The organism is Mesorhizobium sp. 01N446 (assembly GCF_056399285.1).
Genome location: NZ_JBFTRA010000007.1, coordinates 166,179 through 220,886, shown reverse-complemented (window position 1 = coordinate 220,886; position 54,708 = coordinate 166,179). Strand labels below are relative to the sequence as shown.

Below are 54,708 nucleotides of genomic sequence, written 5' to 3'. Positions count from 1 at the left end.
CTACACGCAGGCTGAACTGCGCGCGCTGGCCGATGTGCTGCTGAAGCATCCGCATGTCTGGACGCTGACCGACGACATGTACGAGCACCTGACCTATGGCGACTTCGTCTTCAAGACCATCGCCGAGGTCGAGCCGAAGCTCTATGAGCGTACGCTGACCATGAACGGCGTGTCGAAAGCCTATGCCATGACCGGCTGGCGCATTGGCTATGCCGCCGGTCCGGTCCAGCTGATCAAGGCGATGGACATGATCCAGGGCCAGCAGACTTCGGGCGCCTGCACCATCGCGCAATGGGCTTCCGTCGAGGCGCTCAACGGTCCGCAGGATTTCATCGCCAGGAACAAGGCGATCTTCCAAGGGCGGCGCGACCTCGTCGTCTCGATGCTCAACCAGGCGCGCGGCATTTCTTGCCCGTCGCCGGAAGGCGCCTTCTATGTCTATCCGTCCTGTGCCCAGCTGATCGGCAAGAAGACCAAGGCCGGCAAGGTGATCGACACCGACGAGGCCTTCTGCTCGGAACTGCTCGAGGCGGAAGGCGTGGCCGTGGTGTTCGGCTCGGCCTTCGGCCTCGGCCCCAACTTCCGCATCTCCTATGCGACGTCGGATGCGCTGCTGGAGGAAGCCTGCACGCGCATCCAGCGCTTCACGGCATCGCTGACCTGATCGGATCGACCTGACGACCAGAGAAACCCGGCGCCATCATCGCCGGGTTTCTTGTTGGAGGCCAAGCGCCTTACGCCTGCTGCTTTGCTTGCCTGGCCGAACGCGCCTCGGCCGGCGCCAGAACCACGACCAGCAGTGCGGCGGTGAGGAACGCGGCAATCGCCGCTGTCAGCATGGCGGCGTGGAAGCCGCCGGCATAGGCGCTGGCGAAGAGCTGGTGCACGCCACCCTCGCCGATTGCCGCCTCGGTTGTGAAATCATGCCGTGAGATGGCCGCACGAGCCACTGCTTCGGCATTGGGCACATTGGCATCATCGAGATATCCGGTCAGCAGGCTGGTCGCCCGCATGCTCATCAGCGCGCCAAGCAGCGCGATACCGATGGCCAGTCCGCTCTGGCGGGTGGCGTTGATGACGGCCGACACCATGCCGGAGCGCTCGCGTGGCGCGTAGGACATGGCGGCGGCACTGCCGGTCGGGATCGCCAGCGAGTTGCCGAGACCGTTGATGATGAACAGGGTGCACAGCACCGCGTATGGCGTCGACGGCCCGGCCCAGCACATGCCGAGCATCGAAAGCCCGACCAAGATATAGCCCGCCGTCATCAGGAGCGAATGCCCATAGCGGGCGCTCAGCCGGCCGATCCACGGCGACACCACGATCTGGACAAGGAAGGCCGGCGCCATTCGCAGCCCGGTCTGCGTCGGCGACCAGCCCTGCACCTGCTGCAGGAACATCGAGAAGAAGAAGACGCTGGAATAAGAGGTGAAGCCGAGCGCGAACGAGGCGACGTTGGCGACGGCGAAGCGCACGTCGCGGAACAGGCCGAGCGGCAGCATGGGCCGTGGCGTGTGCGCCTCGAAGCCAAGGAAGACCACCAGGCCGACCACACCGGCGATGATGGCCGTTATGGTCCGGGCATCGCCCCAGCCGCTCTCGCCGGCGGAGATCAGGCCGAAGGTCAGCGCGCCAAGCCACAGGATCGAGAGCGCCAGGCCGACAAGGTCGAGATGGGCATGTTCGGGATGCGCCGTCTCCTCGATCGACACGGCGCCGAGCGCGATGGTGAAAAGGCCGAGCGGCAAATTGATCAGGAAGATGCTCTGCCAGCCGACCGTCTGCACCAGAATGCCGCCCAGCACCGGGCCGACGACCAGCGAAACGGCGGCGAACGAGGCCCAGCCGCCGATGACGCCGGCCCGCTCGCGCGGATCGGGGAAAGCCTGCGTCAGGATCGACAGCGCGCCTGGAATGAGCAGCGAGCCGGCAATGCCTTGCACCACACGGCCGGCCAGCAGCGCCGGCAAATTGGGTGCGATGGCACAGATCAGCGAACCGGCGACGAAGATGCCGACGCCGGCCAGCCATGAGCGCTTGCGGCCGTAGCGGTCGCCGATCAGCCCCGAGGACAGCATGAAGGCCGACAAGCAGAGCGTGTAGGCATCGACCACCCATTGCAGGCCGCCGAAATCGGTGTGCAGCGCCTGCTGGATGGTCGGCAGCGCGACATTGACGATGCTGACATCGAGCAAAGCGACAAACGTGCCAAGATAGACGGCGGCGACGAGCGGCAGGCGGTTCTTCGGCATGGTCTGTCCAAACATTCAGATTTCGCAGCCATCTACGACGGCAGCGAACCGGCAGCAAACCTCTCGGCGCTGTTCCTCGGGTCGTTTCGGCCCGAATAGAACTCAGCCGCCATATTGCTCGCCGGAAACCGCTTCCAGCCAATCGGCATGGACGCCGTCGAGCGCTTCCTGCATGGCGATATGCGTCATCGCCGTCTTCGCCCCGGCACCATGCCAGTGCTTTTCGCCCGGCGAAAACCAGATCACGTCGCCTGCCCTGATCTCCTGGACCGGGCCGCCCCATGTCTGGGCAAGCCCGGCGCCCGAGGTGACATAGAGCGTCTGGCCGAGCGGATGTGTGTGCCAGTGCGTGCGCGCGCCCGGCTCGAAGCTGACCAGCGTCGCTCTCAGCCGCGCCGGCGCCTCCGCCTCGATGATCGGCGTCTGCAGAACCCGGCCGGTGAAGTATTTTTCCGGCGCTATGATGGTCGGCACGCTGCCGCAAGCAATGATCTTCATCGTCTGATCCTGGAACTGGTGGTGAAGCGACCGGCGGCAAACGCCGCAGCTCGTCGAGGCAAACACATTGTCGGCCGATATCGCCCGAGGCGCAACCGGCTGTTTGGCAGCCTGGCGGAAGAACCGGTTTTCTCTTCTTAACCATGAACCTTTCGCGCATGACGGCACGGGGCGAAACAACGGCGAATTCAATGTCTTCTTAACGGCTCGCCACTAGCCGTGAGCCCGCATTGCGGGGGCCGGCGGATGAGCATACTGGCGACGATCAAGGACCATAGCGGCCGGATCTATCGCGGCATCCAGGCCCTGCTTGTGCTCAGCATCGGCGCGGCCGCGCTCGGCGCTTTCGACATCTCGCACAACCTGCCTTCGGGCGTCGCCTTCGCCGTCTCGACCCTGGCCACCGGCCTTGCCTTGCTGGCGCTGATGTACATGCGCAGCAGCATCGTCCATCGCTTGCGCTCGGCAGCGGCGGCCGAAGCGGAGAAACATCATTTCCTGACCAGGGACGCCATGACCGGGGCGATGACCAGGCACTACTTCCTCGAAGCGCTGGGCGACAGCCTGGGCACGATGCGCGACCGGCGCGAGGCGACTTTGCTGTTGATCGACGTCGATCACTTCAAGCAGCTCAACGACACGTTCGGGCACCAGTTCGGCGACCTCGCTCTGGTCCACCTGGTCAAGACGTCGGAACGCGTCTTTGCCGGCGGCATGGTCGGGCGGCTGGGCGGCGACGAATTCGGCGTCATCATTCCGCATGGCGACCTCGGCGTCATCAACAAGGACATCAGGCAATTGCTCGATACGATGCGCGCCGGCAAATCGCATGAAGGCAAGACCATTCCGCTCTCCATCTCGGTCGGCGTGGCGCTGGCGCCAATCCATGCCTCCAACACGGCGGAGTTGATGCTGGTCGCCGACCTGGCGCTCTATGAAAGCAAGGCCGCCGGTCGTGGCCGCGTCACCGTGTTCGACGAGGAGATGCTGTCCGACAAGCGCTACCGGCGCCTGGTCGAGCGGGAGTTGCGCGCCGCGGTCTATCTGGGCGAACTCGAGCTGCACTACCAGCCGATCGTCAATCCGGACGGGTCCACCTGTGCTCTCGAAGGCCTGATCCGCTGGCGTCATCCGGTTCGCGGGCTGATCTCGCCGGCCGAGTTCATCCCCATCGCCGAACGCTCGACCCTGATCGACATGCTGGGCGAATGGGTGTTCAAGCGGGCTTGCGCCGATGTCGGCCATTTCCCCGGGCGCCGCATCTCCATCAATGTTTCCGGCGAGCAGCTGAAGCGCGACGAGATCGTCACCATGTGCGACCGCGTGCTGAAGGAAACCGGCCGCTCGGCGACACAGTTCATCATAGAGATCACCGAGACCGTGGCGACCGCCGCCACGCCGGAAATCCTGCGGCGCCTCGAAGCGTTGCGCGGTCTCGGCTTCCACATCGCGCTCGACGATTTCGGCACCGGCCATTGCGGCTTCAACTATCTGAAAACCCTGCCCATCGACAGCATCAAGATCGACCGTTCCTACATACGCAGTCTCGCCCACGATCAGGTGGCGCAGATCTTCGTGTCGGCGCTCACGCAGATCGCGCGCATCCAGGACGTCACCATCGTTGCGGAAGGCGTGGAGACGCAGGAGGAGTTCGCGCTGGCCAAGGCCGCCGGCTGCAACCGTTTCCAGGGCTACTTCTTCGGCATGCCGGCGCCGCGCGACAAGGTGGCGCCCTTGCAGGCCATCGATGCCGGACCCCTGGCGCTGAGCGCCTGAGGACACCGCACGGCAGCGGATTTCTATTTTCCTTGCCCTGCCGGCAAACAAGTGGGACGATGCTTCAGGGCAGGTGGCAACAGGAAAAGAACCCCGCCCGCGACGGTCGAACAGGCCGGCCGCCGCTCAGGACCGATTGACCACGCCTGAACCATGCAAGCAGTCGGTCCCTAGGGAAACGCCTGAGTGGAGGTCAGCCATGGGTACTCGCGCCGGAGGACGACGCACGGGACCGAAATGCATTGCCATAGTCGGTCCCTTTGCAAGCGGTAAGACGACACTTCTCGAAGCCATATTGGCCCGTACGGGCGCCATCCCCCGACAAAATCCCGTTTCATCAGGCAGCACTGTTTCAGACCATTCGCCGGAAGCGCGCGCGCACGCCATGAGCGTCGAGGCGACGATCGCCACCACCGAATTCATGGGCGAGCAGATCACCTTCGTCGATTGTCCCGGCTCGATCGAATTCTCCTTCGAGGCCGAGCCGGTGTTGGCCGCCTGCGACCTCGCGGTGGTCGTGGCCGAGGCCGACGAAAAGAAGATCCCTGCCCTGCAGCTCATCATGCGCAAGCTCGACGATCTCGGCGTGCCGCGCATCCTGTTCCTCAACAAGGTCGACAAGGCGATTGCGGGCGTGCGCGACACGCTGAAGATGCTGCAGCCGGCAAGCTCTGTGCCGCTCCTGCTGCGCCAGATTCCGCTGCGCAAGGACGGTGTCGTCATAGGCTCGATCGATCTGGCGCTGGAGCGCGCCTACATCTACCGCGAATATGCCGAAAGCGAGGTGGCTGAGATACCGGGCGACGACAAGGCGCGCGAACTGGAAGCGCGCTTCTCGATGCTGGAAACCCTGGCCGACCATGACGACCAGCTGATGGAACAGCTGCTCGAGGAAATCGAGCCGCCGAAGGATGCGATCTTCGACGACCTCGCCGCCGATCTGCGAGAAGGTATCGTGACGCCGGTGCTGATCGGCACCGCCGAGAAGGGCAACGGCGTGCTGCGCCTCTTGAAGGCGATCCGCCACGACGCGCCCGACATCGAGGCGACCCGCAAGCGGCTTGGCGCCCCGGACGGCGGCGCCACCATGGTGCAGGTGATGAAGACCATCCACACGCCGCATGGCGGCAAGCTGTCGGTGTCGCGCATCCTGTCCGGCCAGGTCGCCGATGGCTCCGAGCTCTGGCTGCCCGGCGGCGACACCGCCAAGGTTTCCGGCATCTACAAGATGCTCGGCAAGGACCAGTTCAAGCTCGCCACCGCCAAGGCCGGCGACACAGTGGCGCTCGGCAAGCTGGACGACGTCAAGACCGGTCAGACGCTGACCTCGGCCAAGGGCGGCACCAAACAGCTGTTCACGTTCGAGCCGCCGCAGCCGGTCTTCGCCTTCGCGCTCAGGCCAAAGGAACGCAAGGACGAGGTCAAGATGTCGGCCGCCATCCAGCGGCTGGCCGAGGAAGATCCGTCGCTCAGCCTGCGCCACAACCAGGACTCGGCCGAGACGGTGCTGTCGGGCCATGGCGAAATGCATCTGCGCGTCGTGCGCGAGCGGCTGGAGGGCAAGAACCAGATCCCGGTCGAAGGCCACGCGCCCGCGGTGCCCTATCGCGAGACGATCCGCAAATCGGCGCAGCAGCGCGGCCGCCACAAGAAGCAGTCGGGCGGCCATGGCCAGTTCGGCGATGTGGTGATCGAGATCAAGCCGCTGCCGCGCGGCTCCGGCTTCCAGTTCACCGACACCATCACCGGCGGCGTCGTGCCGAAGACCTACATCCAGTCGGTCGAGACAGGCATACGCGATTACCTGAAGACCGGCCCGCTCGGCTTCCCCGTCGTCGACGTCGCCGTCAACCTGTCGGACGGCTCCTACCATGCGGTCGATTCCTCCGACATGGCCTTCCAGATGGCGGCCAAGCTCGCCATGAAGGAAGGTATGGCCGCCTGCTCGCCGGTGCTGCTGGAGCCGGTTATGAAGGTCGAGATCGTCACGCCATCCGACGCGACATCGAAGATCATCGCGCTGATCCCGCAGCGGCGCGGCCAGATCCTCGGCTACGACGCGCGGCCGGGATGGCCCGGATGGGATGTCGTCGAGGCGACCATGCCGCAGGCCGAGATCGGCGATCTGATCATCGAACTGCGCTCGGCGACCGCGGGCGTCGCCAGCTATCGCGCCGCCTTCGACCATATGGCCGAACTCACGGGTCGCCTCGCCGACGAAGCGATGAATACCAACGGCAAGGCTGCCTGATTTCGCCGATTAGCCACTCTCTCCCCGTTCACGGGGAGAGATGTCCGGCAGGACAGTGAGAGGCGGCGCCAACGTTGAGGATTGTCGAAGTCCATGACGCGGCAGCAGCAATGCATGTCGCGTCAAAAGCAAAGCGCGGCTTGGACTGACAACGTCCACAGACACCAAAAACGACGCCCGGGGAGCCGGACGTCGTTTTGTTTGCGGACCGTTTTCTTGGGAGGGGAAACGGCAGGTCCGCCGCATGTACGGGCGCCGCTTTCGGCGGGAATAGGTTCGGACGCGGTAGCCGCCTGAGCCCGGGCCGTACGAGTGATGCCCCCATCTCCCGTCCGAACCACACCGCGTCCTGTGCTCTTCATAGCAGCGGAAGGCAGCGTTGTCATGTTACCAGAGGTTACATGACACTGTTACGTGGCAATTCTCGTGAAATTCTCAGCCATCCAGGCAGGATCCGGGCAACAAAAAAGCCGGATCAGTGAAGATCCGGCTGAGTTTGATTGGAAGTGCCTGTTAAGGCTAACCTCCAGAGGGGAACACTCGAGGGCGCTAATGGGAGGAGAACGCGCCCAGGAGATGATCTATATATCTGCTCTTCATGCCCAAGAAACAAGCATCTATTTTGCAACACACGCATGCAAAAAGACGCAGGCTGTGGTCTAACCCATTCAGAGAGCCAATAGGACCAGCAAAATCGCCGAAATCGGGCACGCGACTGGGTCATTGTCGTCATGAAAACGTCATTCCCGGCCGATTTTGCTCTCAAAAGCCGGAAACCGCCTGATGACCTGGAATCAGGCAGTGGCCGTTCAATTCTGAGGCAGCCAGGCGGGAAACACCCAATGCGTCCTTTTTCAGCGATTGCCGGCAGCGGCATTTTCCTGATCGCAGCGCCAGGTGTGGTTGCCGGACTTGTCCCCTGGCTGCTCAGCGATCGCTGGGGCTTGCCGTGGTCCACGGTGCCGGGCTTCGTTCCTGCCGGCGGCATCCTCATCGTCGCCGCTGCCGTCGTCCTGCTGCAGGCCTTCGCCCGCTTCGCGCTCGAGGGGCTGGGCACGCCTGCCCCTGTAGCGCCGACGGAGAAACTGGTGATCGGCGGCATCTACCGCCATGTCCGCAACCCCATGTATGTCGCCGTGCTGTCGATCATCCTCGGCCAGGCGCTGCTGTTCTCGAGCTGGACGCTTGTCGCCTATGCCGTCATCGGCGCTGTCGTCATGAGCTCCTTCGTCAGGCTCTACGAGGAACCGACGCTCGCCAGCCGCTACGGCGCCGACTACGAAACCTACCGCCGCAACGTCCCTGGCTGGCTGCCACGCCTGACGCCATGGCGGAGCGAATAGGCCGCCGCTCACCGCTGCTGCCGTTGATCGCCTTGGGCTAGAAGGACCAGCTGCGCGCCTTGGCAATGATGAAGTCGCGGAACACGTGCAGCTTGGCTTGGTTCTTCATCGCGTCGGGATAGGCGAAATAGGTGTCGAAGGACGGCACCTCGGTTTCCGGCAAAAGCTGCACCAGGCCGGAATCCTTGTTGATCACATAGTCAGGAAGCATGGCGATGCCGGCGCCGCCCTGCACCGCGCGTTTAATCGACAGGATGTCGTTGATCTGCAGCGACGGCACGCGCTGGCCGCCCTCGAAATCGCCGACCGTCTCCAGCCAGTTCAGCTCCGACAGATGCGACGGCACAGGCAGGCCGAAGGTGACGATGCGGTGGTTCCTCAACTCCGAGACCGAGGCCGGCTTGCCATGCTTGGCGACATAGGAGGGCGCCGCATAGAGGTGGAAATGCACGGTGAACAGGCGGCGCTGGATCAGGTCCGGCTGCTGCGGCTGGCGCAGCCGGATGGCGCAATCGGCCTGGCGCATGGTGAGGTCGAGCTCCTCATTGGCGAGGATCAGCTGCAGGCTGATTTCCGGATAGAGTTCGATGAACTCCTGCACCCGTTCGGTCAGCCAGCCGGCGCCGAGGCCGACGGTCGTCGTCACGCGGAGCACGCCGGAGGGCCGGTCCTTGGTCTCGGTCAGGCGCGACTTGATGGTCTCGAGCTTCATCAGCACGTCATGCGCCGTGCGGAACAGCATCTCGCCCTGCTCGGTCAGCACCAGGCCGCGCGCATGGCGGTTGAACAGCGGCACGCCGACATCGTGCTCGAGCGCACTGACCTGCCGCGAGATCGCCGATTGCGACAGGTGCAGCGTCTCGGCCGCGTGCGTAAACGACCCCGCTTCCGCCGCAGCGTGAAACACGCGTAGCTTGTCCCAGTCCAACGCCATGATTCCCCTCGTTCTGTTTGGCGTCTGAATGAAAAATCAGGCTTTTACACGGCGTTTCTAAGCCGTTTTTTTAACTGTTTAAAGTGGCCCTTATTCCGCGGCTTCGCGATGCACCTCGATGCCGGCCAGATACTTTTCTGCTTCGAGTGCCGCCATGCAGCCGAGCCCCGCCGCCGTCACCGCCTGGCGGTAGACATCGTCGGTCACGTCGCCGGCCGCGAACACGCCGGGCACGTCGGTGCGGGTCGAATCCGGCGCCGTCCACAAATAGCCATTCGGCTTCTGCTTCAGCTTGCCGACGAACAGCTCGACCGCTGGCGCATGGCCGATCGCCACGAACACGCCGTCGACCTTGAGGTGGCTTTCGGCGCCGGTCACCGCATGCTTGAGCTTCAGCCCCTCGACCGACGGCGGCAGCGGCGCCTTGCCGGGGCGGCCAGTGATCTCGTCGACCACCGTGTCCCAGATGACGCGGACATTGTCCTTCTGCAGCAGCCGCTCGCGCAGGATGCGCTCGGCGCGGAAGTCGCTGCGCCTGTGGATGACCGTGACGCTCTTGGCGAGGTTCGACAGATAGAGCGCCTCCTCCACCGCCGAATTGCCGCCGCCGACCACCGCGACATCCTTGCCGCGGTAGAAGAAGCCGTCACATGTGGCGCAGGCCGAGACGCCGAAGCCCATGAAATCCTGCTCGGTCGGAATGCCCAGCCACTTGGCCTGCGCGCCGGTGGCGATGATCAGCGCGTCGGCGGTGTAGGTGGTGCCGGAATCGCCCTTGGCGCGGAACGGCCGCACGTTGAGGTCGACCTCGGTGATGATGTCGTTGATGATATCGGTGCCGACATGTTCGGCCTGCTTGAGCATCTGTTCCATCAGCCACGGCCCCTGGATGGGATCGGCGAAGCCGGGATAGTTCTCGACGTCGGTGGTGATCATCAGCTGGCCGCCCTGCTGCAGGCCGGCGACCAGCATCGGCTTCAGCATGGCGCGTGCGGCATAGACCGCCGCCGTGTAGCCGGCCGGACCGGAACCGATGATAAGAACAGGTGCGTGCTTGGTGGTCATCTAGAACCTCTGCGGGGCGGACAGTGCCTTGGAAAAAGACGTGGAATTCGCGCTTAATGTAAGGGTTGCCAACCACGCCAGCAAGACGAACGGGCCGTCGTCCCCGGAAAGCTTCGGCCCAAGCGTTATTCGCGTGATCGCCGCTTTCGTTACCGTCCAAAAATCGCGTTGATAAGGGCTGGCGCCAACACAAAAGTCGTTTAATTACAAAATTGCGAAAGATTCTTGCGCCGAGCTGAGACAGCCATGCCCCTGAAAGCCGACCTCGACGCCATCGACTGGAAGATCCTGCGCGAGCTGCAGGCGGACGGGCGCATGACCAATGTCGAGCTGTCGAACCGCGTCGGCATTTCGGCCCCGCCCTGCCTGCGCCGGGTCAAGCGGCTGGAGGAGGCCGGCATCATCCGCGGCTACCGCGCGCTGCTCAATGCGCCGGCGCTCGGCCTCGATGTCGTCGCCTTTTGCCTGGTCGGCCTGCACCATCAGGCCGATGCCGAACTGCGCACCTTCGCCGAGCGCACGCGCGGCTGGCCGATCGTGCGCGATGCCTGGATGGTCTCGGGCGAATCCGATTTCCTGCTGCACTGCGTGGCAAGCGACCTCGGCACCTTCCAGACCTTCGTCATCGAGGAGCTGACCTCGACGCCGAACGTCGACACTGTGCGCACCGCGCTCACCATCCGCCGGGTCAAGGATGAAGGCCTGGTTTCCTTCGAGCGCACCTGAGGCCTGGTGAACGCCCGTGCGCCGGCGAATTCCTGCCTTCGCCACACCGCCGCCGCGTTGGTATTCGACAGACGCTGATGTACAAGGCTGGACGGCTCTGCCGGACTTCGCCGCTTGACTGACCGCTTGATTGGTTTCTCAAGCAATTCCAGGGAAAGTGTGTAACGGTTTTCCGCGCGGATTTGCTTTGGGAACAGATGGCGAAAGCAGCGTTGCTCTGGGGGGGGGCCTGCCATGGGAAGGGGACCATGACTCGATTTGCAAGCCCGGTCTCGGCGCTTATCATCTGCGTGAACGAGGCCGACATGATCGGCCCGTGCCTGGAAAGCATCGACTTCTGCGCCGAGATCATCATCGTCGATTCCGGTTCGACGGACGGCACGATCGAATGCGTCGAAAGCTACATCGCCAAGGGCTACCCGATAAGGCTGCTGCGCAATGACTGGCCGGGTTTCCCCCGCCAGCGGCAATTCTCGCTCGACCATGCAACCCAGCCCTGGTGTCTTTCGATCGACCCGGATGAGCGCGTCGACGACCAGCTGCGGCAGTCGATCGTGGCCATCACGCAAGGCTCCGACAACAAGATCAGCGGCTGGTACATCCGCCGCCGTGACTGGCTGAAGGGCTACGGCTACGCGCACCGCTGGGTGCTGCACAACAGGCTGATGCGGCTTTTCCGCAGGCAGGGCGCCACCATCGATCTCACCGCGCGGGTGCACGAAGCCTTCCACGTGCCTGGCGAGACCGGCACGATCCAGGAGGGTGTCCTGCTGCATCGCCGTGAAATATCGGTCGAGGAGGATCTCGCCCGGGCCAACGCCTATTCAAGCCTCAAGGCCGTCACGCTGGTCGAGAAAGGCAAGAAGCCAGGCCTGGTGCGGCTGGTGCTGTCGCCGTTCGGCAACTTCCTGAAATTCTACCTGGCCAAGCGCTACTTCCTGTGCGGCCGACACGGCTTCGTCTACTCGATGTCGGTGATGATCTATTCCTTCGCAACCGAGGCAAAACTCTACGAGGCCTCGGATGATCCTGCGTGAGCTCTCAGGCCTGGGTCAGGATCGGTCGGCCCGGCCGAGCGCTTCAATGGCTGCGATGAGGTCACCGAGGTCGCCGCTGTCCCGCAAGGGCCTGATGGCGAAGCCGGGCTGAACCGCCGCCTCGCCGTCGACCAGCCAGCCCTGTGCCAGACCGGCGCGCTTTCCCGCCTGCATGTCGGCGAGCTTGTCGCCGACGATCAGCGAGCGCTGGAGATCCAGAGCAAGGCGTTTGCCCGCCTCGGCCAGCATGCCCGGATTGGGCTTGCGCATCGGGTGATCCGATATGGCGAGCGGCCCGACACCGGCCTCGTGGTACGCGCAGGCGAGCACCATGTCGACAGACACGCCGTGATCGCCCAGCAGCTCAAGCACGCGGCCATTCACCGCCGCAAAGACGCTCCAGTCGAAGTAACCGCGCGCAATGCCGGACTGGTTGGTGACCACGACAACCGGGATTCCGGCCCGATTGGCGGCCGCGATCGCCGGCAGCATCTGCGGCCTGAGCACAATTTCGGCCGGGTCGCTGGGATAGTCGGTGTCGACGTTGATGGTGCCGTCGCGGTCGAGGAACAGCGCCGGCAGGTGCGGCGGGAGGGCCCGGCCGCCGATGCGCTCGACCCACAGGCCCGGCTCGGTCAGCTTGTTTGGCGTCCCCGTCTTGTCAGCCATTCGACAGGCGCGCTTCGACCACTTCGCAGAGGTGATGATAGAGGCACAGATGCCCCTGCTGGATGATCGGCGTCGAGGTCGAAGGCACGTTGAGCAGGATATCGCACAGCGGCTTGAGCTTGCCGCCGGTGTCGCCGGTCAGGCCGATCACCGTCATGTCCATCATCCGCGCCTGTTCGGCGGCGGCGAGGATGCTCGGCGAATTGCCGCTGGTCGAGATCGCCAGAAGCACGCCGCCGGCCGACCCATGTGCCTCGACCTGGCGCGAGAACACCGTGTCGAAGCCGTAATCATTGCCCCAGGCGGTCAGCACCGCGGCATTGGCCGGCAGCGCGATGACATTGTAGGCCTTGCGCTCCTTGAGGAAGCGGCCGACCAGTTCGCCGGCGATATGGATTGCATCGCTGGCCGAGCCGCCATTGCCGGCGATCAGCAAGGCCTTGCCCGATGAAAGTGCCGCCACCACGGCGCTCGCCGCCCGCTCCATCTCGCCGGTCAAATCGCGCTCGACCATCGCCGTGATCGCGGYCGCCGAGCGGACCAGATAGTCGTTCAGTTCAGACATGAAACCCTCAGCTTGTAGAGCCGGCGCGCAATTTGCCGATGGTGCCGGTGGTGCTCTTGCCGGCGACGAGATCGACCAGCACGACGCGCCCGCCGGCCTTCTGCACCACATCGGCGCCGACCACGGTGTCGATCGTATAATCCGCGCCCTTGACCAGGATGTCGGGCAGCAGCGCCTCGATCAGCGCCAGCGGCGTGTCCTCCTCGAAGACAACGACGGCATCGACCGAGGCGAGCGCGGCAAGCACGCAGGCGCGGTCATGCTGGTCGTTGACCGGGCGGCCCTGCCCTTTCAGCCGCCGCACCGAGGCATCGCTGTTCAGGCCGAGCACCAGCCGGTCGCACTGGCTGCGCGCCGCGTGCAGCAGGCTGACATGACCGGCATGGAGGATATCGAAACAGCCATTGGTGAAACCGACGCTCAGGCCCTCTTCCTTCCAGGCCGCCACCATGCGCGCGGCCGATGCGGCATCGAGGATGGCATCCTTGTGGGCGGTCGGTCCGTGCGAGCGAAACAGCGCGCCCGTGAGTTCCTCGACCGTCAGCCGCGCGGTGCCGCGTTTTCCCACCACGACGCCGCCGGCGGCATTGGCAATCGAGGCCGCAGCGACCGGATCGGCGCCCGACGCGAGCGCCAGCGCGAAGGTCGCGATCACCGTATCGCCGGCGCCCGAGACGTCGAACACTTCGCGTGCCTGGGTGGCGATGTGGCGCGCCTCATCCGGGCCGACCACGCTCATGCCCTTTTCACTGCGGGTGGCGACGACAAAGTCGAAGCCGTGGGCCGCTATCAGCTCCCGCGCGGCCGCGACGATCTCGTCATCGGCGAACACCGCGTGGCCGACGGCCTCGCCAAGTTCCTTGCGGTTGGGGGTGATGGCGGTCGCGCCGGCATAGCGCGCATAGTCGCGGCCCTTGGGATCGACCAGCACCGGCTTGCCGGCCTCGCGGCAAATGGCGATCAGCTCGGCGGCGACGCCATCGAGCAGGATGCCCTTGCCGTAATCGGACAGGATGACGATGTCGGCTCCCGCGAGTGCTGCACGGAAATGTCGGACCAGCTCCGCCCGCTCAGCCTCGTCCAGTGGCTTGATCTCTTCCTCGTCGAAGCGCAGCACCTGCTGGTTGAGCGCGCTGAAGCGGCTCTTCGAGGAGGTCATGCGGCCGCGCTGCTGCGAAAGCCCCGCTGTCTCGGCGCCAAGCTCGCCGAGCATGCGCACCAGGCTGTCGCCGGCCGTGTCCGTGCCGATCACCGAAACCGGAATGGCCCGCGCGCCAAGCGAGACGATGTTGGCCACGACATTGCCGGCGCCGCCCATGGCCGAGGTCTCGCCACGCCCATGCAGCACCGGGATCGGCGCCTCAGGCGAAATCCGCTCGATGACGCCATTGACGAAGCGGTCGAGGATAAGGTCGCCGACCACCAGCACGGTGACGCCGCCAAAGCGGGCAATGGCGCGGTGCAGGGGTTCGGGAGAAGGCGGATTGTGCTTGATCATATCACTGGCAACGCGCGGGGAAAAACAGTCGCTGAAACATATAGGGTGCCGACAGGCGGTCGTTCATGCCTGCCGATATACCGCAATTCGAACCGGCGCAACGGCGCCGCGTCAGCTCTTCTGCAGGGCAACGTGGACGCCGAGCCCGACCAGCACCGCACCGCCGGCCCGCTGCATCAGCCGCTGCGCCCGGCTCGAACGCCGCAGCCGGCCGATCACTAGGCCGGCGAGGAACACGCAGACGAGGTCGGCCGAGGAGAACATCAAATTGACGATGGTTCCGAGCACGACGAATTGCAGCCAAACCGGAAGGGCCGCCGAGGCGTCGATGAACTGCGGCAGGAACGCCATGAAGAAGATCGCCGTCTTGGGATTGAGCACCTCGACGGTGATACTTTCGAAAAATGCCCGGCGAGCCGATTTCCGCTCGATGGCGGGCAACGCCACATCGCCCTCCACGCGTTTGCGAAACAGCGAAACCCCGAGCCAGATCAGATAGAGCGCGCCGACCAGCTTGACCGCCATGTAGAGCGGCGGCACGGCATGGAACAGCACCGACAGGCCGGCAGCGGCGGCAAAGACATGCACATAGCCGCCGAGATGGATGCCGAGTGCCGCCGTCAGTCCCGACCAGCGCCCCCGCGCCATCGTCTGCGCCGCGGCATAGAGCATGGCCGGACCGGGGATATAGGCGAAGATCGCCGTGGTGGCGAAAAACGCAATGAGCAGTTCAGTCGACGGCATGTTTGTCCCTCATGATCCTGCCCTGCCCGATTGCGACCGTTCAGTCAGCCCGTGGGATTGCTTTGGATTGGCCTGCGCGAACAGCTGCAATGAAAGCCGACATGACTTTTCTGTGGAATGACGGACTGAAGGCACCGATGCGCGCACCCGGTTCAAAATAGGCCGACGATTCCAGAATATCGTGGTTGTACTCGTCGACTATTACCCAAAGGGGGATAGGGTCAAGGCCAGCGCGGTGGCGTTCAATTTCTGGGACGCCAACGGCCACGCGATCACGGCCGGGCTGGGTGGAGGTGATTGCAAGGATAAAAAAGTTCGTGCCTCCGGCTTTTCCCGGAAGAACGGCGACGAAGGCGACACGGCGCGTCTTGCGGCCTTCGGTCTCGCCGTCTCCATGCTGGCGATGCCACAGATACGGATATCGCCAGACGTCCGCGGCGACGGGTTTAATCACGGTCCAATTCCGCAGCGTATTCCTCAAGCATCTCGACATGTTCGGACGGAGCATCCTCCGCCGCGTAGACTCGGCGGCTGTCGCTCCCGAAGCGAGCCTCGTATGCCTCGATGCTCATCAGGACATATCGCGGCTTGTTGTGACGAGTGATGGACACAGGCTGTTGGCTCGCGGCGGCAAGCACGTCACCGAGATTCTGTTTCAGATCGGTCGATGGGTAGTGTTTCATTGGGCACTCCGTTTTGCCCATAATAGACAAAATGGACAAAACAGACAAGTTTGAAAAGGACGAGACGGGCGACTGCCTGCTTTGTCGACAGCCCGGCTGGCCTCCCTTATAAGGACCGGAATCGCAAGCAACCAGAGGCCTTCATGATCATCGTCACGGGCGGCGCCGGCATGATCGGCTCCAACATCGTCGCCGCGCTCAATGCCGAGGGCCATGACGACATCCTGGTCGTCGACGATCTCACCGACGGCCACAAGATCGCCAATCTCGCCGATCTCAGCATTGCCGACTATCTCGACAAGGACGATTTTCTGTCCCGCATCGAAGCCGGATCGCTCGGTCGTGTCGAGGCGGTGTTCCACCAGGGCGCCTGCTCGACCACCACTGAATGGAACGGCAAGTTCATGATGGAGGTGAATTTTGCTTATTCGAAGCGGCTGCTGCATGCCTGCCAGGCGCTGCGCGTGCCCTTCCTCTACGCCTCCTCCGCGTCCGTCTATGGCGGCGGTTCGGAGTTTCGCGAGGATCCGGCGCTCGAGCGGCCGCTCAACGTCTATGCCTATTCGAAAAAACTCTTCGACGACTATGTCAGGCGCACGGTCTTCGACACCGATCACTCGCAGGTCGCGGGCCTGCGCTACTTCAACGTTTACGGCCCGCGCGAGGCGCACAAGGGCGCTATGGCATCGGTCGCCTTCCATTTGTTCAACCAGGTCGAACGCGGCGAGAATCCGAAGCTGTTCGGCGCCTATGACGGTTTCGGCCCTGGCGAACAGAGCCGCGATTTCATCCATGTCGGCGATGTCGCCGACGTCAATCTGTGGCTGTGGAAGCGCGGCTCGAGCGGCATCTTCAACTGCGGCACCGGCCGCGCCCAGCCCTTCCGCGCCATCGCCGAAACCGTCATCGACACGCTGGGCAAGGGCGAGATCGAATTCATCCCCTTCCCCGACCACCTCAAGGGCAGCTACCAGAGTTTTACCCAAGCTGATATGTCCCGTTTGCGTGCGGCCGGCTATAATGGCCAGTTCCGGACAGTCGAAACCGGTGTCAGAGACTATGTCGAATGGCTGAAAGCCCAACGATCCTCGTGATCGGCCCACGCTGGGTGGGCGACATGGTGATGGCGCAGTGCCTGTTCTCGGCGCTGAAGGAACTCCATCCCAACGCCGCGATCGACGTGCTGGCGCCGGCCTGGGCGGCACCGCTGGTCAAGCGCATGCCCGAGATCCGCCAGCAGATCGACTTGCCGCTGAAGCCCGGCGCGCTCGAATTCACCATTCGCCGCCGCTTCGGCCGCCTGCTGCGCGGCCGTTACGACATGGCCTATGTCCTGCCGGGCAGCTGGAAATCGGCGCTGATCCCCTTCTTTGCCCGCATTCCGCGGCGTGTCGGCCATCTGCGTGAGATGCGCTATGGCCTTTTGACCGACATCGTGCCGCTGCCGGACGCCGTGAAACGGCGCACAGCGCAGGCCTATTTCAGCCTCGCCAAGGGCGGCAGTTTCCGCGCCCCCCATCTGACCGTGGATGCCGGCAGCCAGGCCGCCCTGCTCGACCGTTTCGGCCTGGCGCCGAGGGAATTCGTGGCCCTTATGCCTGGCGCTGAGTTCGGCCCGGCCAAGCGCTGGCCGAGCGAAAGCTATGCCGGCCTTGCCCGCGAGTTCATGGATAAGGGGTTGAAGGTCGCGCTGTTCGGTTCGAAAAACGACCGCGACGTCACCGCCGAGATCGCGGCCCTTGCCCCCGGCGTCGTCAACCTCGCCGGCCAGACGCGGCTGGAGGATGCCATCGACCTGATCGCCGCGGCAAGGCTGGCGGTGTCCAACGACAGCGGGCTGATGCATGTCGCGGCCGGCGTCGGCACGCCGATCGTCGCCGTCTACGGCTCGACCTCGCCCGAGAACACGCCACCGCTGGCGGAGCGGCGCGAGCTGGTCTGGCTGCACCTCTCCTGCTCGCCCTGCCACCAGAAGGTCTGCCCGCTCGGCCATCTCAACTGCCTGAAGACGTTGCAAGTCGGCCAGGTCGCGGCGGCGGCGGAGCGGCTGCTGGAACTTCCGGCCGCGGCATGAAGGGCCTGATCGTCAAGACATCGTCCATGGGCGATGTCATCCACACCTTTCCGGCCGTCGAGGACGCCAGCCTGCATCGGCCGGACGTGTCCTTCGACTGGTGCGTCGAGGAGGCGTTTGCCGGTATCGTCGCCCTGCACCCGGCGATCGGCACGATCCACACGGTGGCCATCCGGCGCTGGCGCAAGGCGCTGTTCAGTGGCGGCACCTGGCGCGAGGCGGCCGCGTTGCGCCGTACATTGCGCGAAAGCCGCTACGACCTGGTCATCGACGCACAGGGCCTGCTGAAATCGGCCCTGGTGGCGCGGCAGGCGCGCGCACCGATCGCCGGCTTCGACCGGTCGAGCGCGCGCGAACCTTCGGCGACCCTGTTCTACGACGTCACCTACGGCGTGCCGCGCGACCTGCACGCCATCGAGCGGACAAGGCGGCTGTTCGGGCTGGCGCTGGGCTACCAGCCCGATCTGTCGACGCTCGCTTCAGGCATCGTGCCGCCACCCGGCGCTCTCGCGGGCATCACCGGAAAAACCGCCTTCCTGCTGCACGGCACCAGCCGCGAGGACAAGAAATGGCCTGTCGAAGACTGGATCGGAACCGCCCGCCTGCTGGTCGAGCGCGGCATGGTTCCGGTCACCACATGGTCGAACGTGCGTGAGAAGTCTGTCGCCGAAGCCATCGCCAGGGCCGTGCCGTCCACGGTCGTGGTGCCAAAATCACCGCTGGCCGACATCGCCGCCATCCTCGGCCGCTCGACCCTGGTCATTGGCGCCGACACCGGCCTGACCCATCTCGCCAGCGCCTTCGGCCTGCCGACGGTCGCGGTGTTCTTGGCGACGGAGCCGGGTTTGACCGGCCCGCGCGGGGAATTTGCGTCGACACTACTGGCAGCGGTAGAGGGGCGTGTGACGCCTGCTGACGTTATGGCGGAAGTGGAGAGGCTGCTGGAGCGCCAGACACTTGGTCAAGCGACCGCTGCCAAGAATTGATTTTCTCAATCAATTCAATCGGAAGGCCAGCGCCGCCCCTCATCCGCCTGCCGGCACCTTCTCTCCGTATATTGACGGGGAAGAAGGCAACTGCGCGCAGCGCCGGCGCGGCTTCTTGCAATGTTGAAAAGTGAGCGAAACCGTCAATGAAGGCGTCTTTCTCCCCGTCACTATACGGGGAGTTGAGGAGTGGTCCGCGTAGCGGACGAAAAGCCAATTGCTTGGCTTTTCGAAAGACGAACGTCCGGCAGGGCAATGAGGGGCGGCGCCAACCTTGGATTGGTATGGCGCAACTCAGGGCCAAGCCCTGCCCCAAATCCCCTAGATGAACTGCACCTGGACGATCTCATACCCCCTGGCACCGCCGGGCGCGTTGACCTCGATGGCGTCGCCGACTTCCTTACCGATCAGAGCGCGCGCGATAGGCGAGGAAATCGAGATGCGGCCGGACTTCACGTCGGCTTCCTGGTCGCCGACGATCTGGTAGGTCTTCTTTTCCTCGGTGTCCTCGTCGACCAGCACGACGGTGGCGCCGAACTTGACCTTGTCGCCGCTGAGCTTGGTGACGTCGATGACCTCGGCGCGCGCGATCAGGTCCTCGAGCTCGTTGACACGGCCCTCATTGAGGCTCTGCGCCTCCTTGGCGGCGTGGTATTCGGCATTTTCGGACAGGTCGCCATGCGAGCGCGCCTCGGAGATCGCCTCGATGATGCGCGGCCGCTCTTCCTGCTGGCGCCAACGCAGTTCTTCCTTCAATGACGCGAACCCCTCGCCTGTCATCGGGACCTTGTTCATGATGCCTGACCTTTCCTGCCGCCACCCCCGCGTTTCGGGGGAGGCCTTGTCGTTGGGTACAAAAAGAAAACGGTCCGGCAGCCTCGGGCTAACGGAACCGTTTCACCGCAATTTCCCCCAATATAGCAATCTTCGCGGGTTTTTCACGCCCAAAAAAGCGGTTTTGCAAAAATCATCCCCGCTTTCACCAGAGGAGGCGGCCAACGAGGCAGGAGGCAATGAAAAAACGGCCGCGATTGCTCGCGGCCGCTTCGGCAAATCTTTGGGGGCCTGATCAGCTCCGCATGAAATGCTCGATCTGCTCGGACAGCATGCCGTATTCGCGCGAGCCCTTGCCGGTGCGCTTCTCGATTTCCATCAGTTGCTGCTGGGCGCCGGCAAGGTCGCCGATCTGTAGATGCGCCTCGCCGAGATATTCGCGCACCAGCGTGTAGTTCGGGTCGATGCGCAACGCCTCCTCGTAATAGCCGAGGCCGACGGTGACACGGCCGGAGTGGCGGTGCGAATAGCCGAGATAGTTGAGGATGCGCGGATCCTGCTTGTTGGCGGCAAGGGTGAGCACCGAGATCGCCTCGTCATAGCGCCCGGCCATCGCCAGCGCATGGCCGGCATCATAGATGCTGTCGTCGTCCAGCATGCCTTCCTGCGGTGCGACGCACTTTTTCTTCTTCTTGTCCCAGACCTCTCCCTTCTTGCACTGGGTGACGGTCTGGTCGCTGCCACCACTGCTGCCGGCGGCGAAAGCGGGAACAGCGAGGAACTGCAGAGCGAGAAGCGCGCTCGCCGCCTGGATCAGCACTCTTTTATGCATCGAAGCCTCCTGGAGGGTTGAGAATGCAACACTAACGCCGCGTGCCGATCGTTTCATCCCGAAAAATGCAGTTTGGGACAACATCAGGTGACGGATGCCTGAAATCCGCTATCATCCGGCAAACGACGGACGGAGACGGCCCGTGCAGCAGAGGCTTGAAAAGGACTGGGACCTTACGATCGGCCCCGACACCGTGCGCCTGTTCATCCTCAAGGCCAAGGCGCTGAGCGCCGCCGTCAACGAGGACTATGCCGACGGGGCAGAACACGAGATCGAGTTCGACGGCGACACGCACGACAATCATCACCATGACGGCCTTGCCGAGGAAAGTTCGGAAAACCTGACCGAGGAAGAACTGCGCGAGCTGATCGACGACCTCAATGTCGATGAAGCCGCCGAACTGGTTGCGCTCGCCTGGGTCGGCCGCGGCGACTACGACGCCTCGGAATGGGTGGATGCCGTGACGGCGGCGCGCGAACGCGCCAACAAGCGCACGGCCAAGTACCTGCTTGGCATGCCGTTGCTCGCCGACTGGCTGGAGGAAGGTCTCGAAGCGATCGGCGCGTAACGCCGCGGTAACCGATTGTGATCGGGGGAAAGTGTCCGTCCAGGCAACCTCGGCATGCCGGCGCCGTTTCGGAGCGATGGCAACGCTGAGCTTTTCCCGACTTTGCACCTTGGCGCTGCCTCTGGCGGCTGCGGTCCTGCTGGCGACGCCGGCCGACGCCAGACATCGTCACCGGCATTACCAGCCGTTATCCCCTCGGATCGATCAGTCGTCGACACAGCGCCTGAACCAGCCGCCAAGGGTCAAACAGCGCGTGAGAACGCGGGGCAAACAGCCGCCAAAGCAGACGCCACAGGAAACGCAGGAGCAGCAGGCCTCGCCCGCCGATGCTCCGGTTCCCGAGCCGCGTCCCACGGACACGCCCAAGGCCGACGCCGCACCGGCAGAAGAGCAAAAGACGCAAGGTCCGAAGGCCCCGGACGCCTCCGACCAGCTCAATCAGGAAAAGTCTCGTCAGGCAAAGCAGGCACTTCCCAAGCCGTCAGGCCCCGAACCATCGGCCCGAGAGCCGTCAACCGAAACGGAAAGCGAGCCGGAGCCGCTAGCCGAGGTGCCCATCCCGACACAAAGGCCCGACACCAAGGAACCAGAGGTTGGGCCTCCCGCCATAGCCCCGCCACCGACAAAACCGGCGGATGCCGGCGATGAGAAAATGCTTCCCGACCCGCGCTCGGCCGACCGGCCAGGCGAAAAAATGCCCGTCGAAGAAGTCGCCTGCCGCGAGCGGCTGAAGGCGCTCGGCGTCGAATTCGAGGAGCACAAGGCGGAAAGCAGTCCCGAAATCGGCTGCTCGATCCCCTATCCCCTGATGCTGAAGAGCCTCGGCAAGTCGATCGCCATTGCCCCCGGCACTGAGCTCAACTGTCCGATGGCCGAAGCGGCGGCGCGGTTCGCCGCCAATGTCATCCAGCCGGCGGCGAAAGCCGAATTCGGCGCCGACCTCAAATCGATCAACCAGGCCTCGGCCTTCGTCTGCCGCCCCCGCCACGGCACCAGGAAACTGTCGGAGCACGCCTTCGGCAACGCGCTCGACATCGCCAGCTTCACCCTATCCGACGGCACGAAGATCGAGGTCGGCCCGGCGCCGCCCGAAAAGGACGCCAAATTCCTCGACGCCGTGCGCAAGGCCGCCTGCGGTCCGTTCAAGACCGTGCTCGGACCGGGCGCCGACGCCGACCACGCGCTGCACTTCCATCTCGATCTCGAGCCCCGCCGCCACGGCGGCACCTTCTGCCAGTGAGTTAAGCCGAAAGGTTGTGTGCCTCAATTCAGCCGCAGGCGTGAACGCGGGCGCTGAGTTTTCCTTTACCCTTGATCGTTAAAATGCCGGATATCCGAACCATGATCCCGAAAAGTGGGAACCGGTTTTCGGAAAAGATCATGGTCAGGCAAAGTGAGAACCTGATCGCGATCAGGTTCGAACTAGGATTCCGCCAATGGCCGGCAAATTTCGCGCCGTGTTTTCCGCCACCGCGCGCCGATCGAAACCCGCGATGCTGCTTGCCTCCGGCCTCACGCTCGCGGCGGTTTCGGCCTGCAACACCGGCAGTGTGCTGTCCTTGCAGCCGGCGGTCGATGTCGGCGCGCAAACCGCGGCCGTGCCGCAATATGCCGGCATGCAGAAGCTTGTTCCTTCCAATCCCTACATGACGCAGGCCGCCTATCCGCGTATGGATGAGCCGATGTCGCCGGTCGAACAGATACCGGCCAGCGAAATCGATTGCCGCCAGCAGCTGAAGCGCCTCGATGTCGCCTACACCGACCTGGCGCCGATCCATGAAGGCCAGTGCGGCATCGACTATCCTGTAAAGGTCACGGCCATCGGCAGTGTCGAGATGAAGCCCGCCGCGACGCTGACCTGCGACATGGCCGCCACCTTCGCCGCCTGGACGAAGAACGAACTCGTCCCTTCCGCCCGCTGGCGCTACTTCTCCGGCGTCAAGACCATCCACCAGGGCTCGAGCTATTCCTGCCGCAACATCGCCGGCGAAGGCGTCTTGTCCGAGCACGGCAAGGGCAATGCGCTCGACGTGATGAGCATCGAGCTCAACAATGGCGACGACATCGATGTGCGCAAGCCCGGCCTGTTCGCCTTCCGCACGCGCGGCTTCCTCAACAATGTCCGCGCCGATGGCTGCCAGTATTTCACCACAGTGCTTGGGCCCGGCTACAATTACGACCACCGCAACCATTTCCACTTCGACGTCAAGAACCGCAAGAGCGGCTACCGCGCCTGCCGGTAGCGAATGATCAGGCGGGTTCCGCGCCAGCGGTGGAGGCGATGATTTGCCGTGCCACCAGATCCTGGACGCGCCAGAGGTTCCGGTCGTGGATACCGCTTTCCTCCAGCTTGCTGACGGTCCGGAAGAGATACTGCGCCGACGAGCCCCAATGCCCGGCGGCCCGCGCCAGCGTATCCGCGACCTGCTCCGGCGGCAGCCGTCCGGCATAGGCCCTGCCGTCCGGCGCGGCGACGAAGGCCAGGGCGCGTAGCGGACCCTCCTTCGTCCGGACCTTGATCCAGCGCGGCACATTGGTTGGCGGATTGGCATCGATCTCGCGGCGCATCAACTGCCCGAGTTGCCCAAAATGATCTTCCACGGGCAGCCGGTAGACAATGCCGTTGCAACTGCCGCCACGGTCGAGAGCCAGCATCAGCGCCGGCAATTCGCGGGTGCCGCGCCAGCGGGTCAGTTTCAGGCAGAATGAGCGGTGCCATCCTGGCGCCGTGGCCGGGCGCTGCTCGACAGGAACGAATTCAGGATTCCAGATCAGCGAGCCGTAGGCAAACACCCACAGCGCTTCGGGCCGGTATTGCGACAAGAGCTGCTCGACAAGGCCGTCGAACTCCGCGTCGGTATGCTTGGCTGTTCCAGGCTCGGGGCCGGGATCCGGTTCGATGCGCTCGACCCTGGCGACAAGGTCGGCGGTCAACGCCATCGGTCCGCGGCCTGCCGGTTTCCCCTTCATTCCTGCCCCCGTGCAAAAACGACGGCCGACGATAGACCAGCTGCGCATCGCTGGCCATTGATTTCCATGGACTGTCAGGCAACAGATACCGCACGAATCGAGCCTCCCTCATGAGCCAACGAAGCCTTCGGCGACGCGCGATGATCTGGCTGGCGTCCTTGCTCGGCGCCTGGGTCGCGCTTGCCTATGTCGCGGCGCCGGAATTCTGGACGTTCCGGGAGCGCGGCTTTCGCGACCAGCGCTTCGAAATGGTGACGCACACGCCGCAAGGCATTCCCGGCGACCCGATCAATGTCGGCCTTGTCGGCACGGAGAAGGAGGTGGTCCATGCCTTCGCCGTCGCCGGCTGGGACACAGCCGATGCCGTCACCTTGAGAACCGCCATCGACATCGGCGAAAGCGTCCTGTTTTCCCGTCCTTATCCCGACGCGCCGATGAGCCGGCTGCTGTTCGAGGGCCGTGCCCAGGACCTCGCTTTCGAAAAGCCGGTCGGCGACAGCGCCGACCGGCGCCACCACGTCCGTTTCTGGCAGACGGGTACGGTCGGCGATGACGGCCGCCCGCTCTGGCTGGGTGCCGCCAGCTTCGATCGCGGCGTCGGCCTCAGCCACGACACCGGCGCCATCACCCATCACATCGGTCCCGACATCGACGCCGAGCGCGACTTCCTGATCGGCGACCTCAACGCAGCCGGTCTGCTGGCGTCGACCAGCGAATTGCCGGGCATCGGCGCGACCAGGACCGGCCGCAATGGCGGCGGCGATCCCTATTTCACCGACGGCAAGGCAATCATCGGCGTGCTGAAGCAGCCGCAATGATCGGACGCCGGGTCGGTCGTGCGGATCACGATCTTGCCGAACGGCCCTTTTTCCAGATGCTGCAAGGCCTGCGGCACCTCGTCGTGCATACCATCTGCCGGTGACACGCAATCTGGCGCGCCAAGATCCGTGTGGTCGTCGACGCTCTCGTCGAACACTTTTCGGCGCGGGCCCGGGATAATGCCTGAAAGACACATGTCATATTCTAAAAATGGCGGCCCGCTATTTTCGAGCGGCCCGCCGCAATGCTATTGAGCCCTCATGCTATACGTCGAAATCGCTATCGTGGTCGTCCTCATCTGTGTGAACGGCCTTCTGGCAATGTCCGAACTCGCCATCGTTTCATCGCGCCCGGCACGGCTCAAGGCGATGATCGACCGTGGCGTCAACGGCGCCGGCCGGGCGCTGGATCTTGGCTCCAACCCCGGCAAGTTCCTCTCCTCCGTGCAGATCGGCATCACCCTGGTCGGCGTGCTTTCCGGCGCCTTCTCCGGCGCGACGCTGGGCGACCGGTTGTCCGTGTTCCTGGCCACGACAGGCATGCGCGAAAGCGTCGCCGATCCGCTCGGCGTCGGCATCGTGGTTGCCATCATCACCTATTTCTCGCTGATCGTCGGCGAACTCGTGCCCAAGCAGATCGCACTGCGCGATCCCGAGCGGGTCGCCGCCCGCGCCGCGCCGGCCATGACCATCCTCGCCACCATCTCGGCGCCGCTTGTATTCCTGCTCGACATCTCCGGCCGCGCCATATTGTGGCTGCTTGGCCAGCGCGGCGAAAGCGAGGAGAAGGTCACCGACGAGGAGATCAAGATGCTGGTCGCCGAGGCCGAGCATCACGGCACCATCGAATCCGACGAGCGGCGCATGATCGCCGGCGTCATGCGGCTTGGTGACCGCGCCGTGCGTGCGGTGATGACGCCGCGCACCGAGGTCGACTGGATCAACCTGCAGTCCGACGACACGACGATCCGCAAGCTGCTGATGGAAACCCAGCATTCGCGCCTGCCCGCGGGTGACGGCGGCGTCGATGTCATGGTCGGCGTCGTCCAGACGCGCGACGTGCTGGCCGCGATCCTTGCCGGCCGCACGCTCGACCCGCGCAAGCATGTGCGCGCCGCTCCCATCGTCTACGACCAGGCCGACGCGCTCGACGTGTTGCACAAGCTCAAGGAATCCGACGTGCCGATGGCGCTGGTGCATGACGAATACGGCCATTTCGAAGGCATCGTCACGCCTGCCGATATTCTCGAAGCCATCACCGGCGTGTTCCGGGCGGACCTCGATGCCGGCGACGAAGAAAACGCCGTCAAGCGCGAGGACGGCTCATGGCTGCTGGCGGGCTATATGCAGGCCGACGAAATGGCCGAGATTTTGGGCATCGACCTTCCCGAAAACCGCGACTACGAGACGGTCGCCGGCTATGTGCTGTCGCATATGCACCATCTGCCGGCGACCGGCGAATGCGTCGACGCGCAAGGATGGCGCTTCGAAGTGGTCGACCTCGACGGCCGCCGCATCGACAAGCTGATCGCCACCCGCCTGCCCGGCACCCACCGCGAGGCGGTACGCTGATTGTTTGAATGTCGACTTCGGATTGCGCGGCCGGCTACCGCTCCGTGAACGCGCGAGCGAAGGAATCGACCATCGGCCGTGCCAGATATTCTAGGAAAGTCCGATCGCCAGTGCTGATGAACGCCTCGACCGGCGTTCCCGGATAAAGCTGCTCGGGCTTCACGCCGGGTGGCAGGTCGCCGGCAATCCTGAGTTTGACGCGGAAATAGGGCTCGCGCGTGGCCTCGTCGATGAGCCGGTCCGCGGAGATTTGTGCCACGGTGGCAGAAACCTCGGGGGTGAGCCGCGTGTTCAAGGCGGACAATCGCAGTTTCGCCGGCTGGCCGACACGGACCTGATCGACGTCTTTCGGCCGCAGCCTTGCTTCGACAATCAGACCCGGTGCCGTCGGCAGGATCTCCATGATCTTTTCGCCGCGCGCGATCACGCTGCCCCTGGCATTATAGGTCGAAGACACCACGATGCCCGCGGCCGGTGCCTTGATCGTCGTGCGCCGCAGCACCGCCTCGGCCGCCCTGATCTGTTCCTCGATGTCGGCCAGGTTGGGACGAACCTCGTCCAGCTTCGTCAGCGCCTCCTCCACGCGTTGCGTGGTCAGGCGCTCGATCTGCTCCTGGGCTTCGACGATCTGGGTGTTGGCCGCCGCGACATTGGCTTCCAGCATACCGGCCTGCCCGACGAGATCGGCCTCGCTGCGCAAAAGCTGCGAGTATTCGGTACGATTTGTGAGGCCCTTGTCCAGCAGGCCGGCTTTGATGCCGAGCTCCTTCTTCACGATTTCGGCTTGTTGCTGGACGGCCTCCTTCTGCGACTGCAATCCCACGACTGACTGCCGATGCATGGCCAGGCGTTGGGCAAGGATCGATTGTTCCGATCGGAACCGCGCGAGCCTGGCATCGAATTCCTTTTGCTGTTCTCGAATCAAGGCGTCGAAATCGGGCTGGAGCAGAGGTGGCGCTGGTTTGGTGATTGGCGCGAGCCTGTCCAACCCGTCGCGTTCCGCCTCGAGCCGCGCCGCACTGGCCCTGAGTGCGATCGACTGTCTCGTCAGCCGGTTGAGCTCGGCCCGCGGGGCTGTCGGATCCAGCACGATCAGATCCTGGGCCTGTTGCACGCGATCGCCGTCATGGACCAGCAGCTCCTCGATGATGCCGCCGTCTGGGTGCTGGATCAGGATGTTCCCCCCAGTCGCCGAGATCGTCCCTTGCGTGATCACCGCCCCGGACAAGGGCGCGCTGACGGCCCAATAGCCAAAGCAACCCGCAAACAGCGCTGTCGCCGCGTATCCGGCGAATGCGACACGCCTTATGTTGGTACGCGGGTTGCCCTCCCAGGCGAGGCTCTGCACCGCCATCATCTACGACCCGAAACGGACGTTGTGCGTGCGGATCGTCGTGGCGAAGGACCCTGTCACCACCGTATTCGGCTGCGCGGGCAGGCCTTTGCCAACAGCCGAATGCCGCAGCACCTCGCTGCTTGGGCCGAAGGCTTCGATCGCGCCGCCACGCAGAAGCATCACGCGGTCGCAGGACGCGGCGATCGAAGGGCGATGCGTGATCACGACCATGGTGACGCCGGCCGCCTTCGCGGCGGCGAGGACCGCCTCGAGCGCCGCTTCGCCCGTGCCGTCGAGATGGGTGCTCGGCTCGTCCAGGACGAGAATTCTGGGATTGCCGTAGAAGGCGCGCGCCAGCCCGATCCTCTGGCGTTCGCCGCCCGACAGCATTCTGTCCGACGGACCTATCAATGTCTGGTAGCCGTCCCGCTGCGCCAGGATCAGCTCATGCGCCTCAGCCCGCCTTGCCGCCTCGACGATCGCGGCGTCATCCGCATCTGGGTCGAAGCGGGCGACGTTTTGCGCGATCGATCCTGGAAAGAGCTCGACCTCCTGCGCGAGGTAGCCGACATGCTTTCCGAGCTGGTTTTCGTCCCAGGTCCTGAGGTCGGCGCCGTCGATCCTGACCGCGCCGCCGGTCGGCCGGGCAGCACCCACCAGCAACCGCGCCAGCGTCGACTTGCCGGCGCCGCTCGGGCCGACGATGGCCAACGCTTGGCCGGCGCCAATTTGGAAGTTCAGCCGCTTGAGGATGGGTTCGGTGCCGGGCTGCGCATTCGGCGCCATGAAGAAAACGTCCTGCACGGAAATCGCCCCTGCCGGATCGGGCAGGATCAGTTTGCGCGCTTCAGCCGGACGCGCCGCAAGCGCCGTCTCCAGCCGTTTCCACGCGCGCCGGGCGTCGGCGATCTGCCGCCAGGCGCCGATCAACTGGTCGAGCGGCTGCAGCGCGCGCGACGACACCAGCGAGGAGGCGAAGATCATGCCTGCCGTCATCTGCCCCTTGAGCACCAGCCATGCGCCGGCGCCGAGGATCGCCAGTTGCAGCATCATGCGCAGCGCCCGAGAGGCGCCGCTGAAGATCGCATTGGCACTCGAGGAACGGTCGTGCAAGGTGAGCGCTGCCGCCACGTGCCGTCCCCAGACCCGCGCGGCGTTCTCCACCATGCCCATGGCGCGGAGCGTCTCGGCATTGCGGGCAAAGGCCTGTTCCGCCTGGCTGGCCAGGGCCGAACGCTCGGCCGACAGGGCGTCGTTCCTGCCGATGGCAAGCTGGTTGGCCACGACCAGCAAAAGCAGAAGCACCGCCCCGGCGACCGTCACCCAGAACAGCACCGGATGGATGAGATAGAGCAAGGCGAGGAAGACGGGCGCAAAAGGCAGGTCGAACAACACCGCCACGCCGCGCGACCGGATGAAGGCGCAGACAGAGGCGAGGTCGCGCAGCGGTGACAGGCCCCCGGCATATCTAGCGCCAAGCGAAACGGCGAATGTGCTGGCGCCCAGTTTCCGGTCGAGGGTCGCCGCGACGCGCTGCGTATAAACGGCGCGGATCGCGTCCAGCAACCCGAGGAAAGCGAGCGCGAGAACCGCGATGACCGAAAGATAGACAAGCGTTTCGACGCTGGAGGACGGCAGCACGCGGTCATAGACCTGCAGCAGGTAGAGTGGAATCACCAACAGCAGGATGTTGATTAACAGCGAGAAGACGCCGACATCGGCGATGGCGCGCATGAAGACCGGACGCAGGCCGGACGGTCCAGTCATTTCCACATTCCCCGACGCTGCATGTTCCCGAGACCTTACGCGTGGCCCCCAAACTCGGAACCGCCATGCAGCGCGCTGCTGCTGTGCGTGGCGATATTCTGCGTCGTGGTGGTGCTGCTGGTGACGTTCAGGGCGTTCGCGGGCGCGCTGTCCAGCGTATAGGCGCGGACGTAGTCGATCTTCATCTCGGCCGGCGTGGCCAGATGGTCCGGAGGGGTGCCGGCCAGGCCGCCGACAGCGAGATCGACCAGCATGTACATGGGCTTGTTCATGTCGGAGGGCGTCGCCGCTTCGGCGACCTCTACACCGTCATAGGTCCAGACGAGCTTGTCCGGCGTCCAGAGCAGGCCATAGGTGTGGAAACCGGCGGGGTCCGAGACGCTCACCGTCGACGTCACCTTGGTGTGCGTTCCGGTTTCATTCGAGTGCGCCGTCATGATCAACGAGTTCGGGGCCTGGCCGATCGTCTCCACGACATCGAGTTCCGGCGGCCATGAACCGTCTTCCGGAAGCAGCCAGAAGGCCGGCCAGGCGCCGGCGTTCTCGGGCAGGTCGGCCCTTATTTCGAAATAGCCATAGGTCTGCGAGAAGGTGTCGTGGGTCGTCAGGATGCCTGAGGTGTATTCGAAATTGTTGATCAGCGGCTTGATGTCAGCCGGCGCCTGCGCCGCGGTGATGGTGAGCACGCCATTGTTCACGCTGAACGGGTGGACGGAACTCGTCGGTGCGTAATTGGCGTCGATATACCATTGCAGCTCGTTGTTGCTGCTCAAGGTGCTGCCGTTCGCCGCGCCCCACCAGAAGTTGGTGTCCCACGTGCCGCCCTGACTGTTGTGGAGGTTCAGCGTGTTGAAATCGTCGCTGAAGGAGAGCTGCATTCCGGACTTGTCGATCGGCAATTCGAACTGGCTGGGCTGCAGCTTGTCGATGGTCGTGTCCTTGAACTCGAGGATCTCGCCGGACCCGAGGTTCAACAGCACGTTCGAACCCGCCTGGATCATGTTGGCGTGGATGGCGTCGAACGACGTGAAGCCATAGCCGCTAAGACGGACCGTGTCGGTGGCGGCAAAATTCGCGATCAGGTCGCTGCCATTGCCTTTCGAGATGATGAAAGTGTCGTACCCGCCGCCACCATCGATCAGGACATCGTTTCCCGCGCCGCCGTCCAGGGTCTGGTGCCCGCCCTTGGCGGTGATGATGTTGTCCAAACCATTTCCGAAAGCATAGTTGTTGGCGTTTGTGACGACGAGGTTCTCGACATTGTCGGGGAGCTTGTAGCTCATCCATGTGCTGATCGTGTCGATGCCTGCCCCGGCGGCCTCCGCCACCTTGTTGCTCGCCGCATAGAGGTAATAGATGTCATCGCCTGCGCCACCATGCATGGTGACACCGGATGCTCCGTAGAAGGAGTCGTTTCCGGAGCTGCCGTACAAGTCCGGCCCGGCCCCTGCCGCCGAATACCAATGGGTGGAAGCGCCGCTGTAGGGAAGAGGAACGCCCAGGGCATTGACGAAGAAGCTCATCGGATAAATCCTCCTCGTGATGCCGGGCCCGCTCGGATCGCTCGATTCCAAGCGACCGCATCCGGACCAAAATTGCCGGCACGATACCGCTCCAGGAACTTGCCACAGAGTTCCCCATCACATCGACCATTCAGTGATGTTTTCCGGGCTGGAAGCACAACAATCCGACGAATGGTCTACAGATCGTAATTCGACCGGCGAAACATTTAATAAAAATACAGTAGGCGCCGATCTACTTGCGCACTGCCATTCAAACCGCGACTTCGATCGGCTCGGCAAGCCTCGGATTCGAGCGCGCGGCGATCAGGCAGCTGGCCACGATGAGGCCGGCTCCGGCCAGCGTCGTCCAGGTCACCGCCTCGTCGAAGAAGAACCAGCCGAGCGCGATCGCCCAGATGAAGGCTGAATATTCGGTCGGGATCAGATATTGCGCTTCGGCGCGCGCATAGGCCCAGCTCATCAGGAACTGGCCGGCGAGCGACAGGGCCGTCACCCCGGCGAGCGGAAGCCAGAGATTGCTGGGCAGCGCAATGGCGAGCCAGGGTGCGGCAAGACCAAGCATGAGCCCGACGCAAAGATTCTGGAACAGCATGATCTCGATCGGCTTGGCCAGCAGCGCCTGTCGTCGCGCGAGGATCAGATTGTAGGCGTAGAACACTGTCGATACGAGCACTGCCGCGGTGCCGAGCAGCGCATCGCCGGCATAGGCCTTCTGCCCGAACTGGCCGGCCACGATGATCACGACGCCCGCAATGCCGGCAAGCGAGGCCCAGATCGCCTTGCGCTGTATCCTTTCGCCCAGAAGCAGCGCGGCCAGCAGGAGCGCAAACAGCGGCGCCACGAAACTCAACCCGATAGCCTCCGCCAGCGGCAGCCTTGCAAGCCCCCAGAAGAAGCACAGCAGGACAATGCCGACCACCACGGCCCGCAGCGCATGCAGTCTCAGCACCGAGAGGGCGGGAAGCGAGCGCGATCCTGCCAGCCAGCCCGCGCCCGCGACCAAGGTCGCCAGCATGCTGCGCCACAAAACCGTGTTGTAGACGCCGACAGCGATGACCAGCACCTTCATCGCCGCATCCATGCCGGACAGAAGGAAGATGCCAAGCGCGCAGACGAGCACCGGGATCATGGGGGAGACGACGCCGGCCAGGCTGGATGATTTCACGCGGGCTTACTCGAGGTGACGGATGCACGCTGACATATCAGGGCAAAAGCACAGGGCCAGATGGCAGCCCCGCCCATATGACGGTCCAACTCGATCGGCCGAGGCTTCCACGGCAGGCCTTGCAACAACTTGTCCGGTACCGGCGGCGGCGCCGGCCGGTCGAGAAGGCAGGGCTTGACGATCACTATTAAGCGATGCTAAGTACCACTACTCATCATCACTGAGTAGCATGAGAGGTACTTCCATGGGCAAGCAGATGACGGAGATGCTCAAGGGCACGCTGGAGGGCATCATCCTGGCGATCCTGTCCGCGCGGCGCGCCTATGGCTACGAGATCACGGCGCTGTTGCGAAACCAGGGCTTCTCGGACATCGCCGAAGGCACCGTCTACGCCCTGCTCGTCAGGATCGAGCAGAAGGGTCTCGTCGACGTGGAGAAGATCCCGTCCGAGAAGGGCCCGCCCCGCAAGGTGTACTCGATCAACGCCCGGGGACGGGACGACCTCGAAGAGTTCTGGAGGACGTGGAACTTCCTCGCGGAACGGCTCGAACAGCTCAACACGGAAAGGAAATAGACATGGTCACAGGATGGATCGAGAAGATCACAGGGTCGATAGAGCAGAAGAAACGCTACTGGCAGTACAAGGCGCGCACGGAAAAGCTTCCGGCGAACTATCGCGCGGCGATCGAGGCGCTGGACCGGTACCTCATGTATTTCGGGGCGATCACCAACGGTGACACCATGGTGTCGATGCTGGAGGATCTCATCGACCTCTTCGAACAGAGCGCCGCGCACGGAACCCCGATCCGCGCGATCGTCGGCGAGAACCCTGTCGAGTTTGTCGAAACGTTTCTCCAGAACTACGCGGAGGGCCAGTGGATCAACAAGGAGCGGAAACGGCTGATCGACGCCATTGACCGCGTCGCCGACAATGCGCCGTAACGGATATTCATCGATAAGAGGCCGGGGCTCCGAAGCCCCGGAGCGGCCTCGACCGACGATCAGGGATTTGAACTTTTCCTCGCACCGCTGTCGATTCCGTCACCCTTCGTTCGTCGTATCATCGAACCAACCCAACCAAGGAGAAGACCATGCGGTTCATGATGCTGATGATCCCCGGCGGCTACGCACAGGCGGCGGCCGACGTCAGGCCCGGCGCCGAGGCGGTGGAAGGAATGATGCGATACAATGAAGAGTTGAAGAAGGCCGGCGTTCTGCTGGCGCTCGACGGGCTGCATCCGCCGTCCGAGGGCGCGCGGGTCAGCTTCAAGGCCGGCAAGCCCATTGTCACCGACGGCCCGTTCGCGGAGGTCAAGGAAGTGCTGGGCGGCTATTGGGTGATCGACGTGCGCTCGCGTGAAGAGGCCATCGAATGGGCCCGCCGCTGCCCCGCCGGGGAGAATGACCTGATCGAGGTTCGCCGCGTCTTCGAGATGAGCGATTTCCCCGAGGACGTCCAGAAGGTGGCGGAAGGCTTTAGCGAGCTGATGGGTTGACGGCCACAGCCACCATCGAAGCGGCCACCATCGAAGCGGTTTGGCGGATCGAGCAGCCCAAGCTCATCGCCAGGCTCGTCCGCTATCTCAGGGATATCGGGCTGGCCGAGGAGGTCGCCGGCGATGCCTTCCTGCTGGCGCTGGAGCGCTGGCCCCGGGACGGCATCCCGCGCAACCCGGCCGCCTGGCTGACCGAGGTCGCCAGGAACCGGGCGCTCGACCGGCTGCGCCGCACCACCATGATCGACGGCAAGCATCGCGAACTCGCCATCGACCTCGCCGAACTGGAGCGCGAAATGCCTGACATCGAGGCAGCGCTCGACGAGGATATCGACGACGACCTTTTGCGGCTGATTTTCATCGCTTGCCATCCCGTATTGCCGGCCGAGCAGCGCGCGGCCCTTGCTCTGCGCCTGCTGGGCGGGCTGTCGACGGCCGAGATCGCCCGCGCCTTCCTGGTGCCTGAAGCCACCATCGCCCAGCGCATCGTGCGCGCCAAGCGCACCCTTCGTGATGCCGCCATCCCTTTCGAGACGCCGCGCGGGCAGGAGCGGCGCGAACGTCTCGCCGTCGTGCTGGAGGTGGTCTATCTCACTTTCAACGAGGGCTATGTGGCAACGACGGGGCCGGACTGGCTGCGCGCCGATCTCTGTGGCGAGGCGCTGCGCCTTGGCCGCTCGCATGGCGCTGATGCCTGATGAGCCCGAGGTGCAGGGTCTGGTGTCGCTGATGGAACTCAACGCCTCGCGCTTCCCCGATCGCATCGGCAAGGCGGGCGAACCGATCCTGCTGCTCGACCAGGACCGCGCCCGCTGGAACTGGTCGCTCATCCGGCGCGGCCTCGACGGCCTGAACCGTGCGATGGCCCTGACATCGACACCCGGCCCCTATCTCTTGCAGGCGATGATCGCCGCCTGCCATAGCCGCGCGGCAACGGCCGCCAACACCGACTGGATCGCGATCTCGGCCTATTATCAGGCCCTTGCCTTGGCGGCCCCCTCGCCCATCGTCGAAATCAACCGGGCGGTGGCAGTCGGCATGGCGTTCGGGCCGGCGCAGGGCCTCGCCATCGTCGAGGCCTTGAAGGACGAGCCGCGCCTGAAGGGCTCGCATCTCCTGCCCACGGTGCGCGGCGATCTCCTGGAGAAACTGGGACATCAGGCGGAAGCCCGCGCCGCATTCCGGCAGGCCGCGGAATTGACCGGCAATGAGAGGGAGCGCGCCCTGCTGCTCGCCCGCGCGGGTTCACCTCAAGGCATCCGTTCCTGACCTCCTCGCATCGGTGCCGGCAGCCGCCCCTTTCTCGGCCGTACGCAGAAGCCGCTTCGCGGCGACTGCCGCTCCGTCGGAACGAACCGTACTGGCGACGTTGGTCGCACGCGCCGAGACCTCAGGCGATAGCGCCCGGCCGAGCGCGGCGGACATGGATTCGAAGCTCGGAGCCGGGCCCTGATGGGCCGCGCCGATGCCGAGCTCGGCCACCCGGCCCGCCCAATAGGGCTGGTCGGCTATCTGGGGCACGACGATCTGGGGGGCGCCGGCCCGGGTCGCCGTTGTCGTCGTGCCGGCACCGCCATGATGGACGACAGCGGCAAGGCGAGGGAACAGCGCCTGCTGGTTGACGTCTCCGACTATGAAGCAATCGTCGCGATCGTCATTGAGAACAAGGTCCGCCCAGCCGCGCAGGACAATCGCGCGGCGTCCTTGAGCGCGGATCGCGGCGATGGCTGCCAGCGCTGCGTCCTTCGCTGCCTGCATCGGCATGCTGCCGAAGCCGACATAGACCGGCGCCGGTCCGGCATTCAGGAATGCCAGCAGATCGGCCGGAAGCGGGCGTTCGTCCGGCAATATCCATGCGCCGGTCTGCACCACATCGCAAAGATCGGTCACCTGCCACGGGCTCAAGACCGGGTCCGATGCCAGCCATGGCCGAGAGGTGAAAACGTGGTCGCGGACATTGTCCACCGGCGGCAGTCCGATCGAAGCGCGATGCGCGTTGAACGCTCCGCCGAATATCGCGTTCATGGCCTGCGCGTTCAGATCCCAAAGGACCCGGCTGTCGGTTACGTCAGCCGGCAGAGGGTGTTCCGGATAGGCTTGCGGCCGGTGATGCGTGGATGGCAGCCAGATCGGGCAGAAAGTTGCATAGACGTAGCGGATACCCATTTGCTCGGCCACCAGCCGTGCCGCGGCGGTGGAGGGGAACAGGCCGGCCGCCAGGATCAGGTCGCATCCCTTTGCGGCCTCGGCGACCGCGTCGAGCTGCCCGGCAAGCACCTGGGCCGCGCGCTGGGGTAGGCTCACCGCCGATCGGTCGGCCAACGCCTCGGTCACCCACTGCCGCACCGAGGAGAAGGCCGGCGCCAGCGGCACGCCCGCGCGATCGAGCACCGCCGCGAATTCATCATCCGGCGGAGCGCACACCACCACCTCGGCGCCAAGCGCCTGCAATTCGGCGCCAAGCCCTGCCATGGGCTCGACATCCCCGCGTGAGCCATATGTCGACAGCAATACCCGCATTCGCGAACTCCCGTTTCGGTGACGATGGACAAGGCGGGAGTTCTACGTCGGCCGCAGGGTCTTGAAGCAAGTCCCCGGCGCGCCATATCTTTACTACGGCGGGCAGTGATGCCCGCCTTTTTTGCTCTCCGTTGTGATCGAGCATGCCCAACAGGCCACGCGCGACAGCGATGTCTTTCCTGACATCCGCTGGTGGTCGCTTCAGTGAGTGTCCAGTGGGCGTGGCGTTGCGCAGGAACAAAACCAGCGCGGTACGCATCGCTGCTAATCAAGCACGACCACGGCCTCGACCTCGAACAGCATCGGGTCGATGGCAAGCTTGGGAACGGGGACCAGGGTCTGCGCCGGCAACGCGTCGCCGAACATCTCCTTGACGCTCCTTGTCAGCACTTCGAGTTTGGACATGTCGTGGTCGACGACGAAGACAGTGAGCTTGGCGACCTGATCGGGTTTCGCACCGATCCCCTCAAGTGCTGAGCGCAGATTCGCGTAGGCCTGCTTCACCTGGACGGCGAAATCGGGCGACAAGCCTCCCGTGCTGTCCTGGCCGCCTTGTCCGGAAATATAGGCCACCCGGGCTCCGGGCGGCGCGATCACCGCCGTGCTGTAGCCGTTCGGCGACGGGTCATAGAGGGTGCGCGGATTGACGATGGTCAGTTCATTGGCCGTTGCCGCAGTGGTCATGATGATTAGTCCTCCGATAAGCAGATGCTTGATTGCGCGTGACATGATTTCTCTCGAGCTTCGCGGCCTGCGAGCGACGCCCCCCGAAGCCGGCACCATTGAGTTTCTGACCATTTCTAGTACAATGTACCATATGGTGTACGAGCCATCCTATAGTACGGCGTACGAGTCAAACGTTCAGGATCGACATTCCTGACGTTGCCTGCCAAAAATGAGGTTCCGACCAGCGAGGAAGACGGATGGCAGCCAAACGCAGCGGCGCCCGCGGCAAACGGTCCCGACGGACAGGCGAGCCCGTGCAGCAGCCATCAGGGGAACCGCCTCTGTCGCGCGAGCGTATCGTGGCGACGGCGATAGACCTTTTGGACGCGCAAGGGCTCGACGCATTGACCATGCGCCGGCTGGCCGATCGCCTCGGCTCGGGCGTGATGAGCCTGTATTGGCACGTCGACAGCAAGGAGGACGTCTTCGACCTGGCTCTCGATTCGGTGCTCGATTATCGCGGACCGCCCGAAATGGTCGAGCCTGAAAACTGGCGCGCGGAAATCGTCCACATGCTGGAAGACTGGCGCGCCGGCATGCTGCGCCACCCCTGGTCGGCGTCCCTGTTGCCGCGCCGGGCGCTCGGCCCGAGCATCCTCGGTCGCCTGGAGCGCATGAGCAAGATTTTGTCCAGTGCCGGCGTCGCGGACGCGGATGTGAACGCCGCCATATGGTCGCTCTGGAACTATGTGATGGGCGCCACCGTCACTCGCGCGAGCTTCGACCTCTCGGACGACGACAGGGCAGAAGCGCAGCAGCGACTGGCCAGCGAACGCTACCCGACGATCGAACGCTCTCGCTTGCTCCTGGACAGTGACTGGGACGGCGCCTTCCGCAAAGGCCTCGACTTCCTGCTCGACGGTCTCTCCCCGGGATAAGGCCGTCAGGGCACCAGCACGACCTTGCCGGTCGAGCGGCGCTCGTCGAGCAGCCGGTGCGCCTCGCCGGCCTGGTCGAGCGGGAAACGGCCACCGATCGCGACCCGCAGCCGGCGGGTCGCGGCCAGTTGGAACAGTTCCGACAGGCTCGCCCGCACCACCTCCTGCGGCAGCAGCGGCAGCAGCGGCAGCAGCGCGAACCCCCTCAGTGACTGGTTGCGGCCGATCATGGCTTCCAGATCGGAAGGTTCGAGCCCGTAGCGGCCGAGCGCCGCGAACACCAGTTCACCGCCAGGCGCCAAAGCCTGCAACGACAGCGCCGTCAACGCGCCGCCAACCGTGTCGTAGATGATGTCGGCGCCCTGCCCGCCTGTCAGCTCACGAACGCGCGCGGTCAAATCCGGATTGGTGTAGTCGATGGCCACATCAGCGCCGAGCGACAGGGCAAGCTCGATCTTGCCCGCGCCGCCGGCAGCCGCGATCACCTTGCCCGCACCCTTTGCCTTTGCAAGCTGGACAAGCAGCGAACCGACGCCACCGGCGGCGGCCGGCACGAGCACCGTCCTGCCCGCAGGCGGGCTCTGGCGCAGCAGATGCAGCGCCGTCAGCCCCTGCACCATCAGCGCCGTCGCTTCTTCGAACGAGACGTCATCCGGCAGCGGCACCGCGAGATCGGCTGATATCACCACCTGCTCGGCATACCCGCCAAAAGGACGTTGCGAGGCGAACAACGGCGCCGCGACGCGTTTTCCCTTAAGCGCCACATCCACCCCTTGCCCGATGGCCTCGACGACACCAGCCACCTCCACGCCTGGAAACATCGGCAGTTGCGGCGTCACCGCGTAACGGTCCGCGCGCATCAGCACCTCGAAGAAGTTGATGCCGGCGGCCCGCACCCGGACCAGCACCTCGCCGGCCTGCGGCACCGGCGCCGGCAGATCGAAGACCTCGAGCACCTCGGGACCGCCGAAGCGGCTGAATTGAACGGCTTTCATGGCAAACTCCGGTCGCACTGGCATCGGCGCTGGTTTGCCACTATCTGCGAGACCGCGACTACACACTCATTTCTCCCCTGCTGACCAGGAGGTGACCATGGCCGGTTCGCCCACGAAAATGCCGATCAAAAGGCTGCCGATGCTGCCGGCGGAGCGCGCGCTGAAGGTGATCGCCGGGCGCTGGAAGGCGGTCATCCTCTACCATCTCTTCGATGGCCCAAGGCGGCTGTCGGCGCTGAAGGCGCTGATGCCTGGCATCACCCAGAAAGTGCTGATCCAGCAGCTGCGCGAAATGGAGGAGCACGGCCTCGTCTGCCGCGAGATCTTCGCCGAAGTGCCCGCCCGCGTCGAATACTCGGCGACCAGCCTTGGCCTCAGCCTCGAGCCGATCCTGCTCGCGCTCTGCCAGTGGGGCCAGCACCATGCCGACGAACTCAACGAGACGAACCGCCTCGCCGACTGCATCATCCGGCCACGGCAGGTGCGGCACGCACACATGGCCTAGATCGAACTGACATTGCGGGTTGCCGACACCGGCGCCCCCATCGCAGACTGTCTGCAGAACGGATCAGCAAATGCACCGCATCGCTTCGGGCGAACTCTATCAGACTTACATTCTTGGTGACCTGCGCATCACCGCCTTGCGCGACGGCTATGTCGACATGCCGATCAGGCGGCTCCGGCAAAACGGCGACAAGCCATTCGGCGATGACTTGCCGGAGCAGGTCGCGTTGGTTGGCGGTCAACTCAGGCTCTCCGTCAACGCCTTCGCGATTGACGATGGGCATGAGGTCATCTTGATCGATACTGGTGCCGCGAATGCCTGGCACCCGACCATGGGCCGGCTTCCCCAGGCGCTGGACGAAGCCGGCATCGATGCCGGACGAATCCGCACCGTCTGCTTCACCCACACGCATCTCGACCACATCCAGGGTCTTGTGCTCGCCGACGGCCAGGACGCTTTCCCGCGCCTGGCGCGCCTGCTCGTTCCGAGGGAAGAACTCGGCCTCTTCCGCACCGAAGCGCGGCTGAAGCGATTTCACGACATGGCGGAACCATTCGAAGCCGGAGACCGTCTCGGGACACATATCGACGTTATCGGCGCCCATGGCCATGAAGTGGGTCACAGCTGCTTTCGCGCTTCGAGCGGCGGCGAACGCATCTTGATCTGGGGCGACACCGTTCACGTCCCGTCGCTTCAGTTCGATCGGCCCGAGGTGACGTGGGAATTCGATACGGATCAGGATCAGGCGCGCGAGAGCCGGTTGCGGCTGCTGGCGCTTGCGGCGGACGATCATTGCTTCGTTGCCGGCGCGCATCTGGACTCGCCCGGCATCGGCCGCGTCGTCCGGTCCGGCGGCAGCTTTCGATTTGAGCCGCTATAGCCATAAAGGGCGGCGCAAGCGCCGCCCATCTTCGAGCTTCTCTCGCCCTGGCGCACGGCGAGCAAGTCGCCCCAGGGGATATCGACGGCCGGCTTGACCGGCGCTCCCGTCAACCGATCTGAATGCGACGTGTCACCTGTCCGTTGCTCTCCCAGTAGGTGTGTTTTTTGGCGATCCACGGATCACTCATCGCCGGCTGGATGTTGCCGCTCTTGTCGATCGCGCGCGAGGTGACGGTGTGCTCTCCGGCGGAAGGCTTGGGCCAGTCGAGAGACCACATCTTCCAGGCGAATTCAGCCTCCTCCGTATGGTCGATGGTCGCCGGCAACCACGGTCCATCGTCGATCTTCACCTCGACCCGGTCGACCGGCGCGCCCCAGGCGGCTCCGACAATACAGTACTTCTTACCGACCTGAGTGACCCGGGCCGGCGCCGATTTGAGGCGCGCCCGTCCGACGGAGCTTTCCACCCACACGATCTCGCCTTTATGGTCTTCCTCGCGGAGCGTGACGTAGTCGCGTCCCATGAAGCGGTTCTCGAAGCGCTGGTCGCGCACCTCGATGCGCTTGAGCCATTTCGCGTTTGCGACCCCGTACCAGCCGGGCGCTATCAGCCGAGCCGGGAAGCCGTTGTCGGGCGGCAAGGGAGCGCCGTTCATCTCGTAGCAAAGGATGTTTTTTGGATCCATGGCTTCGGCGAGCGACATGCTGCGCGCGAAATTCTGCTTGAACTTGACGTTGTCGGCTCGCGTGATCTCGCCTTCGTCGGCACCCCAGAAGACGACCTCGATGCCGCTGTCGAGGACCCCGGCCTCCTTCAGGATCGGTGCGAGCGGTGTGCCCGCCCAGCGCGCATTGCCGATGCCGCCGTTGAAAAACGGAAGGCCGGTATTGCCCGAACATTCAATCGTGAACGTGGTTTCCTGGCGTGGGCGGGCCTTGATGTCGGCAAGCGTCAGGGCCATCGGCTTTTTGACCATGCCATCGATTTCGAGCTTCCACGTGCTCTCATCGATGACCGGCCGGTTGAAGTGCGCGATTGAAAAGAACTTGTCGTTGGGCGTTACCCAGGAATCGAGTTCCTCCCAGACGAGTTGGTTCTTGATGACCTCCGGAACAGGGTTCGGCGGTATTTTGTCGAGCCATTCGATGGTTTTCTCGCCGGGCCGTGTCGGAAAAGCGTAAGCACGCGAGCTATGGAGAGCCGCGATTGCGGCAACGGCCAGGCTTCCTTGAATAAGTTCTCTGCGTTGAAGATGAGGCATGCTGTTTCCCTCCCAGTTGGTCCGGAACGGGCTGCAGCGTGCTATTTGGGCCGTAGCCTGATCTCGGACAGGCGCACAAGAAACGACTGCCCACCCGGAAATATCCGGATGGGTCATGCAATCAGCGACGCGTCTCAAGCATGTGAGGCATTGTGCGAAACTCTGGCTTGGGTTTCGTGCTTGAAGAGTGCGCCCTGAAAGAGGATGTGTCCACAACTTGGGCGGGATATGTCGACCTTGCGGCCGATTTCCGCTCCGTCGCAGCTCGGGACCCGCTTCCGGCGCGATGTATTCGCTCTGACGGGCCCGGTCTGGCCAGCACCAAAGCCTCTCACCGCCCATCCTTGGCCTTCGGGCTGGTGTCGTGCGTGTGGCAATCCGGATTGGTACAGGGCCACCGGCCACGAGCGGTTTCACGCAATTGAAAAGGGCGGCGCAAGCGCCGCCCAGTATCCCTTGGGAGGATAATCTCAAAAAGGCTTCAGGCCGCCTTGATTTCCTCGTCAACCACGTCGGCATCGCGCGCCTTCTTCAGGGCCTTGGCCCACCAGGCGACGTCATTGACCAGCGCGGCTGCCGCCTGGTTCAGGTGCTCGAGGTCTTCAAGCTTCTTCTCGCCCTGGCGCACGGCCAGGAAATCGCCCCAGGCGATATGGACGGCCGACTTGACCGGCGCCATCTGCAGTTCGACGGCATGGAGGCGGAGCTGCTCGACGGCGCGGGCGCCACCGACGCTGCCATAGCCGACGAAACCGGCCGGCTTCTTGTTCCACTCGTTGGCGGCGTAGTCGATGGCGTTCTTCAGCACGGCCGTCGGGCCGTGATTGTATTCGGCGGCGGTGAAGATGAAGCCGTCAAATTCGGCGACCTTCTTCTGCCAGCGCTGAGCAACCTCGTTGGTCGACGGCACCCAGGCGGAAGAGGCGACTTCGTCGAAGAAGGGCAGCGGGAAATCGCGCAGGTCGACAACCTCGACGTCGATGTCGGCATGCGCCTTGGCGATCTTGGCGATCCATTGGGTGGGCACGTCGGCGAAGCGCGCGGCGCGCGTCGAACCGACGATGATGGCGATTTTCGGCTTTGACATGGGGGGCTCTCCATTCCAGTAATAAGCTGGTATCGTTTAGATACCGGCGCTATATGAGATACTGTCAACTGCCGACGCAAGGAGGCACCGTTTTGTTACTGAGGCACCCGCATAACACCGAAGACTGCCGCGCGATTTCGGAAATCCTGCAGCGCGTCGGCGACAAATGGACCGTGCTCGTGGTCGGCAAGCTCGGCCACGGACCGTTGCGTTTCAACGAGCTGCGCGCGGCTGTCGGCGGCATCTCGCAGAAGATGCTGACCACCACCTTGCGCGGCCTGGAACGCGACGGCTTTGTCACCCGCACCGTGTTTCCGACCATTCCGCCGCGCGTCGATTACGAACTGACCGAACTCGGTCACGAACTGTTGGTACCGGTCAGTGCGCTTGGCGAATGGGCGCGCAGGAACACGCAGCGTGTGCGCGAGGCACGCGAAAAATTCGACGGCGTGCACAGCTGAAACCCTTGCACGGCAGGAGATTCGAAGTTTTGCATCGAGTGAGATTGCCTGTCGGGTAGGGAATTCGTGCCCCTCTAGAGGCAGCTTGGCAGCTTTGCGATATGGCGCTGGGGGCAGACCTGTACACACGCTGCTTTGACGACGACGATCGCGGATCAAAGGCGAACCAAAAGCAGCGGGTCAGCTTCTCGGCGCCAAGCGATCACAGGGCGTCGCGGCTGGCTTGCGGTCACCCTTCTCGGCTTGCAAGCAAGTCGTGTGCGGAAGGTCGTTCTTGACTTCGGCATAGGCGGTTACGCCGAGCAGGCAGGCAAGCGCGACAAGGGCTGCCACGAGCCAGCTGTTCAGTATGTGTTGACGCATTGTCTCTCCCCCAACGCCCGGTACGATCGGGCGTGAAGGCAACCATTGGATGTCGCGCAACGCATCGCCCGCGCGGGCGATGTTACAATTGCCTGCATTGGGAGAGTCGCGAGGACGGGCTCGTCACCCCTCGGCCGGAACGGCCTTCGGCTTGCCCTCGCCGTCCAGCGCCACCATGACGAAATCGGCGTGGGTGACCTTTTCCATCAGGTCGGAGAGATAGCGCTGCGCCCAGGCCTCGACCTTGAGCGTCATCGAGGTGCGGCCGACGCGTTCGACATGGGTGTAGATGCACAGCGTGTCGCCGATCTTCATCGGCTTGGCGAAGGACATCTCCTTGACCGCAGCCGTCACCACGCGGCCCCGGGCGCGCTCGGCGGCGCGGATGCCACAGGCAAGGTCCATCTGCGCCATCACCCAACCGCCAAAGATGTCGCCGGCGGCATTGGCGTCCGAGGGCATGGCCAGCGTGCGCAGCGTCAGGTCACCGATTGGCCGTCCGTCCGCGTACTGCACCATGCGAGAAATCCCCCGAGGTCGATGGCTTGAGATCGATTGCCCTCGATCCCGTAGCCTCACGGCGCGGACGCGTCAACGCGGCAAAGCCTCGCCCGGCTGCTAGAAGTAGCGCGCCAGGTTCGAGCGGATGCGATCGAGAACTGTCTTTCCGGACATGTCAGGCACGAATGCCTTGCCCGTGATCGCCTCGTAGGCCTGGGCATAGATGCGCGAGGCCTGTTCGACGATCTCGTCCGGGATCCTGGGGATCGGGTCCTTGTAGGGATCGCAGCGCGCCGCCACCCAGGAGCGGATGAAGTCCTTGTCGAAACTCTCCGGCCGCGTGCCGCTTGCGAGCGCCTGTTCGTAGCTCGCCGCGATCCAATACCGGCTGGAGTCCGGCGTATGGATCTCGTCGGCCAGGATGATCGTGCCGTTCCTGTCCGTGCCGAATTCGTATTTCGTGTCGGCAAGGATCAGGCCGCGCTCGGCGGCGCGCGCCTGGCCGCGGGCGAACAGCTTTAAGGCGTAATCCGAGACGGTGTCCCATTGCGGCTGCGTGAGCAGGCCCTGCGCGAGGATGTCGGCCTTCGACAGCGGCTCGTCATGGCCGCCATCCGCCGCCTTGCTTGTTGGCGTGATGACGGGCGCGGCCAGCTTCTCATTGTCGCGCAGGCCGTCCGGCAGGCGCATCCCGTACATGTCGCGCTCGCCGCGCTTGTAGCGCGTCAGGATCGAGGTGCTGGTGGTGCCGGCGAGATAGCCGCGCACGACGATCTCGACCGGCAGGATATCGAGCCTTGTGCCGACGACGACATTGGGATCGGGATATTCGAGCACATGGTTCGGGCAGATATCGGCGGTCTCCTCGAACCAGTAGCGCGCCGTCTGGGTGAGTATCTCGCCCTTGAACGGGATCGAGGTCAGGATGATGTCGAAGGCGCTGAGACGATCGGTGGCGATGATGATGCGCCGCCCGTCCGCCAGATCGTAATTTTCGCGGACCTTGCCCTTGTAGTGGCCCGGCAGCTCGGGAATGAAGGCATCCGACAGGGTCCGCATATGATTTCCCGACTTCCGCAGCGTGGCCAGAGCAAATGATGCCCTCGCATAAGCTGTCGACCCCATGCATATCAAGCGCGATTGTCGGTATTCCCCGCAACTCGACCTGACATCGCGGTCGCATTTTTCACAACGCATGCCGGAAGGCACTGCGACGCCGCGAACCCGTCGCGTCTAGGCTGCGGCCAGATTTCCGGAGCCGCCCGTTTCAATCATGCAGACCTTTGACTTCATCATCGTCGGCTCCGGCTCGGCCGGCTCCGTGCTTGCCGACAGGCTGTCGGCCTCGGGCCGCTTCTCGGTGCTGGTGCTGGAGGCCGGCGGCACCGACCGGCGCTTCTACGTGCAGATGCCGCTCGGCTACGGCAAGACCTTCTTCGACCCGGCGGTCAACTGGAACTACAAGACCGAAGCCGATCCCGGTCTCGGCGGCAATGTCGACCACTGGCCGCGCGGCAAGCTGCTCGGCGGGTCGAGCTCGATCAACGCCATGGTCTGGATTCGTGGCGCGCGCGAGGATTTCGACGACTGGCGCGCCGCCGGCAATCCCGGCTGGGGCTATGACGATCTGCTGCCGGCCTTCAAGGCGCTCGAGGACAATGAGGCCGGCGCCGACAAATGGCGTGGCACCGGCGGTCCCCTGCACATCAGTGAGACGGCGAACGCCGTCCACCCGCTGACCAAGCGCTATCTCGCCGCCGGCCAGCAGGCCGGCCTGCCGTTCAATCCCGATTTCAATGGTGCTGCCCAGGAAGGGGTCGGCACCTACCAGATCTCGACCAAGAACGGCCGCCGCATGTCCGCCGCGCGCGCCTTCCTGCGCCCGGCGATGAAGCGCGGCAATGTCCGCGTCGAGACCAACGCGCTGGCCAGCCGCATCCTGTTCGAAGGCAAGCGCGCCATCGGCGTCGAATATCTGCAGAATGGCCAGACCAAGACGGCGCGGGCCGGCCGCGAAATCATTCTCTCCGCCGGCTCGATCAACTCGCCGCAGCTGCTGCAATTGTCCGGCGTCGGCCCCTCGGCACTTCTGAAAGGGCTGGGCATCCCGGTCGTCCATGCCAACGAGAATGTCGGCGCCAATCTGCAGGACCATGTCGGCATCAACTACACTTTCAAGGGCAAGGTGCCGACGCTCAACCAGATCCTGCGTCCCTGGTGGGGCAAGCTGCTGGTCGGCATGCAGTACATCCTCACGCGTTCCGGTCCGCTGTCGCTGTCGATGAACCATGGCGGCGGCTTCTTCCGCACCGACCCGGCGTTCTCGCGCCCCAACATGCAGCTTTATTTCCAGGCCTTCTCGACCGTCATCCCGAAGAGCGGCGAGCGGCCGATCCTGACGCCCGACCCCTGGCCGGGCTTCTCCATCGGCCTGTCCAACTGCCGCCCGTCGAGCCGGGGCGAGATCATGATCCGCTCCGGCAATCCGCTGGACTACCCGAAGATCACCGCCAATGCCTATTCCACCAATGCCGACGTCGAGGAGATGCTGGCGGCGGTGAAGTTCGTGCGCAAGATCGCCTCGATGCCGGCCATGGCGGAAATCATCAGGGAGGAGGTCCTGCCCGGCCCGTCGATCCAGTCGGACGCCGATCTGATCACCGATTTCCGGAAACGCTCCGGCACCGTCTATCACCCGGTTTCGACCTGCCGCATGGGGCCTGATCCCCAGCGCGCCGTCGTCGATCCGCGCCTGAAAGTGCATGGGCTTGAAGGCTTGCGCGTCATCGACGCCTCGATCTTTCCCGACAACATCACCGGCAACACCAACGCCGCCTCGGTCATGACCGGGTGGAAGGGCGCCGAACTGGTTCTGGAGGACCACAAATGAAGATCACCGACGTCAAGACCTGGGTTGTCGGCAACCCGCCGCCCGGCATCGGCGGCAAGTATTTCATCTTCGTCAAGCTCACCACCGATGGCGGCGTGGTCGGTTATGGCGAGGCCTACAACGCCACCTTCTCCGCCCATGTCACGGCGAAAATGGTCGAGGACATGGCCGAGCGCTATCTCGTCGGCCGCGATCCGCACGACATCGAGAATTTCTTCCGCCGCGCCTATTCCTCCGGCTTCACCCAGCGCCCCGATGTCTCCGGCATGGGGTGCTTCTCGGCGCTCGAAATGGCCTGCTGGGACATTATCGGCAAGGAGGCGAACAAGCCGGTCTACAAATTGCTCGGTGGCCAGGTGCATGAGACGCTGCGCTCCTACACCTACCTCTACCCGCACACCGGATCCGTCCACTCCGAGGACGCGCCGGACGGCAGGAACGTCTACAACGATCCCGAAATGGCGGCGGCCTGCGCGCTCGAATATGTCGAGCAGGGCTTCAATGCGGTCAAGCTCGACCCGGCCGGTCCCTACACCGCCTTCGACGGCCACCAGCCGCGCCTGCTCGACATCGACGTCTCCACCCGCATGGTCAAGGCGATCCGCGAAGCGGTCGGCACCCGCGCCGACATCTTGTTCGGCACGCACGGCCAGTTCACCGCGTCCGGCGCGCTGCGCTTGGCGCGCGCCATCGAACCTTACGATCCCTTGTGGTTCGAGGAGCCGGTGCCGCCCGACATGCCCGAAGTGATGGCGCAGGTCGCGCGAGGCACGTCGATCCCGATCGCCACCGGCGAACGGCTGACGACCAAGTTCGAATTCGCCCGCGTCATCGAGAACCGCGCCGCGACCATATTGCAGCCGGACCTCGGCCGCTCCGGCGGCATCCTCGAAACCAAGAAGATCGCGGCCATGGCCGAGGCCTATCACATCCAGGTCGCGCCGCATTGCTATTGCGGGCCGATCGTCGGCGCCGCCAACATCCAGCTGGCGGTGACGCTGCCCAACTTCCTCATCCTGGAATCGCTGAAACAGTGGGACGGTTTCCATGCCACGCTCTTGAAGAAGAAGATCGAGTGGCAGGACGGCAATGTCATCCCCTCGAAGGAACCGGGCCTGGGCGTCGAGCTTAACGAAGCGGTCTGCGATGCGCACCCCTACACCGGCAAGGATTTGCACCTGCAGATGATGCAGACACCGTTGATGCCGTGAGCGAACGCTACGCCTTCATCGGCCTTGGCCATCTCGGCGGCAACCTTGCAGCCAGCCTGATCCGCAACGGTTTTGCCGTCACTGTCTTCGACCGCGACCCGGCTGCCGTCGCGCGCCTCGTCGCGCTCGGCGCCACCGCTGCGAACAGCCCGGCCGAGGCCGCCACCCGCGCGGGCAATGCCATAACCTGCCTGCCCTCGCCCAAGGTCAGCGAGGCGGTGCTTGCCGGGCCCAGCGGGTTGCTCGAGGGCTTGCCCAAGGGCGGCACCTGGATCGAGATGTCGACCAATGGCCGTGACGAGATCGTGCGGCTTGCGGGCCTCGCGTCGGCCCAAGGCGTCGAGACATTGGAGTGCCCTGTCACCGGCGGCGTGCATCTCGCGGCGGTCGGCAAAATCACCGCGCTGGTCGGCGGCGATGCCGCGCTTTACGAACGCCATCGCGCGGCCATCGAAGCGATGTGCGCAAAATCGTTCCTGATGGGGCCGATTGGTTCGGCGGCGGTGATCAAGGTCATCACCAACATGCTGGCCTTCATCCATCTCGTCGCCGCCGGCGAGGCGCTGATGCTGGCCAAGCAGGGCGGCCTCGACCTTGCCCAATCCTATCACGCCATCGTTGCCTCCTCCGGCAACAGCTTCGTCCACGAGACCGAAAGCCAGCTCGTCCTCAACGGCTCCTATGACATCGGCTTCACCATGGACCTGGCGCTGAAGGACCTCGGGTTTGCATTGGGCATGGGCAAGGATTTCGGCGTGCCGCTGGAGCTGGCATCCCGCGTCAACGCGATTTTCGAGCAAGGCAAGGCGGCCTATGGCGGCGGCGCCTGGTCGACCCAGATCGTCAAGCTGCTGGAAGATGCCGTCGGCACCGACCTGCGCGCGCCCGGTTTTCCTGCCAAACTGGAAATCTGACCAGCGAGCGGAAAACCAAGCAATTTCATTTGCTTGAATCGATAGCCGGATTCAGTTTCGGAACGACTTGAATCAATCTGGCAACGCCTTGATTCAATATCTGAGCGTCAGCGCGCCGGGCAGGATCTCGAAGGTTGCCGGTATGCGTCCGGGCGACTCACCGTCAATGTCGACCAGCGCGCCGTTCCTTTCCACATCGCCGAGCGGTTCGACAACCACTTTCTTGCCGCGCAGGATGGTGATTGCCGGATGGTTGCGGTGCCGGCCGCCATAGAGCAGCCTGATATCCCAGATCAGCTTCAGCTTGCCCGCCGCTCGCAGGATGACGATGTCGAACTCTCCGTCGGTCAGTTCGGCGTCGGGCGCGATCATCATGCCGCCGCCGAAGAACTTGCCGTTGGCCACCGCCACCAGCGCCATGCGCGCCTCGACCGGTGCGCCGTCGTCGACGGTGATCCGCACATCTTGAAAGCGGTAGCGGATGAACTCGACCACGGTGCGCCACAGGAACAGCGCCTTGGCCGACATCTTGCCCTTGCGTTTGTCGGCGTTGACGGCGCGGTCGGTGGCGCCCGACAGGCCAAGGCTGGCGATGTTGATGAAGTGGCGGCTGGCCAGAGCGCCATGGTCGTCGATGTAGCAGATGCGGCCGGCATCGACCTTGCGTCCCTCTGCCCCGGCGACCCGCTTCAGGGTCGCATCCACCGCTTTCGGCAGGCCGAGCCCGCGCGCGAAATCGATGCCGGTGCCGCAAGGAAGCAGGCCAAGCTCGGTCGTCCTGCCACTCTCTTCGAATGCCTGCAGCAGCCCATCTGCCACTTCGCTCGCGGTGCCATCGCCGCCGGCGGCGATCACCAGATCGAAACCACTGGCCGCGAGGTCGATGGCCAACCGTTCGGCGTCGCCCTCGGCCTGCGTCTCGCGCAGTTCGAAATCGCCGAAGTGTTTTTTCAGTGAGGCTGCGACTTCAGGCCAATGCCGTTTCAGCCGGCCGCCACCGGCTATCGGATTGAGAACCACCCCGACTTTCAATTACTCGCCCTCCCCGGCGCCGGACCCATGTCCGTTCGTTTGCCGGCATTGAAGCCCGCGCCCGCCGGCTGGGCAAGGGGCGGTGTCGGTCCGAACGTCGAAATACCGGTCGCCGCCTACCGCCCTTTCAGCATCGCAGCGCGCTTACCAGCGCAGTCAATGCAGCGGGCTGATGCTGGCGGCTGGGGTAATACATGAAGAAGCCGGGAATAGGCGGCGTCCAGTTCTCCAGCACCCGGATGAGGCGGTGCTCGGCGATATGCTCGGCAACCTGCTCTTCATAGGCGAGCCCAAGGCCGGCTCCGGTGAGCGCCGCCTGAATCACCAAATTGGTATCGTCGATTATCAGCGGGCCGTTCACACCGACTGTAGTCGTCTTGCGTCCCTGCTCGAACTGCCACCGGTACGGACCGCTCGGGAGACGCAGGTTCAGACATCGATGATCATTCAGATCCTTGGGCTTTTGAGGGATGCTTCGTGACGCAAAATAGCCGGGCGATCCCACCACCGCCAAACGCAGGTCCCGCGTGACGCGCACCGCAATCATATCCTTTTGGATGTACTCGCCGAGTTGAATACCCGCATCGAATTCGCCCGCGACGATGTCTACGGGACCAGTGACGGTGACCACGTCGAGAACGATGTCGGGGTAAGCCTCGGCGAATGCCGTGAGCCTCGGCAACAACACCATCACCGCGGCCGACCGCGACATTACGATTCTAAGGCGTCCGGCAGGTCGGCGCTGGATACTTCGGGCTTTGTCCAACGCACGCGTAATCTGCTCAAGCGCTGGAGACAGGTCCTGCAAAAGGGCCGCGCCCGCGGCGGTTGGCGCTACACTCTTGGTCGTACGGGCAAGAAGCTTGAGTTCGAGTCGCTGCTCAAGTTTCCGGATCGTGTGGCTCAGCGCGGATTGCGAGATGCCCAGCTTCGCGGCAGCACGTGTAAAGCTCCGCTCATCGGCGACGACCGCAAACGTCGCGAGTTCATTCAGTTCATTTCCCATTTATGATTCTCGCTCATGACTCCATCCCGGGCAGCATAGCTATCCTCATAAGTCCCTTTGTCCTAGGTTTGATCGAAAGAAAGTCGAGACGTCTCCGGCTTGCCTGGTGCTCGCCACGTGATCACGGCGTGCATGGAATGGTCGGACGTAACAACGAGGTGACTATGGATACCGATTTTCGCGCTCTGCGCACCTTGGCGGAGACCTATTTTGACGCCGCCTATGAAATGGATGCCGAGAAATTTGCATCCATATTTCATCCCTCGAGCTCTGTGACGAAGGTCGCCGACGACGGCGACGTGGGCGTGACGCCAATTGCGATGTGGCTGGCAGCCGTCCGCAACGCAAAGGCTCCAAAACTGCAAGGCGCGGAGCGTGACGACGAAATCCTGTCACTTGACGTCGAAAGAGACCTCGCGCTCCTGAAGGTGAGGTTGCAGGTACCGCCACGCCACTTCACGGACCTGTTGTCATGCCTGAAGGTCAACGGAACCTGGAAGATCGTTCAGAAGGTGATGACTTCGAAAACGTGATGGCGCCGGTCCCGCGATAGAAATTTGGATCACCGCTCGGCAGCTTCTGTCTCAAGGCTCAACATCGTGGGCCGTGCCTTCACTCGCCAAACGGTCCCCGATAATCCCGCTATCCACAGGCCTCTGGCCATTCCCGAAGGCCCTTCCCCGGCGTACGTTAAACCCATCTCAGGCGGCCACTGATCGCCAAGCCGAAAGGCGAAAGTGAAAGGCGGATTTCCTGAGGCCCGTACGGCCCGGAGCGAGAGCAGGCTTGCCTGTATCGAGGGACGGTAGCCGAGACATACGGGGCCGCGGAAAGCGTGCCAACGCCGACGGCGGACCGATGCTGCCATGAAGGACGGCAAGAACCTTCGATGGCACGCAGGGCAAAGCCCGCAAGGGCCAAGACCAGCGTGGTCTGGAACGGACACTGCCTTGGGGTGGTGGCTGGCAGGACCGTCAAAATCAAGGCCGGCATGGCGCGACGACTTTGCGGAAGTTGCTGCCGCGACCGTGTCCTGATCTGACAGGGAGGCGCTGGGAGAAATCCCGGCGCCGACTGTCGTTTCTCCATCCCGCACAATTTTTACGGTGTTTCCGCTTGGGGCTGCAACCGGCGGCAAAATCAGCTAACGTTCGACGTCGGAGTCCGTTTGATAACGCGCTCTGCCGAGGTGCATGGCGTGGGTTTCGAGAACCGAAGCGCAGCGGACATTTGGGTCCGTGAGCATCGGAAGCGCAGAAACCCGCGTCAGGCGACCGGCGGGGTGCGTTAGCGAATGGACTTCTTGAAGGGGGATACTTCATGACGTTGATCCAGAAGCTGGCCGTTGCCTACGCTTTCCTGTTCTTCGCCGTCGTTGCCATCGGTTACATACCGGCGTTCAACGATGCCAACGGCAATCTGTTCGGGCTGTTCTCGCTGCAATGGTACGACGACCTGCTGCACGCCTTCTCCGGTGTCTGGGCGCTGGCCGCCGCCTTCATCTCGCATCGCCAGGCGGTGTTCTATTTCAAGCTGTTCGGCTCGGTCTACCTGTTCGACGGCGTGCTCGGGCTGGTCACCGGCTCCGGCTGCCTCGATGCCGGCATATTCATCAACGGTTTCCGCTCCCTCAACGACATCGAGTTCCCCACCCGCTTCTTCGCCAACCTGCCGCATCTCGTCATTGGCGGTTTCGCCGTCTATGTCGGCTTCTGGCTGTCGAAGCGCATACACGACCACTTCGCCACGGCCTGACCGGCCATGTTCCTGTTCCGCTGGCTGAAGCGCCTCATCAAGACGATCGTCTGGCTGATCGTCATCATCATCCTCATCCCGGTCGTCGGGCTGAGCTACGGCTTCCTGACGACGCCGTCGCTCGACAAGACGCCGCTGCCCGGCATTGCCGATGGCGCCCCGCCCAAGGCGCTGGCCGACAAGGTCCGCGCCGAAATTCCCGGCTACCAAAGACCGGAGGAATCGACCTTCCTCACCTACCCCGAATGGGCGATCGTCTACGCCGCGCGCGAATATGCCGGCTTCGTCGCCAAGGACCAGCCGAGCGGCTTTCCCTACTGGTCCTATGTCGGCCGCTTCTGGCAGGATTACGCCACGGTGATCCGCGCCAGTTCCCCCTACAAGTTCAACTATGCCAACCACCAGATGCTGGTCATCATCGGCACCAGCCACTCGATCGAGCACATCTTGCAATGGGCCTATGAAAACACAGTCGGCCGCGTCACCGAGGCGACATCGGCCAAGCGTACCGCCGCCGACATCTACCAGGCCAAGGTGGCCGCCGAATATGCGGCTTTCCTCGACCAGGTGCCGTGGTATCAATTCCCCTATGCCGAAAAGCGCGCCGGCCTGTTTGCCGTGCAACCGGCGCCGGGCGACAGCTCCGTCCGCACCAGCGAACGCAAGCTCGCCTTCGGTCTCGCCGACACCATCAAGCAGGGCTATGCCGACCTGATCAAAAAGGCGCTCGCCGCGACCTCCGACCCGGCCTTCCTCGACGTCCATGTCTGGGCCAAGGGCCCGGTCGGCGAAGCCACCCGCAACGAGCCCGACACTTTGCTGGAACGCGACATGGGCGCCGATGGCACAGTCTTCGTCACCAGGCGCTATCAGGTCTTCACCGACATGATCCCACGGCTGATCGACAAGGGCGTCTCCTTCGTCGAGATCGGCGGCAATGACGAGATCATGGTGACCATGCTGTCGACCGACTCGATCGCCGTTCCCGAAGGCATGCGCATCCTGTTCAGCTCTCCGCTGCCGGCCGATCCTTCGACGCGCCGCACCGGCATGGTCGTTGCCGTGCGCAAGCTGCATCTGGTGCTGCCGTCGCTGATCAAGGCCGGTGCCAGGCTCGAACACGTCTACGACTATTGAGGCCTTTCGGCCACGCCCGGCAAAGATCAGAAGCGCCGCCATGCTCATTCCACAATCGCGGCCAAATCCCGCCTTGTTCGCGCGCGATGGAGTGGTGCATGTTGCCTGACGGGCGACATGCACCTGAATGGGCTGCCGGGGGGCATCTCGAAGGGACAAGACCGTGATCAAGACCGCCCTTGTCGCCATGACCATTGTCGGCTGCGACTGCGACGCAAAGCTGTGCGAATACATCGGCGAGACGCCGGCCAAGTGGTCGACCATCGCCGAATGCGAAGCCGCGATGAAAAGCCAGATCCTGCACCAGCGCAATTTCAACTATCCGCTGGTGTCCGGCATCTGCCGCACCAAGGGTTCGTCATCCTCCTCGCAGCTGGCCGCCACCGCATCCCGCCCGGAACTGAAACCCGCCAGCAGGGTCGTGCGGACGGAAAGCCCGCTGCCGCCGGAACTGAGCCATCGGCCGAGCGTGCCTGTCGGCTCGCCGACGACGACCGTCGACGCGGACGCCGCCCGGCCCGTCGCCTACGAACAGGTGGTCGACGGCGGGACCGGCGTGCTCTACCGCACCAAGAACGGCTATGCCGTGGTCAAGACCGACCTTGGCCGCGCGGCTTCCGCGACCGCCGATGCGGCCAAACGCTCCGTGAACTGGCTGGCT

General features: G+C 64.0%; 57 protein-coding genes and 1 pseudogene (2 of these 58 running past the window's edge). 30 read left to right on the top strand and 28 right to left on the bottom strand.

The features are described from left to right. Window positions 1–664, top strand: the 3' portion of a protein-coding gene (locus AC1DPX_RS24825) for a pyridoxal phosphate-dependent aminotransferase (RefSeq protein WP_477240100.1). The gene continues 539 nt to the left of window position 1, outside the view; the window shows 664 of its 1,203 coding nt (coding positions 540–1,203); its start codon lies beyond the left edge, outside the window; the stop codon is at window positions 662–664. Window positions 665–734: 70 nt separating this feature from the next. Here the strand turns inward: AC1DPX_RS24825 and AC1DPX_RS24820 are convergent, their stop codons facing one another. Continuing rightward, window positions 735–2,267, bottom strand: coding sequence for an MFS transporter (locus AC1DPX_RS24820; protein ID WP_477239974.1), 1,533 nt, complete (start codon window positions 2,265–2,267; stop codon window positions 735–737). An 87-nt stretch (window positions 2,268–2,354) separates the two neighbouring features. Next, complete coding sequence (locus AC1DPX_RS24815; protein WP_477239973.1) at window positions 2,355–2,750, bottom strand: (R)-mandelonitrile lyase; 396 nt, start codon at window positions 2,748–2,750, stop codon at window positions 2,355–2,357. A 246-nt stretch (window positions 2,751–2,996) separates the two neighbouring features. Between AC1DPX_RS24815 and AC1DPX_RS24810 the strand changes: the two genes are divergently transcribed. The 3 genes from AC1DPX_RS24810 (at window position 2,997) to AC1DPX_RS24800 (ending at window position 8,120) form a co-directional block, all read left to right on the top strand. Beyond that, window positions 2,997–4,526, top strand: a complete 1,530-nt coding sequence (locus AC1DPX_RS24810) for a putative bifunctional diguanylate cyclase/phosphodiesterase (RefSeq protein WP_477239972.1) — start codon at window positions 2,997–2,999, stop codon at window positions 4,524–4,526. A gap of 199 nt (window positions 4,527–4,725) precedes the next feature. Next, a complete protein-coding gene (locus tag AC1DPX_RS24805) occupies window positions 4,726–6,777 on the top strand; it encodes an elongation factor G (protein ID WP_477239971.1) in 2,052 nt (683 codons plus the stop codon). An 842-nt stretch (window positions 6,778–7,619) separates the two neighbouring features. Then, window positions 7,620–8,120 (top strand): methyltransferase family protein, encoded by a 501-nt coding sequence (locus AC1DPX_RS24800; RefSeq protein ID WP_477239970.1) that lies wholly within the window; start codon window positions 7,620–7,622, stop codon window positions 8,118–8,120. A gap of 37 nt (window positions 8,121–8,157) precedes the next feature. On the opposite strand, the gene AC1DPX_RS24795 is transcribed toward AC1DPX_RS24800, so the two are convergent. Then, on the bottom strand, window positions 8,158–9,054 hold the full coding sequence (locus AC1DPX_RS24795; protein ID WP_010911008.1) for a LysR family transcriptional regulator: 897 nt from the start codon (window positions 9,052–9,054) through the stop codon (window positions 8,158–8,160). Window positions 9,055–9,144: 90 nt separating this feature from the next. Then, complete coding sequence (gene trxB, locus AC1DPX_RS24790; protein ID WP_202358310.1) at window positions 9,145–10,119, bottom strand: thioredoxin-disulfide reductase; 975 nt, start codon at window positions 10,117–10,119, stop codon at window positions 9,145–9,147. A 246-nt stretch (window positions 10,120–10,365) separates the two neighbouring features. Here trxB and AC1DPX_RS24785 point away from each other — a divergent pair, with 246 nt between their 5' ends. Beyond that, complete coding sequence (locus AC1DPX_RS24785) at window positions 10,366–10,845, top strand: Lrp/AsnC family transcriptional regulator (RefSeq protein ID WP_477239969.1); 480 nt, start codon at window positions 10,366–10,368, stop codon at window positions 10,843–10,845. A 248-nt stretch (window positions 10,846–11,093) separates the two neighbouring features. Further along, window positions 11,094–11,882: a glycosyltransferase family 2 protein gene (locus AC1DPX_RS24780; RefSeq protein WP_202358308.1), complete on the top strand. Its 789-nt coding sequence runs from the start codon at window positions 11,094–11,096 to the stop codon at window positions 11,880–11,882. Between the two features lie 15 nt (window positions 11,883–11,897). Here the strand turns inward: AC1DPX_RS24780 and gmhB are convergent, their stop codons facing one another. The 6 genes from gmhB to AC1DPX_RS24750 form a co-directional block, all read right to left on the bottom strand. Next, a complete protein-coding gene (gene gmhB / locus AC1DPX_RS24775) occupies window positions 11,898–12,551 on the bottom strand; it encodes a D-glycero-beta-D-manno-heptose 1,7-bisphosphate 7-phosphatase (RefSeq protein ID WP_477239968.1) in 654 nt (217 codons plus the stop codon). Continuing rightward, window positions 12,544–13,116, bottom strand: coding sequence for a D-sedoheptulose-7-phosphate isomerase (locus AC1DPX_RS24770; RefSeq protein ID WP_477239967.1), 573 nt, complete (start codon window positions 13,114–13,116; stop codon window positions 12,544–12,546). Before AC1DPX_RS24770 ends, gmhB begins: the two co-directional genes overlap by 8 nt. A gap of 7 nt (window positions 13,117–13,123) precedes the next feature. After that, window positions 13,124–14,614, bottom strand: a complete 1,491-nt coding sequence (rfaE1, locus tag AC1DPX_RS24765; protein WP_477239966.1) for a D-glycero-beta-D-manno-heptose-7-phosphate kinase — start codon at window positions 14,612–14,614, stop codon at window positions 13,124–13,126. 111 nt (window positions 14,615–14,725) lie between these two features. Next, window positions 14,726–15,358 carry a LysE family translocator gene (locus tag AC1DPX_RS24760; RefSeq protein WP_477239965.1) on the bottom strand — a complete coding sequence of 211 codons (633 nt, stop codon included), beginning with the start codon at window positions 15,356–15,358 and terminating at the stop codon, window positions 14,726–14,728. Window positions 15,359–15,398: 40 nt separating this feature from the next. Next, window positions 15,399–15,812: a hypothetical protein gene (locus AC1DPX_RS24755; protein ID WP_477239964.1), complete on the bottom strand. Its 414-nt coding sequence runs from the start codon at window positions 15,810–15,812 to the stop codon at window positions 15,399–15,401. Continuing rightward, on the bottom strand, window positions 15,805–16,041 hold the full coding sequence (locus AC1DPX_RS24750; RefSeq protein ID WP_202358303.1) for a type II toxin-antitoxin system Phd/YefM family antitoxin: 237 nt from the start codon (window positions 16,039–16,041) through the stop codon (window positions 15,805–15,807). Before AC1DPX_RS24750 ends, AC1DPX_RS24755 begins: the two co-directional genes overlap by 8 nt. A gap of 143 nt (window positions 16,042–16,184) precedes the next feature. On the opposite strand from AC1DPX_RS24750, the gene rfaD reads away from it, so the two are divergent. From rfaD to waaC, 3 genes are read left to right on the top strand one after another with little or no spacing between them, the layout of a single operon-like run. After that, a complete protein-coding gene (gene rfaD, locus AC1DPX_RS24745) occupies window positions 16,185–17,135 on the top strand; it encodes an ADP-glyceromanno-heptose 6-epimerase (protein WP_477239963.1) in 951 nt (316 codons plus the stop codon). Next, on the top strand, window positions 17,108–18,115 hold the full coding sequence (gene waaF, locus AC1DPX_RS24740) for a lipopolysaccharide heptosyltransferase II (RefSeq protein ID WP_477239962.1): 1,008 nt from the start codon (window positions 17,108–17,110) through the stop codon (window positions 18,113–18,115). The genes rfaD and waaF overlap by 28 nt, the downstream gene beginning before the upstream one ends. Then, a complete protein-coding gene (waaC, locus tag AC1DPX_RS24735; RefSeq protein WP_477239961.1) occupies window positions 18,112–19,101 on the top strand; it encodes a lipopolysaccharide heptosyltransferase I in 990 nt (329 codons plus the stop codon). Before waaF ends, waaC begins: the two co-directional genes overlap by 4 nt. A gap of 321 nt (window positions 19,102–19,422) precedes the next feature. Here waaC and greA read toward each other — a convergent pair whose 3' ends face one another. Further along, a complete protein-coding gene (greA, locus tag AC1DPX_RS24730) occupies window positions 19,423–19,896 on the bottom strand; it encodes a transcription elongation factor GreA (protein ID WP_008877613.1) in 474 nt (157 codons plus the stop codon). Between greA and AC1DPX_RS24725 the strand changes: the two genes are divergently transcribed. Beyond that, window positions 19,895–20,170 (top strand): hypothetical protein, encoded by a 276-nt coding sequence (locus tag AC1DPX_RS24725; protein ID WP_202358299.1) that lies wholly within the window; start codon window positions 19,895–19,897, stop codon window positions 20,168–20,170. The genes greA and AC1DPX_RS24725 overlap by 2 nt on opposite strands. Here AC1DPX_RS24725 and AC1DPX_RS24720 read toward each other — a convergent pair whose 3' ends face one another. Further along, a complete protein-coding gene (locus AC1DPX_RS24720; protein WP_202358298.1) occupies window positions 20,171–20,707 on the bottom strand; it encodes a tetratricopeptide repeat protein in 537 nt (178 codons plus the stop codon). Window positions 20,708–20,849: 142 nt separating this feature from the next. Here AC1DPX_RS24720 and AC1DPX_RS24715 point away from each other — a divergent pair, with 142 nt between their 5' ends. The 3 genes from AC1DPX_RS24715 to AC1DPX_RS24705 all read left to right on the top strand — a co-directional run bounded on the left by AC1DPX_RS24715 (window position 20,850) and on the right by AC1DPX_RS24705 (window position 23,518). Further along, window positions 20,850–21,275: a DUF3775 domain-containing protein gene (locus AC1DPX_RS24715; RefSeq protein WP_202358297.1), complete on the top strand. Its 426-nt coding sequence runs from the start codon at window positions 20,850–20,852 to the stop codon at window positions 21,273–21,275. Between the two features lie 199 nt (window positions 21,276–21,474). Then, entirely contained in the window at window positions 21,475–22,515 is a 1,041-nt protein-coding gene (locus AC1DPX_RS24710; RefSeq protein ID WP_477240099.1) for an extensin-like domain-containing protein, read from the top strand. 196 nt (window positions 22,516–22,711) lie between these two features. After that, the gene (locus tag AC1DPX_RS24705) at window positions 22,712–23,518 is read left to right on the top strand and encodes an extensin-like domain-containing protein (protein ID WP_477239960.1); all 807 of its coding nucleotides are present in this window, start codon (window positions 22,712–22,714) and stop codon (window positions 23,516–23,518) included. 7 nt (window positions 23,519–23,525) lie between these two features. Here the strand turns inward: AC1DPX_RS24705 and AC1DPX_RS24700 are convergent, their stop codons facing one another. After that, window positions 23,526–24,245: a gamma-glutamylcyclotransferase gene (locus AC1DPX_RS24700; protein WP_477239959.1), complete on the bottom strand. Its 720-nt coding sequence runs from the start codon at window positions 24,243–24,245 to the stop codon at window positions 23,526–23,528. A 110-nt stretch (window positions 24,246–24,355) separates the two neighbouring features. On the opposite strand from AC1DPX_RS24700, the gene AC1DPX_RS24695 reads away from it, so the two are divergent. Further along, window positions 24,356–25,063, top strand: coding sequence for an LssY C-terminal domain-containing protein (locus tag AC1DPX_RS24695; RefSeq protein ID WP_477239958.1), 708 nt, complete (start codon window positions 24,356–24,358; stop codon window positions 25,061–25,063). Here the strand turns inward: AC1DPX_RS24695 and AC1DPX_RS24690 are convergent. Continuing rightward, on the bottom strand, window positions 25,012–25,221 hold the full coding sequence (locus AC1DPX_RS24690) for a hypothetical protein (protein ID WP_477239957.1): 210 nt from the start codon (window positions 25,219–25,221) through the stop codon (window positions 25,012–25,014). The genes AC1DPX_RS24695 and AC1DPX_RS24690 overlap by 52 nt on opposite strands. A gap of 103 nt (window positions 25,222–25,324) precedes the next feature. Between AC1DPX_RS24690 and AC1DPX_RS24685 the strand changes: the two genes are divergently transcribed. Next, window positions 25,325–26,635, top strand: a complete 1,311-nt coding sequence (locus tag AC1DPX_RS24685; RefSeq protein ID WP_202358293.1) for a hemolysin family protein — start codon at window positions 25,325–25,327, stop codon at window positions 26,633–26,635. Window positions 26,636–26,669: 34 nt separating this feature from the next. Here the strand turns inward: AC1DPX_RS24685 and AC1DPX_RS24680 are convergent, their stop codons facing one another. The 4 genes from AC1DPX_RS24680 to AC1DPX_RS24665 form a co-directional block, all read right to left on the bottom strand. After that, complete coding sequence (locus tag AC1DPX_RS24680; RefSeq protein WP_477239956.1) at window positions 26,670–27,992, bottom strand: HlyD family type I secretion periplasmic adaptor subunit; 1,323 nt, start codon at window positions 27,990–27,992, stop codon at window positions 26,670–26,672. Continuing rightward, the gene (locus tag AC1DPX_RS24675; protein ID WP_477239955.1) at window positions 27,993–29,738 is read right to left on the bottom strand and encodes a type I secretion system permease/ATPase; all 1,746 of its coding nucleotides are present in this window, start codon (window positions 29,736–29,738) and stop codon (window positions 27,993–27,995) included. 35 nt (window positions 29,739–29,773) lie between these two features. Continuing rightward, window positions 29,774–31,261 (bottom strand): endo-1,3-1,4-beta-glycanase EglC, encoded by a 1,488-nt coding sequence (eglC, locus tag AC1DPX_RS24670; protein WP_477239954.1) that lies wholly within the window; start codon window positions 31,259–31,261, stop codon window positions 29,774–29,776. Between the two features lie 250 nt (window positions 31,262–31,511). Then, window positions 31,512–32,390 carry a DMT family transporter gene (locus tag AC1DPX_RS24665; RefSeq protein ID WP_477240098.1) on the bottom strand — a complete coding sequence of 293 codons (879 nt, stop codon included), beginning with the start codon at window positions 32,388–32,390 and terminating at the stop codon, window positions 31,512–31,514. A 280-nt stretch (window positions 32,391–32,670) separates the two neighbouring features. Here AC1DPX_RS24665 and AC1DPX_RS24660 point away from each other — a divergent pair, with 280 nt between their 5' ends. From AC1DPX_RS24660 to AC1DPX_RS24645, 4 genes and pseudogenes are all read left to right on the top strand, one after another. Next, entirely contained in the window at window positions 32,671–33,000 is a 330-nt protein-coding gene (locus AC1DPX_RS24660) for a PadR family transcriptional regulator (RefSeq protein WP_244730753.1), read from the top strand. A gap of 2 nt (window positions 33,001–33,002) precedes the next feature. Further along, window positions 33,003–33,368: a DUF1048 domain-containing protein gene (locus tag AC1DPX_RS24655; RefSeq protein WP_202358288.1), complete on the top strand. Its 366-nt coding sequence runs from the start codon at window positions 33,003–33,005 to the stop codon at window positions 33,366–33,368. A 149-nt stretch (window positions 33,369–33,517) separates the two neighbouring features. Next, on the top strand, window positions 33,518–33,922 hold the full coding sequence (locus AC1DPX_RS24650) for a YciI family protein (RefSeq protein WP_477239953.1): 405 nt from the start codon (window positions 33,518–33,520) through the stop codon (window positions 33,920–33,922). Beyond that, window positions 33,919–35,191, top strand: a pseudogene (locus AC1DPX_RS24645) (RNA polymerase sigma factor). Before AC1DPX_RS24650 ends, AC1DPX_RS24645 begins: the two are co-directional and overlap by 4 nt. Here the strand turns inward: AC1DPX_RS24645 and AC1DPX_RS24640 are convergent. Together AC1DPX_RS24640 and AC1DPX_RS24635 are read right to left on the bottom strand one after the other, a co-directional pair. Further along, window positions 35,168–36,373, bottom strand: coding sequence for a glycosyltransferase (locus AC1DPX_RS24640; RefSeq protein ID WP_477239952.1), 1,206 nt, complete (start codon window positions 36,371–36,373; stop codon window positions 35,168–35,170). The pseudogene AC1DPX_RS24645 and the gene AC1DPX_RS24640 overlap by 24 nt on opposite strands. Before the next feature lie 333 nt (window positions 36,374–36,706). Continuing rightward, the gene (locus AC1DPX_RS24635) at window positions 36,707–37,171 is read right to left on the bottom strand and encodes a RidA family protein (protein ID WP_477239951.1); all 465 of its coding nucleotides are present in this window, start codon (window positions 37,169–37,171) and stop codon (window positions 36,707–36,709) included. Window positions 37,172–37,365: 194 nt separating this feature from the next. Here AC1DPX_RS24635 and AC1DPX_RS24630 point away from each other — a divergent pair, with 194 nt between their 5' ends. Beyond that, the gene (locus tag AC1DPX_RS24630; protein WP_477239950.1) at window positions 37,366–38,046 is read left to right on the top strand and encodes a TetR/AcrR family transcriptional regulator; all 681 of its coding nucleotides are present in this window, start codon (window positions 37,366–37,368) and stop codon (window positions 38,044–38,046) included. A gap of 5 nt (window positions 38,047–38,051) precedes the next feature. On the opposite strand, the gene AC1DPX_RS24625 is transcribed toward AC1DPX_RS24630, so the two are convergent. Continuing rightward, entirely contained in the window at window positions 38,052–39,041 is a 990-nt protein-coding gene (locus AC1DPX_RS24625; protein WP_477239949.1) for a quinone oxidoreductase family protein, read from the bottom strand. A gap of 97 nt (window positions 39,042–39,138) precedes the next feature. Here AC1DPX_RS24625 and AC1DPX_RS24620 point away from each other — a divergent pair, with 97 nt between their 5' ends. Both AC1DPX_RS24620 and AC1DPX_RS24615 read left to right on the top strand, forming a co-directional pair. Then, window positions 39,139–39,546 carry a winged helix-turn-helix transcriptional regulator gene (locus tag AC1DPX_RS24620; RefSeq protein ID WP_477239948.1) on the top strand — a complete coding sequence of 136 codons (408 nt, stop codon included), beginning with the start codon at window positions 39,139–39,141 and terminating at the stop codon, window positions 39,544–39,546. A gap of 70 nt (window positions 39,547–39,616) precedes the next feature. Then, window positions 39,617–40,426: an MBL fold metallo-hydrolase gene (locus AC1DPX_RS24615; protein ID WP_477239947.1), complete on the top strand. Its 810-nt coding sequence runs from the start codon at window positions 39,617–39,619 to the stop codon at window positions 40,424–40,426. 109 nt (window positions 40,427–40,535) lie between these two features. Here the strand turns inward: AC1DPX_RS24615 and AC1DPX_RS24610 are convergent, their stop codons facing one another. Both AC1DPX_RS24610 and AC1DPX_RS24605 read right to left on the bottom strand, forming a co-directional pair. Further along, window positions 40,536–41,690 (bottom strand): sulfite oxidase, encoded by a 1,155-nt coding sequence (locus AC1DPX_RS24610; protein WP_477239946.1) that lies wholly within the window; start codon window positions 41,688–41,690, stop codon window positions 40,536–40,538. A 481-nt stretch (window positions 41,691–42,171) separates the two neighbouring features. After that, window positions 42,172–42,777, bottom strand: coding sequence for an NADPH-dependent FMN reductase (locus tag AC1DPX_RS24605; RefSeq protein WP_202358278.1), 606 nt, complete (start codon window positions 42,775–42,777; stop codon window positions 42,172–42,174). A gap of 92 nt (window positions 42,778–42,869) precedes the next feature. Here AC1DPX_RS24605 and AC1DPX_RS24600 point away from each other — a divergent pair, with 92 nt between their 5' ends. Then, window positions 42,870–43,238, top strand: coding sequence for a winged helix-turn-helix transcriptional regulator (locus AC1DPX_RS24600; RefSeq protein WP_477239945.1), 369 nt, complete (start codon window positions 42,870–42,872; stop codon window positions 43,236–43,238). A 180-nt stretch (window positions 43,239–43,418) separates the two neighbouring features. Here AC1DPX_RS24600 and AC1DPX_RS24595 read toward each other — a convergent pair whose 3' ends face one another. The 3 genes from AC1DPX_RS24595 to AC1DPX_RS24585 form a co-directional block, all read right to left on the bottom strand. Continuing rightward, window positions 43,419–43,601 carry a hypothetical protein gene (locus AC1DPX_RS24595; RefSeq protein WP_202358276.1) on the bottom strand — a complete coding sequence of 61 codons (183 nt, stop codon included), beginning with the start codon at window positions 43,599–43,601 and terminating at the stop codon, window positions 43,419–43,421. A 123-nt stretch (window positions 43,602–43,724) separates the two neighbouring features. After that, window positions 43,725–44,120 (bottom strand): acyl-CoA thioesterase, encoded by a 396-nt coding sequence (locus tag AC1DPX_RS24590; protein WP_095201826.1) that lies wholly within the window; start codon window positions 44,118–44,120, stop codon window positions 43,725–43,727. A gap of 99 nt (window positions 44,121–44,219) precedes the next feature. Further along, window positions 44,220–45,161 (bottom strand): phosphoribosylaminoimidazolesuccinocarboxamide synthase, encoded by a 942-nt coding sequence (locus AC1DPX_RS24585; protein ID WP_477239944.1) that lies wholly within the window; start codon window positions 45,159–45,161, stop codon window positions 44,220–44,222. Between the two features lie 214 nt (window positions 45,162–45,375). On the opposite strand from AC1DPX_RS24585, the gene AC1DPX_RS24580 reads away from it, so the two are divergent. Genes AC1DPX_RS24580 through AC1DPX_RS24570 form a run of 3 tightly spaced genes read left to right on the top strand, consistent with a single transcriptional unit; the run spans window position 45,376 to window position 49,117 of the window. Then, window positions 45,376–46,992, top strand: coding sequence for a GMC family oxidoreductase (locus AC1DPX_RS24580; protein ID WP_477239943.1), 1,617 nt, complete (start codon window positions 45,376–45,378; stop codon window positions 46,990–46,992). Further along, window positions 46,989–48,203: a mandelate racemase/muconate lactonizing enzyme family protein gene (locus AC1DPX_RS24575; protein WP_477239942.1), complete on the top strand. Its 1,215-nt coding sequence runs from the start codon at window positions 46,989–46,991 to the stop codon at window positions 48,201–48,203. The genes AC1DPX_RS24580 and AC1DPX_RS24575 overlap by 4 nt, the downstream gene beginning before the upstream one ends. Next, window positions 48,200–49,117 (top strand): NAD(P)-dependent oxidoreductase, encoded by a 918-nt coding sequence (locus tag AC1DPX_RS24570; RefSeq protein ID WP_477239941.1) that lies wholly within the window; start codon window positions 48,200–48,202, stop codon window positions 49,115–49,117. The genes AC1DPX_RS24575 and AC1DPX_RS24570 overlap by 4 nt, the downstream gene beginning before the upstream one ends. A gap of 93 nt (window positions 49,118–49,210) precedes the next feature. Here AC1DPX_RS24570 and AC1DPX_RS24565 read toward each other — a convergent pair whose 3' ends face one another. Together AC1DPX_RS24565 and AC1DPX_RS24560 are read right to left on the bottom strand one after the other, a co-directional pair. Next, complete coding sequence (locus AC1DPX_RS24565; RefSeq protein WP_477239940.1) at window positions 49,211–50,149, bottom strand: diacylglycerol/lipid kinase family protein; 939 nt, start codon at window positions 50,147–50,149, stop codon at window positions 49,211–49,213. 127 nt (window positions 50,150–50,276) lie between these two features. Beyond that, window positions 50,277–51,155 carry a LysR family transcriptional regulator gene (locus AC1DPX_RS24560; RefSeq protein ID WP_477239939.1) on the bottom strand — a complete coding sequence of 293 codons (879 nt, stop codon included), beginning with the start codon at window positions 51,153–51,155 and terminating at the stop codon, window positions 50,277–50,279. A gap of 164 nt (window positions 51,156–51,319) precedes the next feature. Between AC1DPX_RS24560 and AC1DPX_RS24555 the strand changes: the two genes are divergently transcribed. The 4 genes from AC1DPX_RS24555 to AC1DPX_RS24540 form a co-directional block, all read left to right on the top strand. Continuing rightward, entirely contained in the window at window positions 51,320–51,688 is a 369-nt protein-coding gene (locus AC1DPX_RS24555) for a nuclear transport factor 2 family protein (RefSeq protein WP_477239938.1), read from the top strand. Window positions 51,689–52,475: 787 nt separating this feature from the next. Beyond that, the gene (locus tag AC1DPX_RS24550) at window positions 52,476–52,910 is read left to right on the top strand and encodes a DUF4383 domain-containing protein (protein WP_095773570.1); all 435 of its coding nucleotides are present in this window, start codon (window positions 52,476–52,478) and stop codon (window positions 52,908–52,910) included. A 6-nt stretch (window positions 52,911–52,916) separates the two neighbouring features. Further along, the gene (locus tag AC1DPX_RS24545) at window positions 52,917–54,047 is read left to right on the top strand and encodes a hypothetical protein (protein WP_477239937.1); all 1,131 of its coding nucleotides are present in this window, start codon (window positions 52,917–52,919) and stop codon (window positions 54,045–54,047) included. Between the two features lie 163 nt (window positions 54,048–54,210). Further along, on the top strand, window positions 54,211–54,708 hold the 5' portion of the coding sequence (locus AC1DPX_RS24540; protein ID WP_477239936.1) for a hypothetical protein. Its footprint extends 24 nt past the window's final position; only the first 498 of its 522 coding nucleotides appear in the window; the start codon lies at window positions 54,211–54,213; the stop codon falls past the right edge of the window.

Bases quoted from the DNA above. Each gene is read 5' to 3' on its own strand.
- AC1DPX_RS24665 (WP_477240098.1), bottom strand. From the start codon at position 32,390: ATGATCCCGGTGCTCGTCTGCGCGCTTGGCATCTTCCTTCTGTCCGGC.
- rfaD (WP_477239963.1), top strand. From the start codon at position 16,185: ATGATCATCGTCACGGGCGGCGCCGGCATGATCGGCTCCAACATCGTC.
- AC1DPX_RS24550 (WP_095773570.1), top strand. From the start codon at position 52,476: ATGACGTTGATCCAGAAGCTGGCCGTTGCCTACGCTTTCCTGTTCTTC.
- AC1DPX_RS24760 (WP_477239965.1), bottom strand. From the start codon at position 15,358: ATGCCGTCGACTGAACTGCTCATTGCGTTTTTCGCCACCACGGCGATC.
- AC1DPX_RS24555 (WP_477239938.1), top strand. From the start codon at position 51,320: ATGGATACCGATTTTCGCGCTCTGCGCACCTTGGCGGAGACCTATTTT.
- AC1DPX_RS24705 (WP_477239960.1), top strand. From the start codon at position 22,712: ATGGCCGGCAAATTTCGCGCCGTGTTTTCCGCCACCGCGCGCCGATCG.
- AC1DPX_RS24700 (WP_477239959.1), bottom strand. From the start codon at position 24,245: ATGAAGGGGAAACCGGCAGGCCGCGGACCGATGGCGTTGACCGCCGAC.
- trxB (WP_202358310.1), bottom strand. From the start codon at position 10,119: ATGACCACCAAGCACGCACCTGTTCTTATCATCGGTTCCGGTCCGGCC.
- AC1DPX_RS24620 (WP_477239948.1), top strand. From the start codon at position 39,139: ATGGCCGGTTCGCCCACGAAAATGCCGATCAAAAGGCTGCCGATGCTG.
- eglC (WP_477239954.1), bottom strand. From the start codon at position 31,261: ATGAGCTTCTTCGTCAATGCCCTGGGCGTTCCTCTTCCCTACAGCGGC.
- greA (WP_008877613.1), bottom strand. From the start codon at position 19,896: ATGAACAAGGTCCCGATGACAGGCGAGGGGTTCGCGTCATTGAAGGAA.
- rfaE1 (WP_477239966.1), bottom strand. From the start codon at position 14,614: ATGATCAAGCACAATCCGCCTTCTCCCGAACCCCTGCACCGCGCCATT.
- AC1DPX_RS24625 (WP_477239949.1), bottom strand. From the start codon at position 39,041: ATGAAAGCCGTTCAATTCAGCCGCTTCGGCGGTCCCGAGGTGCTCGAG.
- AC1DPX_RS24615 (WP_477239947.1), top strand. From the start codon at position 39,617: ATGCACCGCATCGCTTCGGGCGAACTCTATCAGACTTACATTCTTGGT.
- AC1DPX_RS24610 (WP_477239946.1), bottom strand. From the start codon at position 41,690: ATGCCTCATCTTCAACGCAGAGAACTTATTCAAGGAAGCCTGGCCGTT.
- AC1DPX_RS24680 (WP_477239956.1), bottom strand. From the start codon at position 27,992: ATGATGGCGGTGCAGAGCCTCGCCTGGGAGGGCAACCCGCGTACCAAC.
- AC1DPX_RS24805 (WP_477239971.1), top strand. From the start codon at position 4,726: ATGGGTACTCGCGCCGGAGGACGACGCACGGGACCGAAATGCATTGCC.
- waaC (WP_477239961.1), top strand. From the start codon at position 18,112: ATGAAGGGCCTGATCGTCAAGACATCGTCCATGGGCGATGTCATCCAC.
- AC1DPX_RS24695 (WP_477239958.1), top strand. From the start codon at position 24,356: ATGAGCCAACGAAGCCTTCGGCGACGCGCGATGATCTGGCTGGCGTCC.
- AC1DPX_RS24605 (WP_202358278.1), bottom strand. From the start codon at position 42,777: ATGTCAAAGCCGAAAATCGCCATCATCGTCGGTTCGACGCGCGCCGCG.
- AC1DPX_RS24655 (WP_202358288.1), top strand. From the start codon at position 33,003: ATGGTCACAGGATGGATCGAGAAGATCACAGGGTCGATAGAGCAGAAG.
- AC1DPX_RS24590 (WP_095201826.1), bottom strand. From the start codon at position 44,120: ATGGTGCAGTACGCGGACGGACGGCCAATCGGTGACCTGACGCTGCGC.
- AC1DPX_RS24795 (WP_010911008.1), bottom strand. From the start codon at position 9,054: ATGGCGTTGGACTGGGACAAGCTACGCGTGTTTCACGCTGCGGCGGAA.
- gmhB (WP_477239968.1), bottom strand. From the start codon at position 12,551: ATGGCTGACAAGACGGGGACGCCAAACAAGCTGACCGAGCCGGGCCTG.
- AC1DPX_RS24810 (WP_477239972.1), top strand. From the start codon at position 2,997: ATGAGCATACTGGCGACGATCAAGGACCATAGCGGCCGGATCTATCGC.
- AC1DPX_RS24780 (WP_202358308.1), top strand. From the start codon at position 11,094: ATGACTCGATTTGCAAGCCCGGTCTCGGCGCTTATCATCTGCGTGAAC.
- AC1DPX_RS24580 (WP_477239943.1), top strand. From the start codon at position 45,376: ATGCAGACCTTTGACTTCATCATCGTCGGCTCCGGCTCGGCCGGCTCC.
- AC1DPX_RS24815 (WP_477239973.1), bottom strand. From the start codon at position 2,750: ATGAAGATCATTGCTTGCGGCAGCGTGCCGACCATCATAGCGCCGGAA.
- AC1DPX_RS24725 (WP_202358299.1), top strand. From the start codon at position 19,895: ATGATGCCTGACCTTTCCTGCCGCCACCCCCGCGTTTCGGGGGAGGCC.
- AC1DPX_RS24635 (WP_477239951.1), bottom strand. From the start codon at position 37,171: ATGTCACGCGCAATCAAGCATCTGCTTATCGGAGGACTAATCATCATG.
- AC1DPX_RS24685 (WP_202358293.1), top strand. From the start codon at position 25,325: ATGCTATACGTCGAAATCGCTATCGTGGTCGTCCTCATCTGTGTGAAC.
- AC1DPX_RS24545 (WP_477239937.1), top strand. From the start codon at position 52,917: ATGTTCCTGTTCCGCTGGCTGAAGCGCCTCATCAAGACGATCGTCTGG.
- AC1DPX_RS24560 (WP_477239939.1), bottom strand. From the start codon at position 51,155: ATGGGAAATGAACTGAATGAACTCGCGACGTTTGCGGTCGTCGCCGAT.
- AC1DPX_RS24750 (WP_202358303.1), bottom strand. From the start codon at position 16,041: ATGAAACACTACCCATCGACCGATCTGAAACAGAATCTCGGTGACGTG.
- waaF (WP_477239962.1), top strand. From the start codon at position 17,108: ATGGCTGAAAGCCCAACGATCCTCGTGATCGGCCCACGCTGGGTGGGC.
- AC1DPX_RS24675 (WP_477239955.1), bottom strand. From the start codon at position 29,738: ATGACTGGACCGTCCGGCCTGCGTCCGGTCTTCATGCGCGCCATCGCC.
- AC1DPX_RS24575 (WP_477239942.1), top strand. From the start codon at position 46,989: ATGAAGATCACCGACGTCAAGACCTGGGTTGTCGGCAACCCGCCGCCC.
- AC1DPX_RS24720 (WP_202358298.1), bottom strand. From the start codon at position 20,707: ATGCATAAAAGAGTGCTGATCCAGGCGGCGAGCGCGCTTCTCGCTCTG.
- AC1DPX_RS24585 (WP_477239944.1), bottom strand. From the start codon at position 45,161: ATGCGGACCCTGTCGGATGCCTTCATTCCCGAGCTGCCGGGCCACTAC.
- AC1DPX_RS24650 (WP_477239953.1), top strand. From the start codon at position 33,518: ATGCGGTTCATGATGCTGATGATCCCCGGCGGCTACGCACAGGCGGCG.
- AC1DPX_RS24595 (WP_202358276.1), bottom strand. From the start codon at position 43,601: ATGCGTCAACACATACTGAACAGCTGGCTCGTGGCAGCCCTTGTCGCG.
- AC1DPX_RS24660 (WP_244730753.1), top strand. From the start codon at position 32,671: ATGGGCAAGCAGATGACGGAGATGCTCAAGGGCACGCTGGAGGGCATC.
- AC1DPX_RS24820 (WP_477239974.1), bottom strand. From the start codon at position 2,267: ATGTTTGGACAGACCATGCCGAAGAACCGCCTGCCGCTCGTCGCCGCC.
- AC1DPX_RS24630 (WP_477239950.1), top strand. From the start codon at position 37,366: ATGGCAGCCAAACGCAGCGGCGCCCGCGGCAAACGGTCCCGACGGACA.
- AC1DPX_RS24800 (WP_477239970.1), top strand. From the start codon at position 7,620: ATGCGTCCTTTTTCAGCGATTGCCGGCAGCGGCATTTTCCTGATCGCA.
- AC1DPX_RS24785 (WP_477239969.1), top strand. From the start codon at position 10,366: ATGCCCCTGAAAGCCGACCTCGACGCCATCGACTGGAAGATCCTGCGC.